Source organism: Crocosphaera chwakensis CCY0110 (genome assembly GCF_000169335.1).
In the GTDB taxonomy this organism is placed as follows: Bacteria; Cyanobacteriota; Cyanobacteriia; order Cyanobacteriales; family Microcystaceae; genus Crocosphaera; species Crocosphaera chwakensis.
On the sequence record NZ_AAXW01000005.1, the window covers coordinates 115,343 to 173,013 of the forward strand.

General features: G+C 37.5%; 52 protein-coding genes (1 of these 52 cut by a window edge). 22 read left to right on the top strand and 30 right to left on the bottom strand.

Annotation, left to right across the window (positions count from 1 at the left end):
- A protein-coding gene (locus CY0110_RS05015) for a WecB/TagA/CpsF family glycosyltransferase (protein ID WP_008274227.1) crosses the window boundary here: on the top strand, positions 1-632 show its 3' portion. It extends 97 nt beyond the left edge of the window; the window shows 632 of its 729 coding nt (coding positions 98-729); the start codon falls outside the window, past its left edge; its stop codon occupies positions 630-632.
- On the opposite strand, the gene CY0110_RS05020 is transcribed toward CY0110_RS05015, so the two are convergent.
- On the bottom strand, positions 629-1,477 hold the full coding sequence (locus CY0110_RS05020; RefSeq protein WP_008274228.1) for a DUF928 domain-containing protein: 849 nt from the start codon (positions 1,475-1,477) through the stop codon (positions 629-631). The two genes, CY0110_RS05015 and CY0110_RS05020, sit on opposite strands and share 4 nt — an antisense overlap.
- Before the next feature lie 273 nt (positions 1,478-1,750).
- Between CY0110_RS05020 and CY0110_RS05025 the strand changes: the two genes are divergently transcribed.
- Together CY0110_RS05025 and CY0110_RS27880 are read left to right on the top strand one after the other, a co-directional pair.
- On the top strand, positions 1,751-4,372 hold the full coding sequence (locus tag CY0110_RS05025) for an EAL domain-containing protein (RefSeq protein ID WP_008274229.1): 2,622 nt from the start codon (positions 1,751-1,753) through the stop codon (positions 4,370-4,372).
- Entirely contained in the window at positions 4,365-4,913 is a 549-nt protein-coding gene (locus CY0110_RS27880) for a pentapeptide repeat-containing protein (protein ID WP_008274230.1), read from the top strand. Before CY0110_RS05025 ends, CY0110_RS27880 begins: the two co-directional genes overlap by 8 nt.
- 111 nt (positions 4,914-5,024) lie before the next feature.
- Here the strand turns inward: CY0110_RS27880 and moeB are convergent, their stop codons facing one another.
- The 3 genes from moeB to CY0110_RS05045 all read right to left on the bottom strand — a co-directional run bounded on the left by moeB (position 5,025) and on the right by CY0110_RS05045 (position 8,146).
- The gene (gene moeB, locus CY0110_RS05035; protein WP_008274231.1) at positions 5,025-6,197 is read right to left on the bottom strand and encodes a molybdopterin-synthase adenylyltransferase MoeB; all 1,173 of its coding nucleotides are present in this window, start codon (positions 6,195-6,197) and stop codon (positions 5,025-5,027) included.
- Positions 6,198-6,462: 265 nt separating this feature from the next.
- On the bottom strand, positions 6,463-7,023 hold the full coding sequence (locus tag CY0110_RS05040; RefSeq protein WP_035798571.1) for a DUF2808 domain-containing protein: 561 nt from the start codon (positions 7,021-7,023) through the stop codon (positions 6,463-6,465).
- Positions 7,024-7,129: 106 nt separating this feature from the next.
- Positions 7,130-8,146: a cysteine hydrolase family protein gene (locus CY0110_RS05045; protein WP_008274233.1), complete on the bottom strand. Its 1,017-nt coding sequence runs from the start codon at positions 8,144-8,146 to the stop codon at positions 7,130-7,132.
- A gap of 117 nt (positions 8,147-8,263) precedes the next feature.
- On the opposite strand from CY0110_RS05045, the gene CY0110_RS05050 reads away from it, so the two are divergent.
- The gene (locus CY0110_RS05050) at positions 8,264-8,818 is read left to right on the top strand and encodes a Uma2 family endonuclease (RefSeq protein ID WP_008274234.1); all 555 of its coding nucleotides are present in this window, start codon (positions 8,264-8,266) and stop codon (positions 8,816-8,818) included.
- On the opposite strand, the gene CY0110_RS05055 is transcribed toward CY0110_RS05050, so the two are convergent.
- Positions 8,815-9,129: a DUF3593 domain-containing protein gene (locus CY0110_RS05055; RefSeq protein WP_008274235.1), complete on the bottom strand. Its 315-nt coding sequence runs from the start codon at positions 9,127-9,129 to the stop codon at positions 8,815-8,817. The genes CY0110_RS05050 and CY0110_RS05055 overlap by 4 nt on opposite strands.
- Positions 9,130-9,188: 59 nt before the next feature.
- Between CY0110_RS05055 and CY0110_RS29830 the strand changes: the two genes are divergently transcribed.
- On the top strand, positions 9,189-9,350 hold the full coding sequence (locus CY0110_RS29830) for a hypothetical protein (RefSeq protein WP_157464534.1): 162 nt from the start codon (positions 9,189-9,191) through the stop codon (positions 9,348-9,350).
- Positions 9,351-9,432: 82 nt separating this feature from the next.
- Positions 9,433-9,834 (top strand): fasciclin domain-containing protein, encoded by a 402-nt coding sequence (locus CY0110_RS05060; RefSeq protein ID WP_008274236.1) that lies wholly within the window; start codon positions 9,433-9,435, stop codon positions 9,832-9,834.
- Positions 9,835-9,848: 14 nt separating this feature from the next.
- Here CY0110_RS05060 and CY0110_RS05065 read toward each other — a convergent pair whose 3' ends face one another.
- From CY0110_RS05065 to CY0110_RS05085, 5 genes are all read right to left on the bottom strand, one after another.
- A complete protein-coding gene (locus tag CY0110_RS05065; protein WP_008274238.1) occupies positions 9,849-10,172 on the bottom strand; it encodes a Mo-dependent nitrogenase C-terminal domain-containing protein in 324 nt (107 codons plus the stop codon).
- Between the two features lie 386 nt (positions 10,173-10,558).
- Positions 10,559-11,449: a DMT family transporter gene (locus CY0110_RS05070; RefSeq protein WP_008274240.1), complete on the bottom strand. Its 891-nt coding sequence runs from the start codon at positions 11,447-11,449 to the stop codon at positions 10,559-10,561.
- Positions 11,450-11,467: 18 nt separating this feature from the next.
- Positions 11,468-12,550: a class I SAM-dependent methyltransferase gene (locus CY0110_RS05075; protein ID WP_008274241.1), complete on the bottom strand. Its 1,083-nt coding sequence runs from the start codon at positions 12,548-12,550 to the stop codon at positions 11,468-11,470.
- Positions 12,551-12,772: 222 nt separating this feature from the next.
- Complete coding sequence (locus CY0110_RS05080) at positions 12,773-13,774, bottom strand: radical SAM protein (RefSeq protein WP_008274242.1); 1,002 nt, start codon at positions 13,772-13,774, stop codon at positions 12,773-12,775.
- 173 nt (positions 13,775-13,947) lie between these two features.
- A complete protein-coding gene (locus tag CY0110_RS05085; protein ID WP_008274243.1) occupies positions 13,948-14,712 on the bottom strand; it encodes a hypothetical protein in 765 nt (254 codons plus the stop codon).
- A gap of 179 nt (positions 14,713-14,891) precedes the next feature.
- Between CY0110_RS05085 and CY0110_RS05090 the strand changes: the two genes are divergently transcribed.
- The 6 genes from CY0110_RS05090 to CY0110_RS05115 all read left to right on the top strand — a co-directional run bounded on the left by CY0110_RS05090 (position 14,892) and on the right by CY0110_RS05115 (position 23,678).
- Positions 14,892-16,355 carry a coproporphyrinogen-III oxidase family protein gene (locus tag CY0110_RS05090; RefSeq protein WP_008274244.1) on the top strand — a complete coding sequence of 488 codons (1,464 nt, stop codon included), beginning with the start codon at positions 14,892-14,894 and terminating at the stop codon, positions 16,353-16,355.
- A 199-nt stretch (positions 16,356-16,554) separates the two neighbouring features.
- Complete coding sequence (locus tag CY0110_RS05095) at positions 16,555-18,171, top strand: efflux RND transporter periplasmic adaptor subunit (RefSeq protein ID WP_071943767.1); 1,617 nt, start codon at positions 16,555-16,557, stop codon at positions 18,169-18,171.
- 177 nt (positions 18,172-18,348) lie between these two features.
- Positions 18,349-19,605, top strand: a complete 1,257-nt coding sequence (locus CY0110_RS05100) for an ABC transporter permease (protein WP_035798537.1) — start codon at positions 18,349-18,351, stop codon at positions 19,603-19,605.
- A gap of 3 nt (positions 19,606-19,608) precedes the next feature.
- Positions 19,609-20,268 carry an ABC transporter ATP-binding protein gene (locus tag CY0110_RS05105; RefSeq protein ID WP_008274248.1) on the top strand — a complete coding sequence of 220 codons (660 nt, stop codon included), beginning with the start codon at positions 19,609-19,611 and terminating at the stop codon, positions 20,266-20,268.
- Positions 20,269-20,373: 105 nt separating this feature from the next.
- Positions 20,374-23,283 carry a starch-binding protein gene (locus CY0110_RS05110; protein ID WP_008274249.1) on the top strand — a complete coding sequence of 970 codons (2,910 nt, stop codon included), beginning with the start codon at positions 20,374-20,376 and terminating at the stop codon, positions 23,281-23,283.
- A gap of 107 nt (positions 23,284-23,390) precedes the next feature.
- Positions 23,391-23,678 carry a DUF5132 domain-containing protein gene (locus tag CY0110_RS05115; protein ID WP_008274250.1) on the top strand — a complete coding sequence of 96 codons (288 nt, stop codon included), beginning with the start codon at positions 23,391-23,393 and terminating at the stop codon, positions 23,676-23,678.
- A 142-nt stretch (positions 23,679-23,820) separates the two neighbouring features.
- Here CY0110_RS05115 and CY0110_RS05120 read toward each other — a convergent pair whose 3' ends face one another.
- The 3 genes from CY0110_RS05120 to CY0110_RS05130 are packed head-to-tail and all read right to left on the bottom strand — an operon-like array spanning position 23,821 to position 26,877.
- Positions 23,821-24,087, bottom strand: a complete 267-nt coding sequence (locus CY0110_RS05120) for a hypothetical protein (RefSeq protein ID WP_008274251.1) — start codon at positions 24,085-24,087, stop codon at positions 23,821-23,823.
- 17 nt (positions 24,088-24,104) lie between these two features.
- Positions 24,105-26,264 (bottom strand): heavy metal translocating P-type ATPase, encoded by a 2,160-nt coding sequence (locus tag CY0110_RS05125; RefSeq protein ID WP_008274252.1) that lies wholly within the window; start codon positions 26,262-26,264, stop codon positions 24,105-24,107.
- Between the two features lie 34 nt (positions 26,265-26,298).
- On the bottom strand, positions 26,299-26,877 hold the full coding sequence (locus CY0110_RS05130; RefSeq protein WP_008274253.1) for an HMA2 domain-containing protein: 579 nt from the start codon (positions 26,875-26,877) through the stop codon (positions 26,299-26,301).
- A gap of 598 nt (positions 26,878-27,475) precedes the next feature.
- Here CY0110_RS05130 and CY0110_RS05135 point away from each other — a divergent pair.
- Together CY0110_RS05135 and CY0110_RS05140 are read left to right on the top strand one after the other, a co-directional pair.
- On the top strand, positions 27,476-27,976 hold the full coding sequence (locus CY0110_RS05135) for an alpha/beta hydrolase (RefSeq protein WP_008274254.1): 501 nt from the start codon (positions 27,476-27,478) through the stop codon (positions 27,974-27,976).
- An 11-nt stretch (positions 27,977-27,987) separates the two neighbouring features.
- Complete coding sequence (locus CY0110_RS05140; protein ID WP_008274255.1) at positions 27,988-29,445, top strand: carotenoid oxygenase family protein; 1,458 nt, start codon at positions 27,988-27,990, stop codon at positions 29,443-29,445.
- Positions 29,446-29,448: 3 nt separating this feature from the next.
- On the opposite strand, the gene CY0110_RS05145 is transcribed toward CY0110_RS05140, so the two are convergent.
- Together CY0110_RS05145 and CY0110_RS05150 are read right to left on the bottom strand one after the other, a co-directional pair.
- Complete coding sequence (locus CY0110_RS05145) at positions 29,449-30,423, bottom strand: adenylate/guanylate cyclase domain-containing protein (RefSeq protein WP_008274256.1); 975 nt, start codon at positions 30,421-30,423, stop codon at positions 29,449-29,451.
- A gap of 66 nt (positions 30,424-30,489) precedes the next feature.
- Positions 30,490-31,191 carry a DUF3120 domain-containing protein gene (locus tag CY0110_RS05150; RefSeq protein WP_408605571.1) on the bottom strand — a complete coding sequence of 234 codons (702 nt, stop codon included), beginning with the start codon at positions 31,189-31,191 and terminating at the stop codon, positions 30,490-30,492.
- Positions 31,192-31,495: 304 nt separating this feature from the next.
- On the opposite strand from CY0110_RS05150, the gene CY0110_RS05155 reads away from it, so the two are divergent.
- Positions 31,496-32,086 (top strand): Uma2 family endonuclease, encoded by a 591-nt coding sequence (locus tag CY0110_RS05155; RefSeq protein ID WP_008274258.1) that lies wholly within the window; start codon positions 31,496-31,498, stop codon positions 32,084-32,086.
- Between the two features lie 11 nt (positions 32,087-32,097).
- Here CY0110_RS05155 and CY0110_RS05160 read toward each other — a convergent pair whose 3' ends face one another.
- The 3 genes from CY0110_RS05160 to clpB form a co-directional block, all read right to left on the bottom strand.
- Positions 32,098-32,289, bottom strand: a complete 192-nt coding sequence (locus CY0110_RS05160; RefSeq protein ID WP_008274259.1) for a hypothetical protein — start codon at positions 32,287-32,289, stop codon at positions 32,098-32,100.
- 105 nt (positions 32,290-32,394) lie between these two features.
- Positions 32,395-33,423, bottom strand: coding sequence for a DUF559 domain-containing protein (locus CY0110_RS05165; RefSeq protein ID WP_008274260.1), 1,029 nt, complete (start codon positions 33,421-33,423; stop codon positions 32,395-32,397).
- A 75-nt stretch (positions 33,424-33,498) separates the two neighbouring features.
- Positions 33,499-36,117, bottom strand: coding sequence for an ATP-dependent chaperone ClpB (clpB, locus tag CY0110_RS05170; protein WP_008274261.1), 2,619 nt, complete (start codon positions 36,115-36,117; stop codon positions 33,499-33,501).
- A 393-nt stretch (positions 36,118-36,510) separates the two neighbouring features.
- On the opposite strand from clpB, the gene CY0110_RS05175 reads away from it, so the two are divergent.
- Positions 36,511-36,762, top strand: coding sequence for an RNA recognition motif domain-containing protein (locus CY0110_RS05175; protein ID WP_008274262.1), 252 nt, complete (start codon positions 36,511-36,513; stop codon positions 36,760-36,762).
- Between the two features lie 217 nt (positions 36,763-36,979).
- Here CY0110_RS05175 and CY0110_RS05180 read toward each other — a convergent pair whose 3' ends face one another.
- The 11 genes from CY0110_RS05180 to speA form a co-directional block, all read right to left on the bottom strand.
- On the bottom strand, positions 36,980-37,672 hold the full coding sequence (locus CY0110_RS05180; protein WP_008274263.1) for a DevA family ABC transporter ATP-binding protein: 693 nt from the start codon (positions 37,670-37,672) through the stop codon (positions 36,980-36,982).
- Between the two features lie 214 nt (positions 37,673-37,886).
- A complete protein-coding gene (devC, locus tag CY0110_RS05185) occupies positions 37,887-39,041 on the bottom strand; it encodes an ABC transporter permease DevC (protein ID WP_008274264.1) in 1,155 nt (384 codons plus the stop codon).
- A 179-nt stretch (positions 39,042-39,220) separates the two neighbouring features.
- Positions 39,221-41,815 (bottom strand): MFS transporter, encoded by a 2,595-nt coding sequence (locus CY0110_RS28375; protein WP_008274265.1) that lies wholly within the window; start codon positions 41,813-41,815, stop codon positions 39,221-39,223.
- Positions 41,816-41,826: 11 nt separating this feature from the next.
- The gene (locus tag CY0110_RS05195; protein ID WP_008274266.1) at positions 41,827-42,543 is read right to left on the bottom strand and encodes a TMEM175 family protein; all 717 of its coding nucleotides are present in this window, start codon (positions 42,541-42,543) and stop codon (positions 41,827-41,829) included.
- Positions 42,544-42,670: 127 nt separating this feature from the next.
- The gene (locus CY0110_RS27885; protein WP_008274267.1) at positions 42,671-43,321 is read right to left on the bottom strand and encodes an SET domain-containing protein; all 651 of its coding nucleotides are present in this window, start codon (positions 43,319-43,321) and stop codon (positions 42,671-42,673) included.
- A 105-nt stretch (positions 43,322-43,426) separates the two neighbouring features.
- Positions 43,427-44,545, bottom strand: coding sequence for a fatty acid desaturase family protein (locus tag CY0110_RS05205; protein ID WP_008274268.1), 1,119 nt, complete (start codon positions 44,543-44,545; stop codon positions 43,427-43,429).
- Between the two features lie 99 nt (positions 44,546-44,644).
- A complete protein-coding gene (locus tag CY0110_RS05210; protein WP_008274269.1) occupies positions 44,645-45,604 on the bottom strand; it encodes a fatty acid desaturase family protein in 960 nt (319 codons plus the stop codon).
- 117 nt (positions 45,605-45,721) lie between these two features.
- The gene (locus tag CY0110_RS05215; protein ID WP_008274270.1) at positions 45,722-47,254 is read right to left on the bottom strand and encodes an SDR family oxidoreductase; all 1,533 of its coding nucleotides are present in this window, start codon (positions 47,252-47,254) and stop codon (positions 45,722-45,724) included.
- A 30-nt stretch (positions 47,255-47,284) separates the two neighbouring features.
- A complete protein-coding gene (locus CY0110_RS05220; protein WP_008274271.1) occupies positions 47,285-49,354 on the bottom strand; it encodes an AMP-binding protein in 2,070 nt (689 codons plus the stop codon).
- Positions 49,355-49,406: 52 nt separating this feature from the next.
- Entirely contained in the window at positions 49,407-50,459 is a 1,053-nt protein-coding gene (locus tag CY0110_RS05225) for a 1,9-bis(guanidino)-5-aza-nonane synthase (RefSeq protein ID WP_008274272.1), read from the bottom strand.
- A gap of 224 nt (positions 50,460-50,683) precedes the next feature.
- A complete protein-coding gene (gene speA / locus CY0110_RS05230; protein WP_408605572.1) occupies positions 50,684-52,669 on the bottom strand; it encodes a biosynthetic arginine decarboxylase in 1,986 nt (661 codons plus the stop codon).
- Positions 52,670-52,962: 293 nt separating this feature from the next.
- Here speA and CY0110_RS05235 point away from each other — a divergent pair, with 293 nt between their 5' ends.
- Genes CY0110_RS05235 through CY0110_RS05245 form a run of 3 tightly spaced genes read left to right on the top strand, consistent with a single transcriptional unit; the run spans position 52,963 to position 55,158 of the window.
- Positions 52,963-53,193 carry a hypothetical protein gene (locus CY0110_RS05235; protein WP_008274275.1) on the top strand — a complete coding sequence of 77 codons (231 nt, stop codon included), beginning with the start codon at positions 52,963-52,965 and terminating at the stop codon, positions 53,191-53,193.
- A gap of 25 nt (positions 53,194-53,218) precedes the next feature.
- Positions 53,219-54,271: an agmatine deiminase family protein gene (locus tag CY0110_RS05240; protein ID WP_008274276.1), complete on the top strand. Its 1,053-nt coding sequence runs from the start codon at positions 53,219-53,221 to the stop codon at positions 54,269-54,271.
- Complete coding sequence (locus CY0110_RS05245) at positions 54,268-55,158, top strand: carbon-nitrogen hydrolase (protein WP_008274277.1); 891 nt, start codon at positions 54,268-54,270, stop codon at positions 55,156-55,158. The genes CY0110_RS05240 and CY0110_RS05245 overlap by 4 nt, the downstream gene beginning before the upstream one ends.
- Positions 55,159-55,425: 267 nt before the next feature.
- On the opposite strand, the gene CY0110_RS05250 is transcribed toward CY0110_RS05245, so the two are convergent.
- Positions 55,426-56,037 carry a DUF1997 domain-containing protein gene (locus CY0110_RS05250; protein WP_008274279.1) on the bottom strand — a complete coding sequence of 204 codons (612 nt, stop codon included), beginning with the start codon at positions 56,035-56,037 and terminating at the stop codon, positions 55,426-55,428.
- Between the two features lie 202 nt (positions 56,038-56,239).
- Here CY0110_RS05250 and apcB point away from each other — a divergent pair, with 202 nt between their 5' ends.
- From apcB to CY0110_RS05265, 3 genes are all read left to right on the top strand, one after another.
- The gene (apcB, locus tag CY0110_RS05255; RefSeq protein ID WP_008274280.1) at positions 56,240-56,749 is read left to right on the top strand and encodes an allophycocyanin subunit beta; all 510 of its coding nucleotides are present in this window, start codon (positions 56,240-56,242) and stop codon (positions 56,747-56,749) included.
- Positions 56,750-56,949: 200 nt separating this feature from the next.
- Entirely contained in the window at positions 56,950-57,243 is a 294-nt protein-coding gene (gene clpS / locus CY0110_RS05260; RefSeq protein ID WP_008274281.1) for an ATP-dependent Clp protease adapter ClpS, read from the top strand.
- Positions 57,244-57,246: 3 nt separating this feature from the next.
- Positions 57,247-57,537 carry a DUF2103 domain-containing protein gene (locus tag CY0110_RS05265; protein WP_008274282.1) on the top strand — a complete coding sequence of 97 codons (291 nt, stop codon included), beginning with the start codon at positions 57,247-57,249 and terminating at the stop codon, positions 57,535-57,537.
- Positions 57,538-57,671 lie beyond the last annotated feature (134 nt).

Consider the following 57,671-nt stretch of genomic DNA (forward strand, 5'->3'; position numbering starts at 1 on the left):
AAGGGGTTCATGTGGTGACCCTAAACGCAGAAATGGCTATGTTAGCTGAAAAAGATCCCTTAGTGGCTCAAATCATTAATGAAGCGGATTTAGTCATTCCCGATGGGGCAGGTGTGGTTATCTATTTGAAAATGAGAGGACAACAACAGCAACGTTGTCCAGGTATTGAATTAGCCCAGTCTTTGATTGAAGCGTTAGGAACCAATGGCAAAAGTAATGTGATTGGCTTTTATGGAGGGAAACCAGGGGTCACAGAAGCGGCCGCAACTCAATGGCGTGCTAAACTACCTGACGCTCAGATTATTACCGCTCATGGTTATTTGTCCCCAGAGGAACAGGAAACCTGGAAAGATAACATAAAAGCCCAACAACCTAGCTTAATTTTGGTGGGGTTAGGGGTTCCTCGTCAAGAAGTTTGGATTCGTGAAAATAGAAAATTATGTCCCCGAGCCATTTGGGTAGGGGTTGGGGGAAGTTTTGATATTTGGTCAGGAACAAAAAGTCGCGCCCCTGGGTGGTTACGGAATAATAATCTAGAATGGTTATATCGACTGTATCAAGAGCCTTGGCGTTGGCGACGAATGTTAGTGCTACCGCAATTTTTTGTCAAATCCCTTTTCTCTGCTCATTAACGGCTTAAGCTCAGCATTTCAGTCTCTAATAAGGGTTTTTGCCCAATGGTAGAATCTAATTCAACGGATTCGAGTAACTCTCCTAGTTTTTGAGCCAGTTGAGTATTTTGGGGCTGCGATCGCTTCATGTTAGCTAGGGTATCTAATCGTTCGTGCCACAAATCATAGGATTGATACAGTTTGAATCTATCTTCTAGAGATGCTGTTTCAATTTCTTCAGCAAGGTTAGATTCGAGGGTAACGGGTTGTAGTAATCCTTCGACCACTACATCATCAGCGCGATCGCCTTGATTGCAAATTACTGACAAATACCAATGATAGGTATTTTCACCATTAGGGGATGAGACACGAGGACCATTTGGCAATTTTAAGCTCATAATTCCTGCTTGTCCCTTCCCTGAAAATGTTTGTTTTTTTACTAATTCATCCTGAGGACCCCGTAGCACAAATTCGATTTCTGTGTTAGCTGTAATCGCAGGAACGGAAAAGTATAAGGTAGGGGAAGTGGATGTGGTTTTGCTTTGGAGATTTGCGGGGATCAAGGCCACCAGTTCTTGAGGATTGAAGTTACACTGATTCTGATCATTACGACTGGCTGCAGGTTTCCGTCTTCGGGGAGCTTGAGCTACCTCCTCATCTTCTGTATTTTGAGGGGTTTGGGGTCTACGACTGGCTCCACCTTTACGGCGATCGGGAACGCTATTGGCGATAGAGTCTTCTGATTGAGTCGTGTTATTAGCATCAGTTGTGGTTTGAGTAGACCCTATACTGGTAAATGACAGTACAATGACGGAGGCTAGGGTTGTTATCCCTGTGGTTGTTTTAACGGGTTTCTTGTCGAACATAATTTCAATGTCCTGGTCAATTCCTATAATTAATTAAAATTTCCTAAGTAATTGCAGTTTAAAATTTATGCTTTATGATTTAGATACAATAATTCACGTAATGGATCTCACTCTATCTTAGCCTCTGTTGTTGTTTCCTGTCTAGTTTTTCAACCTCATTGTGATTGTCATCACAATATTTTTTAGATTAATCTCATTAATTCTATTCAAATAAGAAAGTAAGACTAAGCCAAACTATCTTATCTTTTTGTTTACTCATTCATCGAAACTGTAGTGATCACTAAGTTACATCAAGTAATTCGTTCTTTTCTCGTTGATAAGAGTAACGAGAAAGCTTCTCAAGGAACTAAAAATATTTCTATTAACTCTAGTAAAAATTATCGAAGACAATTACGCAAAATTTGGATATTTACTCTCCCTTCTATTTTTCTATCGAGTATTTTAGCAACTGGGGTGATCATTGGTCTAAGACAAACTGGCTATTTACAATTTTTAGAATTAGTTGCTTATGATCAAATGCTGAGACTTAGATCTGTCAATACTTCTGATTCTCGTTTGTTAGTTGTTGAGGTAAATGAAGAAGACATTAAACAACAAAAACAATGGCCGTTATCTGACGAAGTGATAGCTAAAGCTTTAGATCAATTACAACGTTATGATCCTAAATTAATTGCTCTTGATATTTATCGTGATATTCCTCATCCCCCAGGAACTGAAAGTTTAAAAAAAGCTCTAGAAAAAGATAATATTGTTGTGGTTAAACAACTACCAATGGGTGATGAGCCTGGGGTGAATGCCCCGAAAAATATACCTAAAAATCGAGTCGGGTTTAGCGATTTACCCATCGATCTTGATAATGTGGTTCGTCGAAGTTTGCTGTATATTGAATCGCCTTCGGGAAAAATTAAAGAATATTCTTTCGCTTTACAAACTGTTTTAAATTATTTGAGGAATGAGGGAAATTCATCCTTTCAAGTTAGCCCCAATTTTTTACAAATTAATTCTCAAAAATTTCCTAGACTTCAATATAACGCTGGTGGATATGTGTTACCTGAATCAGAAGCATCAGGATGGCAAAATTTAATCAAATACCGTTCAAAAAAAATATCAGAAACCATCTCTTTAACTGACGTTTTACAAGGTGATTTGGAGCAAAAATTAATAGAGAATAAAATTGTTTTAATTGGGGTAACAGCCCACAGTGGAAAAGATACATTTCCCACGCCTTATAGCGCGAAAGAAACAGAAAATTTTGAAATGGCCGGGGTTGAAATTCATGGACAAATTATTAGTGAATTGTTAGGAACGATTTTAGAAGGAAAAAAAACTTTTTGGTTTTTGCCCGAAGGAGTAGAGTGGGTATGGATTGGGTTATGGTCTTTGTTAGGAGGAGTGGTAGTTTGGCGATCGCAGCGTCTTTGGATTTTAGGAGGGAATGTCATAATTGTTGTAGCAGTATTATGGGGACTCTGTTTCTTCTTATTTACCCAATCGGGTTGGGTTCCTTTTATTCCTCCCTTACTGGCTTTTTTACTCTCAGGAACCTCTGTTTTAGCTTATAAAACCGTTTATAAAACCTATCACGATCCCTTGACAGGACTAGCTAATCGAAGGTCTCTAGAACGCAAATTACAACAACTCAATTATAAAAGTATTAACCAACAACCAGAATTAGTGGCGGTTATATTTATTGATGTCGATCGCTTTAAAAGTATTAATGATGGTTTAGGCCATCAAGCAGGTGATTATTTATTAATCGCTATGTCTCAACTTCTGCAAGAACACCTTAATTCTTCGGAACCTTTGGGAAGAGTGGGAGGAGATGAATTTGCTATCTGGTTAAAACCGGTTAAAGATAAACAAGAAGTGGTTCGCTTTGCAAAAAAATTACAACAAGCATTAAGTCAACCCCTATTTTGGCAAGGACATGAAATTTATATTACCGTGACGGTAGGAATATCTTTTGAGGAAACAGGAGACAACTTTCACGGGCCAGAGTTACTTCGCTATGCTGATATTGCTATGCACAGGGCCAAGGAACTTAATTCGAGTCGTCCTCAAATCTTTGAACCGGGAATGGATACCCAAGCGATACAACGTTGGCATTTAGAAACAGATTTACGTTTGGGATTACAGCAAAAGGAGTTTCAATTATATTATCAACCGATCATTTCTTTAAAAACAGGTAGAATTGCCGGCTTTGAAGCCTTGGTTCGTTGGAATTCTAAAACCAGAGGATTTGTCTCTCCGGGAGCTTTTATTCCTGTGGCAGAAGAAACAGGCTTAATCGTTCGTCTAGGAGAATGGATATTAACCGAAGCTTGTCGTCAGATTCGAGAGTGGCATGAGCGGTTTCCTCGTAACCCTGCTTTAATCATGAGTGTTAATCTGTCCGGTCGTCAATTTTCTGAACCGAATCTGGTTAAACAAATAAAAACCATTCTAGATTCAGCAGGGATTGAAGGCGATCGCTTAAAATTAGAAATTACCGAAAGTATGATGATGAATAATGTAGAAGAAGCCATTACTCTTCTCAATGGTTTAAAAGAGTTAGGATTACGGTTAAGTATTGATGATTTTGGTACTGGCTATTCTTCTTTGAGTTATTTACATCGTTTTCCTGTAGATACCCTCAAAGTGGATAAATCTTTTGTGGAACGGATGGAAGACGTAAAAGATAGTGATAAATACATTTCAATTGTACAAACCATTATCTCTTTGGGTCACAATTTGAATTTAGATGTAATTGCTGAAGGGATTGAAACGGAAGGACAAATGAAGGTTTTAGAATTCCTTGACTGTGAATATGGACAGGGTTACTTATTTTCTCGTCCCCTTTCGAGTGAGAATGCAGAAGCGTTATTAGCTAAAGAAAATTATTTGAATTATGGCTGAGATTACGAAAGAAGAATTGTTGGCTCGATATGCTGCGGGTGAAAGGGATTTCAGTGGGTTAGATTTCAGTGGAATAATTTTCGGAAGATGTGTTTTGAATAGTTGCAATTTCCGAGGAGCTAATTTTAGTGGTGCTAACTTTTCCAATTGGACTCACATTATGTACTGCGATTTTCGGGATACTATTTTTAGAGGAGCTAATTTGAGCTATTGTTCTTTCAGTGGTTCTAATTTTAGTGGTGCTGATATGCGCGAAGTTGATTTCACTAATGGTGAAGGTATTGGTGTGATCTTTGAAAATACCAATCTCCGAGGAATCAAAGGAAGTTTTGTTACTGAAGGAACTTTGTATATTCGTAACTGTATTGGTGAAAAAGGGGAAATTATTAATCGATTTGGTAAATACATTGTTATAAAAGAATTAGAAAATAGGTATGTTGATGAGTGGAATGGAATTCCAATGGATCAGATTCGTCCAGTTGGATTGAACAACACTAAGCTGAGCAATGTTAATATCGATGACGATATTATTTCTTTCTAAATCAGCTAACATAGTAGAAGATAGAGATAAAGTGTCAAAAAAACTGATAACAAAAAACCCACTTCTAAAACAGTAGAAGCAGGTTAATCATGACGGGAACAAATCTAAGTTTTAGTATTGGGGAACATTTGGGTCAACCTCTTGACTCCAAGCGGTAATACCCCCTTTAACATTAGTTCCTTCTATTCCCGCGTCTTGCAGAATTTTTAACGCTTTGGCTGATCGCCCTCCCATTTTACAATGAGCAATAACACGGTGATCTTTGGCTAATTCTTTAACTTTCTCAACCCCTGAACCTTGTTCTATATCAGGTAAGGGAACCAAAACAGAACCAGGAATACGGGCAATTTCATATTCATTAACGTTACGGACATCAATTAATACAAACGCATCAGCCCCATGATCCATTAATTCTTTGAGATCGGTGACGCTAATTTCAGGAATGGCTGCTTTTTCTTCTGTTTCGGCTGCTTGAGCTTGGGGAATGCCACAAAACTGCTCATAATCAACCAATTGCTCAATAACAGGCCGTTCTGGGTTGGGTCGTAGCTTCAATTCGCGAAAGCTCATATCCCAGGCATTGTACAATAATAAACGGCCACTGAGGGTGTTTTTCGCCCCTAAAATGATTTTAATGGTTTCAGTCGCTTGAATGGTACCAATGATGCCAGGTAATACCCCTAAAACGCCTCCTTCTGCACAGGAGGGAACCATTCCGGGTGGGGGAGGTTCAGGATATAAATCACGGTAGTTAGGGCCCCCTTCATAGTTAAATACGGTTGCTTGGCCTTCAAAGCGGAAAATTGACCCATAAACGTTGGGTTTATTCAACAAGACGCAAGCATCATTCGTGAGGTAACGAGTGGGGAAGTTATCGGTTCCGTCTACGATCACGTCGTAAGGTTCCATGATCTTGAGAGCATTCTCAGAAGAAAGACGGGTTTCGTATAAATCTACCTGACAAGCAGGGTTTATCTCTAAGATGCGGTCTTTTGCGGATTGAATCTTAGGTTTACCTACCCAAGACGTGCCATGAATAATCTGACGTTGTAAGTTGGAACTGTCAACAATATCAAAATCAACAATGCCAATTCGTCCAATACCAGCAGCAGCAAGATAAAGTAAAAGGGGAGATCCTAAACCCCCAGTTCCGATACAGAGAACACTGGCAGATTTTAACCGTTTTTGACCGTCTAGCCCCACTTCTGGCAAGATAATGTGGCGAGAGTATCTTTCAATCTCTTCTTTATTGAGTTCTATTGCTTCTAAATTAGGGTTTAGCATAGGCGTTGTCATTAATTGACCTAATTAAACGCACGATTTTTTGAGGGGCGTGGATCATCATTTTAGCAGATTTCACTAAACGCTAACAAATTCGGTCTGTTCTATTAACACCTTAAGCCGAGGCATCAACTCTTCTTATAATTTTTCTATTGTTTTAAAAGAATAATTAACAATTGGTTCATTAGAGCGATCGCAGGGGATGATTCAAAAGAAACGGGGAATCGGGAACAGATTTTAATCATCAACCCCTAACCCCGAATTCATATTAAGTACGAGAAAAAGAGACGATCCAAGTTCCTACATAAACCCGTAAAGGAATTTGTCCTGAGGTTAAAACATCACCAATAAAATAATAAGTGCCAGAACTGGGGTTTTTGACGTTGGAAAAGACAATTTCTGCTGAATTCCCGGCTTCTAGGGGTTCTTCCAAATCGATTTCTACGACACGACTCTCTTTATCCCAGTAAACTTCTCTTAGGGGAAGAGATTCGCCGTCAACTCGTACTTCTACAGAGTTGGTGTTAAATTTACCATCAAATTCAGGATCTTTGAGGTAAGAGACAAAAAACTTACTGACTCCTTGGGTTAATTTCTTCTTGGAAATACGCAGTCTCATGCGTTCCCCCAAAAATTTGGGTCGTCCATTAAAATCTAGTTTATAGTCTAAGATGTCGCTACGTTCTTCAACACCACTAAAAATAACTAATCCTGAATTACCATTAGCAAGAGACAAAGTTTGCACACCAGCTAATAAGCATCCTGATAAAGCTAACGTCGCCATAAAGCGTTTAGATAGTCCTGTCGCTAAGCTTTTGAATTTATTCATAATTAACTCTGTTTTAGAATCACTCGTTTTTAAGATAGAGTAATCATAGTTCACTCCTGTTGTTTAGCATAACAAATGATTGCAGTTATCAGTGAACAGTTAACAGTTACCAGTTATCCATATCATCGGTGGAGTTAACTCGGTGCATTCCAGCCTCAGAAAAGCGTTGAAAGGCTGCGTCTGCTTTATCGGTAAAGTCAATAACATCAGGAACTACCACAGGGGAAGTACAATCTTCTAATAAATAAACTTTTTTAGCTAAGTTTGGGTCTTTTTGTTGAATTTCCGTGAGTAAATCTTCAACTGTCCAAGCTACACAATGACTTTTCGCTTGACCGGCAATAATAATCTTATCAAAAGACAGTATTTTGTTGAAAAATTTAGTATTTTTTTGCGCTATTTTTTCCCCTTGATGATCTTCTACCACTTCAGGACTAAAAACTGAATAATTCTCTGTTAAAGGATTACCCCCTTTTAACTCAAATTGAGTTTGACTATTGCGAACCATATTATGAAAAAATAAGGCTTCTTCGACAGCAGAAACTAACGCATGACCGATTCCTCCTAACATAGAATGATAAGGCCAAATAGTTAAAGGATATTTACTATCTTCTGTCACTTTTTTAACGTAATGTAGGGCATAGTTTTCTAATTTCTCAGCAGAAATGTTTAAAATATTAGCAATATTTTTGTTAACTTTCCATCGTCCTTGTTTCACTTCTTCGTAGGAAATCATCGTAATACCAGCTTCAGGATGATTCCCTTTTTCATCTACCCAAAAAATAGGGTGAAAAATTTGCATCGCTGTATGAGTATCCATTGTTGGTGCAATGGTAGTTATTTGTCCCAAATTTTTATAAATAAATTCACACAAACGAATGTTATCTTCTACTGCACCATTTCCTGATTCTCCTGCAACAAATAATTCAAAATCAGGTAAACAAAAAGTATTTTGTACATCAATTAATAGTAATACAATTTTAGTTTTATCTTCTGTTGATGATGCTATTTTATATTTTTCTTTCCATTCTCTAGCTTCCTTAGTCCTTTGTAGATAGGGAACTCGCCAAAACTCATTAACTTTTTTGGCTTCAAAAAAGGATGGAATGGGTAATTGATTCATAATTTCAAATATTTTATTAATCTCTAATAATTTTTATGGTAACAGATGGATAGAAAAGATAAAAATCAGATAAACTTGAATCAGTTACTTTTAAATAATTAATCATAATCTAGTCTCATGACAGGAATGACTTATAAATGGACAATTGAACACTATCATCGAGCGATCGCAGCAGGATGTTTTGAGGATCAAGGGGTAGAGTTATTAAAAGGAGAAATTATAGTCATGACACCCGAAAGAGAAAGTCATGATTACTATAATTCAGAATGTGCTGATTATTTAAAAGATTTACTGAAAAATCGTGCTAAAATTCGAGATGCTAAACCCATTACTTTACCTAATAATTCTGAAGCTTCTCCAGACATTGCTGTTGTTAAACCCTTGGGAAAAGAATATTTAAAACATCATCCCTATCCCGATAATATTTATTGGTTAATTGAGTTTTCTAAAGCAACGTTACGAAAAGATTTAACTGAGAAAAAAATGATTTATGCAGAAGCAGAAATTAAAGAATATTGGATACTTGATTTAAACAATAATCAATTAAAAATTTTTAAGAACTTAAAACAGGGAAATTATACAACAGAATTAACCTTAACGGAGGGTAATATTAGTCTTTTAGCTTTTCTGGATCAAGTTATTCCTGTACATAAAATTATTAGTATTAATTAATCACTCACGTCACTTTTTTCTTGTTTCTTTCGATATTCTACAATTCCTTGACGAAACCCTAAAGCAACTAAAATATTAGACAAAGTTAAAAAAGATTCTGCGCTACCGTGTAACCAATCAATATTAGCTAATGCTTCCCCATATTCCATTTTGGCATAAATTCCAGCAGGAATTGTTACTGCCACAAAAACTAACAAAACATAAAACCCAATTAACGCTAAACGGGGGGTTTCTTGGGAACGAGTGAGAAACCATAAAAATCCTAAATAGGGAAATAAAGAAATAGCAAAAAGATTATCTTTAGAAAACATCTAAAAGGTAACAATAGAGAACAATTTTTAGTTTATCATATTTCCATTATATTTAACTGTTGATCCAGCTTTTTATCGCTGCGATCGCAAATGCACCAACAGGGTTATCTAATGATTTTTCTAATGCAGCGAGTCCCCCTTCTTTTGCAGCAGTAATGAGTTTATATTTTAAGGTAGGATTATTCTCTTATATGCTTTCTGGTTTCCATTCTCTTAACTAAAATATTGCACCTGGTTATATTTTTTATTTTACCATTGTAGTTTATAATCAATTAAAACAATCGTAAAAGTAATCTTAAAAATATGCCTGATATTGTTGACATTGCTGTAAATACAGAAGGATTTGAAACCTTAGTCACTGCAGTAAAAACAGCTAACTTAGTCGATGCTTTAAAAGGAGAAGGTCCTTTTACCGTTTTTGCACCCAATGATGCTGCATTTTCTAAACTTCCCCCAGGAACGATTCAAACCTTAGTTCAAAATGTCCCTCAACTAGCACGTATTTTAACTTATCATGTGGTTCCAGGTAAACTAATGAAAGCAGATTTAGCTAAAGTTAATTCTGTTATTTCTCTAGAAGGTTCTCCCATTTCCATTGATTGTTCGGATGGTTTTGAAGTTAAAAATGCCACCGTACTTGCTGCTGATATTGAAGCAGATAATGGAGTAATTCATGTCATTGATAATGTTATTTTAATGGGATAATTTGCCTAACATAACTAACAATAACAACGAACATCTTGACCACATTCATCCGCTAAATAACATAACGCACGGAATCTTAAAGCTACAACCTCTTCATAGAAGGGGTTGAGTTTGCATAATGGGGGAATATGAGCAATTTTCCGACCAAAGAGATAAATATCCTGTTCAAAAGGACATTGTACTGGAATCAGACGACACAAGAAATGTGCAGTAGACTCATTTTTTATTTCTACATTATCCAGATATTGACGGAGTGGTTGTAAGTAATCTTTAGCTTTACTTTGGTTAAACCCAATTTTAGCGGTATTGACTTCTTGATTATTTGGAAAACAGACCATAATGACCTCTTGATTAATTTCTATACTCCTAGTTTAACGATAAGTTTTACAGATAACAAGTGTTTTTATATATAACTTTTTTTTATAAATGATAAGCTCAACTTACCTGAGCAGAGGATTTTTTAGGAACAGACAAGAATGACAGCACTTTGCGACTTAATGGGTAAAGCTTTTATCCCGCTACACGAAAGGCAAAAGTAAGTGGGGACTAGATTTCGCAACTTGGGGATGTCCTAACTATAATGCGTAGTGCTATATTTTGAATAATTTTTTGCGTTGACTTTCTCGCTCTAATTGACGAAATTAGCGATCGCACTATCAATTTTGATAAGATATTATTTAGACAACTATAATTTAGGTCATAAGAAAAATATAATAATCCGTCTTCAAGCCACTATGTTTACTTTGATTAAAAGAATAATTCCCACCATAGTTAAAATTGTACCTATCACTGCTTTAAGCGTAATCTTTTCATGAAGAAAAATAGCAGCTAGAAGTAAGACAAAGATGGGATCAGTAGTATTTAGAGTATTGGCAATAGAAACATCCACGTATTTGATCGATACCAAAGATAACCAAAATCCTCCAAAGGTAATGAAACCAACAGACAGCAATAAATGACCCACTAACTTAACATCCCGCAATGGAACCATCCAACCTCCTAACTGCTGGGTTGTTATCCCTAAAAAGAAGATTCCCAGAGTGCCAGATACCATACGAATGAAAGTAGCTTGAATAGCAGAAATTGACGCTAATGCTTCTTTTGCAATAATAATTGACACTGACATACACAAAACGGATAGTAATCCCAAAATAATCCCCCTTAAACTTGATCTTTGTTGTTCTTCAGTCAATTTAGCTTGCAGAACAACTGCAATACCAGAGATTACAAAAATAATGCCTATCCAAGTGGTGAGATTATGCCTTTCTCCCAAAAAAATTACCGCCAAAAGGATAGTGAAAACTTCTCCGAGAGTTGACAATACCACTAAAGCGTGAGCTCCTAAATCTTGCAAAGCAGCAAAAAAAAAGGTATCACCCACAGAAATTCCTAACAAACCGCTCAAAATCAGCAACAATAATGACTGTCGTTCAACCTCCTCATATGGAGTCAAAACGAAAATGACTGCTAGAAGAATTGCGCTGAGAGTACCTTTAGCTAAGGTTAATCCCAGAGGGGAAATTTGTTCCCCTAAACGTTTGAACAAAATTGCTCCAATGGCCCAAGAAGCTGCTGAACCGAGAGCAGCAGCAATTCCAATTACCTTAAAATCCATGCCTTTTTTCCCTGGGATTTATCCTAATTGAAAAACTAAAATATATCGTTGGGGAATGAAAGCATATTGATCGATCAAACGAAAACCATAATATTTAAGTTGACTAATAATCAACTCTTTGGCAATGTAAGGCCCGTGATACGGAAGAGTTTGATCTTCGACAATACCATTATCAACAATAATCAATCTACCGTCTTTTTTGAGGGCTTGTTTCATACTTTCAACAAAACGATCTTTTACCGGTTCAAGAGACGTTGAGTAAATAATATGGTACAGAGAACACATATAAATCAAATCCATTTCCTCAGGTGGAAGCTTGGCATTATCTGTAGTATTGTTGACCAACTCGATATTATTTACCCCATATTTTTCGCTAACCCCCTTGATATAATTGAGATGATTTTCCACTGTATCTACAGCAAAAACCTTTCCTTTCGGACCTACTAATTTAGAGAATTTAAAACTGTAGTATCCAGGACCACTACCAATGTCAGCAATAGTATCCCCCGGTTCGATTTTTAAAGAGTCTAACATCTTGCTCGTTTTTTCCCATTCTTCTCTTCTAGGGTTATTGAAAAGGATGAAATCTTCTAAAAATCTCTCTCGCTCAATGGCTGCTTTTGATCCTTCATCTTCTAACTCACCCACTCCATATTTCCGTTTGAGATATTCTTTGAGACTGGCAAAATTGTCTTCAGCAAAAAAATTAAAGAATTCTGCAACTAACGGCTCTTCTAAAAACGCTTCTTGCTGTTGAGGAGATGCTAGTAGATATTCTCCGAACCACTGTATTGCAGTATATTCTCCCCCGAAATTTTCGTTAGGGATAATTTTCTCATAGGTTAAAACTGCTTCTTTAGCAGACTCTAAATTGTTGTTTTCGAGAGCATCAAGCATCAATTTAGCAGCTGCGATTCCTGCTGCTGTTTTATCAAAAGAATCGATACTACCTAAGTGAACCAAAGACACCCTAGAGGTAACTTTGATCCAATCTTCTTCTGGAGCTTGTGGCTCTTCACGTCCACTAGCTTTCCTAGTAAAAAGCAATAGTAAAGGAGTTAATAGAAATAAGGCCACTCTTCGACTCAATCGAGATGTCATTTTTGTTGAGATTGTGTTCATTCTTGCTAACTCAATCGTTTTATTTTCTTTCTAGAGGAAACAGATGAAAATGTGGAGACTCAAAATTATTGCTTTTTGCAAAAAATTGGTTAGGGGAACAATCTGAAACTGTTAAAGACGATTAATACTGGCTGGATGGTTTTCAAAGCATTATATCTATAGTTGCAGAACAACTTATTTTCCCAGATAAGCTTAAGGAACTTATGATAAAACTTTGAGCCGTAATCCTGCTCGTTCGATAGTGTTTAGAGCATGGTCTAAACTGACAATAAAACGTTTTTTAGAATAGATAGAATACTTTTCACGATATTCTGGAGGTGTAAAGTTGATAGTCATCACATTGGCTCCCGCATTTAAACCCATCAGTTGACCGTCTGGCTGAATTTTCTCTAGGGCGCTGACTGTAGGAATAAGGGGTGTTTTCAAGGCAATGCGATAAATGGCCATCGTGTTCAAAGTGTAATCCAAATTTCCGCAACCAATATTTTCTAATGGTGTATCTTGGTTAGGAATAAAAGGGGAACTACTGACAAAATTGGGTTGAATTTCTAGGGCGAGACGAATATCCTCAACTAAGTGGTCTAGAGTTTGTCCCCGTAAACCAACAATATTACCCGTACCTACTTCAAATCCAGCTTCTTGTAGCCAACGCAGACACTGTAATCTTCTCTCAAGGGGAGTGTGGATGATGTCTCGGTGCAGTTCAGGATTAGAAACTTCAAACTTGAGAATATAAGAATCAGCCCCTAGTTGAGCAAATCTTTGGTAAACGTTTTGAGGTCTTTCTCCCATGCACAAAAGAACTGGAAAATTATAGCGACGCTTAATTTCAGGGATTACCTCTTCTACAACAGAATCACTTTGAGGATCTTGGCCTGCTTGTAAGAAGAGAATGGATATATCCATTTGGGCAATTTGATCAGCAATCTCAAGAATTTCTTCTGCAGCCATTCTATATCGATTGAGCTTCGGATTAGCTGCACGCATCGCACAGTAATCACAGTTTTTCTGACAGTAGTTAGAAATTTCGATGACTCCTCGCAGTAGGACTTCATCGACACCTGCTTGCTGACGGACTTCCCTTGCTTGACGGAATAAATCTTGTTGTAATTCTCCTTGTGCTTGAATTAGTTCTTTTAATTCCGATTTACTAAGGTTGGGAATATCTAGGGGTTTTTGAATGGGTACTTGTATCATGGTCATTTTTTTTTATTGGTTTAACTACATTATCGTCTTAGTTGACTTGACTAATTATGTTTTAATATTATATTAATAATTTTTAAAATTGTCTCTAAAGTTCCAAAAAATAGGGGTGACTAAATCACCCCTTTAACTGTTGAGAAAACAGTTAACTTAGATTTTTTTTGACAATTAATTTAGAAGTTACACTGAGCATCAGCAATTTCAAAGCTTTCTCCTTCAAGTTTTTCTAAGGTTGCTTGCTGTTCATTGGTGAGAATTGTTTGGCTTTGTTGTTGATAGGTTTTTAAAATAGGCTCAATGGAGTTACGGTTTGTGTTGACAGGGTGGCAAACTTCCTCATCTCGAATTTGCGAAGATGCTGTATTGGTGTCAGGAGGCGTAAAATAACGACCAATATTCTTTTGTGTTTCTTGTTGTAAATCTTGCAGGTTTTCTTGCTGTTCAGGGGTCAACTGGATGGGACTGGACAAGGTTGAACTTGTAAAATCTTGCTTAATCGAAACCAAATTTTCTGGGGGAGATTCAGGAGTCCAACCATTAACTTGTAAGAGAATTTCTCGAAAACGCTCCAATTGCTTAGGTTGTAAGATAGTGGCTATCTGTTGTTTAGTTTGCTCTATTTGTCTTTTGATGTCTTCTTGTGAATTTCTTCCTCTACGAAACTCAGATAGTTGTTGTTGAACTTGAGTCCTGACTCTCTCGATCTTTTGGATTTGATCCTTAGTCAACTTTAATTCTTGCTGAACCTCCTTATTTTGTAATAATTGAAGCGGATCAGAGGCAGGACGCATAGCACCAGGGAGGTCTCTCATAATCTGAGGGCCAGGAAAGTTGGGTTGTTGAGGATTCTGAGACAAACTTGGTAACCCCCACAGGCTAATTAATACAGAAGCTAAACTAAGTTTAAGAATCTTAATTGAATTACTGAGGTGACTCATCGGTAGTTTTCCTCATGGTTTAATTTAGGATAGACTGAAGAAGTTCAGCCTATTTTCAATATACTATGATTGCTGATGCAATTCTGTACATTTGTTTAAATTAAATAAAATTACATAAATCTTACATAAATGTTGCCATACAATATAATTGATTAAATTTAGTAAGGAATATTTATGAAATGCAAACCTTTATCCCGAATTTAACCAACAAACAATCCCTAGATAGAAAAACCTTAATTGAAAAATCCCGTCAAAGGGTTCAAGACTTGTACCGTCTTCAAGAAGCAGGACTGATCTGCAAGAGTGGGGACTTCTTTCCTTCAGTTCACTATCCCCCGATCACCATGTATCATCCCATCACGGAAGAGCAACTTTTTGCGGATTACACCACTCCGACTGATGGATTATTAGATATCTATGTCCATATCCCTTTTTGTGAGAAAAAATGCGTTTTCTGCCACTATCCCGTGAAATTAGGCGAACAATCTTCAGAAAAAGACCGTTATCTGGATGCTTTAGAAAAAGAAATGGATCTCTATCTCAGACGACTGGGATTAGAGCAAATTAAAGCGCGCTCAATTCTTGTCGGGGGAGGAACACCAACTTTTCTCACCTTAGATCAGTTACGTCGGTTTTTAGACTCTTTTGTTACCAGGGTTGATGTATCGACTTGCACCCAATTTAATTATGATGTTGATCCCGTGACCTTAATTGGACCAGAGGGAGAAGAGCGGTTGCGTATCATGCGTGATTACGGTGTTGATCGTTTAACTATCGGTATTCAATCCCTGAACGCTGATATTCTTAAGATGATGAACCGTCATCACGGCGTAGAAGAAGCCCTTCTCTCCATCGAGAACGCCAAGAAATTTGGCTATCAAGTAGATATCGAATTCATTTTTGGCTATCCAGGAGAGACCTTAGATAACTGGATTGATGTTGTAGAGCAAGCGGTTTCCTTAGGGGTCGAAGAAATCCAACTTTATCGACTCAAAGTCGAAGCTTATGGAGACTATCAAGCCAAAATCAAAGCTGTTAAAGAAAGAGGATTACAAGCTTTCCCCAGTGTTGAAGAAAGCATCATGATGAAACAAATCGCCATCGATATCCTCAACGCTAATGGTTACCATGAAAACCTCAGACGGGTGTACACCAAGGAACGGAAATACTATTCCCACTATGCGGATAACCAGTGTTGCGGATTATTAGATCAGGTTGGTTTCGGTTTAACCGCCTTTAGTAGCCTTAGAGATAGATTTGTCCTCAATACTCAATCCTTTGAAGACTATTATCAGAAAATTAGCGAAGGAAAACTTCCCTTAAATCGTGGTATAGTCCGAAGTCATGAAGAACAGATGCGCTGGGCGATTATTTTGCCCCTGAAAAATCGCTGTGTTTGGAAAAAATACTATAGCGAAGTAACAGGAGGCGTTTCCCTTGATGAAGTATTCCGTCCCAAAATTGAAGCCCTCAAGTCTTTCGGATTATTGGTTGAAGATGATGAAAAAATTGAATTGACTAAACTCGGTGCTTTCTTTGCCGACGAAGTAGCTCAGCAATTCCATAATCCTGATTGTATTCCTTATGCTCGCGATGCTTACGAAGAAGGCCCGTTGTATCCATACAACAACTGTCAGCCTTAGTCTATTGAATCAAGTTGAAATCCTAATCGCCTCATTTTCCTTATTGATCATGGGTTTAAGACCTATAATCATCCATTCCTCGACCCCTGTGAAGCTTAAAAATTAGCCGATCTAAGCAAATATCAAGTAATTTGTTACTCTGTTGTTCCCTTACCCTTTGTTTGTTAATTAGCTATCGAATTTTAGTCGATAATTTCCGATGAGTTCTCATTCTCCTAACTCAATGCAATACAAGAATCTGCCTAACTCAGAAGATTCTGAATATAGCTCTAGCAAAGATCAGAAAAAGGGCATAAAATCTTTGATAACAAAGCTGATTATCTTGTTGCTGATAATAGGTAGCCTCTATCTTATCTATCGTCAGTTCGCGAGTTCGCGTATTAACCAAAATCAGCGACCCCTACCAGTACGGGCAGAACGAACTAATCTGAAAGTGAGTGTGTCTGCTAATGGCACAGTAGAACCGAAAAAGTTAGTTAATGTTAGTCCTAAAAATGCAGGGATTCTCAGAGAATTATTTATTGAAGAGGGTGATTATGTCAAAAAAGGACAACTAATCGCCAAGATGGATGATTCTAATTTATTGGGACAATTGATTGAATCAGAAGGTAAACTAGCAGAAGCGCAAGCAAATTTGAGAAAGTTAATCAATGGTAATCGTTCTCAAGAAATTGCCCAAGCAGAAGCAAAATTAGAACAATTAGAAGCAAATCTCAAGAAGCTAATCACAGGGAATCGTTCTCAGGAAATTGCTCAAGCACAAGCAAGACTAATTAATGCTCAAGCAACCTTTGAACAAGCAGAAGATGAATTTAAACGTGATGAGATTCTTTTTAAGGAAGGGGCGATTTCTCAACTCACCTTAAATGAACAACGTGCCATCCGCGATAGTGCTAAAGCAGAGGTAACCGAGGCCGAAGAGGAGTTATCGTTAATGAACGAAGGAACCAGACAAGAAGACATAGAGGAAGCTCGTGCCGAGGTTAAAGCACAAACAGAAGCCTTATCCCTATTAGAAGAAGGAACTAGAGAAGAAGAAATTGCTCAAGCCCGTGCCGAGGTTCAATCAACAAAAGGATCACTACAAACCATTAAGACTGAGATTGAAGACACGATGATTCGGGCCCCTTTTAATGGCATCATCTCAAGTAAATATGCCGATCCTGGGGCATTTGTAACACCCATGACCTCAGGAAGTGCCGTTTCTTCAGCTACCTCAACCTCAATTTTATCCCTAGCATCTGAAAATGAAATTTTGACCAATGTATCAGAAAATAATATTGCTAAAATCAAGGTAGGGCAAGCCGTTGGAATCGAAGCAGATGCTTTTCCTGGGATTATTTTTGAGGGAAAAGTCTCACAGATTGCTCCCCAAGCAACCGTACAACAAAATGTCACCAGTTTTGAGGTAAAAGTTGACCTAAGTCAAGAAGCTCAGCAACAGTTGCGTTCAGGAATGAACGTCTCTGTCGAATTTTATATAGACGAATTAAACAATGTTTTAACGGTTCCAACCATTGCAGTGACACGCAAAGATAATACCACTGGGGTTTTTATTGTCGGACTCGATCACGCACCTGAATTTCTTCCTATCGTTATCGGCGCGAGTTCTGATAGTTTGACTGAAGTTAAAAGTGGACTCGATGGCAGCGAACACATTCTAACAGAAGCCCCTCCATCTGATGCACCACCTAAAGCTGGTTTTTCTCTGAGAGACTTATTTAGAGGCGGTTCTAATCAGGGTCCTCCGGGGGGTGGTCCTCCTGGGGGCGGTCCTCCTGGTAGTGGTCCCCCTGGTGGTGGTCCTCCTCAATAAAAAATTGATCGACTTTTTAGCAAGATTATGATCGCCAATAAACAATCCTCTTCCTTCCCGTAAGGTAACAGTAATGCTGTCAGCCAAAAACATAAGCTATGCTGACATCTTGTACCAGTACAAGAAAACTTAACAATCAAAATTTAGCTAGTTTTATCGAAGGTGCAAAATATCAGTATGAATAACTATCATCCTCATCCAGTTCCTATTCCTGAGATTTTGTCCATGGCCATTACGGCTTTATTAAGCAACAAACTACGGACTTTATTAACAATGTTAGGGGTAATTATCGGTATTGCTTCTGTCATTGCCATTACCTCCGTAGGACAGGGCGTTCAAAAAGCCACAGAACAAGAAATTCAGTCTTTAGGAACAAATGTTTTACAAATCTTTCCAGGACAAGCGCGAACTGGAGGAATCAGTCAAGGTCTAGGATCAACAAGTACCTTAATCAAAGAGGATGCTCAAGTTATTCAAAAGCAAGTTTCATCTGCTCAAGTCGTTTCGGCCTATTTACAACGTCCAGGACAAATTGTTTATCAACAAGATAATCATGGGACTAATATTGTGGGCATCGATTCTAATTACTTAGAAGCGAGAAACACCAAACTCACTCGTGGACGTTTTTTTACTCAGGAAGAATTAGATAGTGCAACCCCTGTAACTATTCTAGGGAATACAGTTTTAAATGAACTATTTGGGGAAGATAGCCAACCCTTAGGGCAAAAAATTCGCATTGAAGGTAATATTTATGAAATCATTGGCGTATTTGAGAAAAAAGGCTCTGAAGGCTCCATCGACCGAGACGATCAGGTTTTTATTCCTTTGAGTAATATGTCCTCTCGCATCTTCGGAAATAACTCTCTGAGTGGCACCGCAGTTAATGGGATTTATGTCAAAGTTAGGGATGAAAAGCGAATGGAGGAAGCAGAATTTCAAATAACTAATCTTTTAAGATCACGACATAATCTTTCTGCTTCTCAAGATGATGATTTTAGTATTCGTAATCAAACCGATGTAGTTAATACGTTTACGAGTATTGTAGGACTCCTCACTGTGATGGTAGCTGCGATCGCTGGAATTTCTTTAGTGGTTGGAGGAATTGGTATTGCTAATATCATGTTAGTTTCAGTTGTAGAAAGAACAAGAGAAATTGGTATCAGAAAAGCAGTCGGAGCGACTAATTCAGCTATATTACAGCAGTTTTTAGCTGAATCAGTCTTGATTTCTCAAACAGGAGGAATCATTGGCATGGTCACCGGAATTATCATTGCTTTGGCTGCAGCAAATATTTTTGAGTTCCCCTTTATTGTTTCCTTTGCTTCGGTTATTGGTAGTGTTGGACTCTCTTTGATTGTTGGTTTATTGGCAGGTGTGATCCCCGCCCGTAATGCTGCTAAATTAGAGCCGATTAATGCTTTAAGACGTGAATAATCGATGATTTTTTTACAGAGAATTACTAAAATTTATCGTTTAGGTCAAGTTAATGTACCCGTACTAAAGGGAATCGACTTACAAATCGAACAGGGGGAATATATTGCCATCATGGGGGCATCAGGTTCAGGAAAATCAACCCTCATGAATATAATGGGTTGTCTTGACCGCGCCACTAGCGGACAATATTATTTTGATGGAACAAACTTAACCTCTTTAAGCAATGATGCTTTAGCCTATATTCGTAACCAGCGTATTGGTTTCGTTTTTCAACAGTTTAACCTTTTACCTCGTTGTACTGCTTTAGAAAATGTCATGCTTCCTATGATTTACGCTAACATACCTAAATCAAAACGTCGTCGAAGGGCAACAGAAGTTCTTTCCCTCGTTGGTTTAGGGGATTATTTATTTAACCGTCCTAATCAACTGTCAGGGGGACAACAACAGAGAGTTGCGATCGCCCGCGCTTTGGTGAATCGACCTAGTATCGTCCTCGCCGATGAACCCACTGGAGCATTAGATACAGAAACGTCTCAAGATTTAATGAATTTACTGACGGAGCTAAATCAACAAGGTATGACAATTGTCATTGTTACTCATGACTCAGATATTGCTTCACAAACCCAACGAGTCATAAGATTTAAAGATGGCATGATTCAATAGACTTGTTGCAACAATTTTCAGTCTTCTTAAAAGATTGTAAGAGTGCTAAAAAGTAGAACTGTAGCATGATAGGTTGAGCTTACAAGCATAAGGGAAACCTAAACAATGGCTGATCTCCTCATCTACTTTAAGCGTCCTTCTTCATGGGAACCAAGCATTAATCTTTATTATTGGGATACCAGTCCCTCTTCTAACTCGGTATCTTGGCCAGGAGTTTCTATGACAGCAGATGGCGATGACTGGTATAGCTATCGCCTTTCAGGAGTAGATAAGGCCAGTTTAATCTTTAATGATGGTCAAGGAAAACAAACTAGAGACTTGCAACGAGAGGGAAACGGTTGGTATTTCAACAATCAATGGTATGGTCGTAACCCTGAAACCGCTATAACTCCCCTTGTGGTTCATTTCAAAAGACCTACTTCCTGGCAAAAGACCATTTATATTTACTATTGGAATACCAGTCCCTCTTCTAACTCAGTATCGTGGCCAGGGGTTTCCATGACAGCAGATGGAAATGACTGGTACAGCTATCGTTTCTCAGAAGTAGATACGGCTAATATTATCTTTAACGATGGGACTTGGAGACAAACCGATAACCTAAGTAGGAATAGAGAAGGGTGGTTTTTTAAGGATAACTGGTACGACCAAAACCCCCAACGGCCTGCTATTCCCGTTATTACCGCTATGCCAAAAGGGGCAATCTATCAAGAGTCACAGCGTGTTACCCTTTCTAGTAACAATGAAGACGATGCTATCTACTATACAACCGATGGCACAGCACCCAGTGTTCAATCTAACCTCTATCAGCAACCCATTCTGATAGAAACTAGCACGACTTTGCGTTGTATTGGACGTAACGCATTAGGAGAAATGGGAGCTATTTTTGAATTTATTTATACTATTGATCCTAACGCAGACTTCAGAAAACCTACCATTACAGCGAGTCAAAACTCTGGGAACTATCAAGAAGCGATCACTCCTCGTTTTACTATTACCGATCCCCGTGAAACCCCGATTATCGCTTACTATACCAACGATGGCACAGCACCCACAACCAACAGTAATATTTATGTTCAAGGAAAGGCTATCAATGGCTTAACGGGGCCAAAAATACGCTTAGATAAGACGACTAATGTAAGATTTTTGATCATCGATGGTGCAGGGAATGAAACCTATGCAGACTTCTACTACAATGTGGGAGATAAGGTAGAAGAGGGAGACTTTCGAGCAGAAACCATCTATTTTCTCATTACCACTCGATTTTATGATGGTGATCCCAGTAATAACTTTTTCTGTCGCGATCGCATTAAGTTTAACGCAGCAGGGGAAGCAGAAGATCCTCACTGGAGAGGGGACTTTAAAGGGTTAATTCAAAAATTAGACTATATCAAAGACTTAGGGTTTACCGCTATTTGGATCACCCCTCCTATCGAAAATAGAAGCGGTTTAGACTATCATGGCTATCACGGTTATGACTGGACAAAGATCGATCCCCGTTTAGAGTCTCCTGACGCAACCTATCAAGATTTAATCAACGAAGCACACGCTAGAGGCATAAAAATCATACAAGATGTGGTGGTTAACCATTCCTGTCAATACGGTATCAGGGGGAAAGTTTGGATCGATCATCTCCCGATTAAATATTTTGTCCCCCAAGGATCACAACAAGGACAAGTTAATTATGGACCCTATCAAGGCAACTTAGGCAACTATAAAAACGAGTTTAGAGAAGATAATGATAACCCGGTGGCCCCTGACTGGTTTAAAGAAAGACAAACCTCTGATCCCGAAGGAGTCGTCCCTTTAGTCGATCCATTAACAGGGGAAACCGTTCCCAAAGAAGGCTATAACCCCAACCGCTTTTTTGGTATTGATGCCAATAATCTCGATCCTGAATGGTATCATCAAGACGGGTTTATGGCTGGAGGAGACTGGGAAAATGTTTCGATCCAAACCAAACATTTAGCCGGAGATACCATCGACTTAGCTACGAGACGAGACAATGTTAAAGACTACCTCATCAATGCCATTTGTCGCTATTTAGATATGGGAGTGGACGCGCTACGCATCGATACGGTTAAGCACGTTGAACGCAATAATTTACTCGAATATATCAATGCTTGGAAAACCCATAAACCGGGTTTATTCGTTTTTGGGGAAAACCTGGTTAAAGGGACTGGATGGGGTGATTTATTTGGAGATGATAATGCACCCTCTTTTTTACGACCTTGGTGGTACACTCGTTTAGGAGACGATCCCAAAGATCCCAAATCTGGGGGTGACTCTGGTTTCTCGGTGTTAGATTTTTCTTTGTTTTCTACCTTTCGGGATAACGTCAGTCGGGGGAGTTTTAGTGGTATTGGGGCTATTTTAGCTAATGATTGGGTTTATGGGGATGCAACCACTTTAGTCACCTTCCTACAAAATCATGATGTGGGGCCTGATAATGATTTTCGCTTTCGCTTCCAAGGCAATACAGAATGGGCTGCTGCTGCTTATAATTTATTGTGGACGATTAGAGGTATTCCTTGCCTCTATTTTGGGGAAGAAATCGAATTTATGAAAGGAAAACCCCAGGATATTATCGGCAATGATGATACATTAGATGAAACGGGAAGGGCTTATTATGGTCCCCATCTTGAAGAAGATACCATCCAAACCACCCAAAGTCATCCTCTCTATCAACATATTAAACGCTTAAACCTCATTCGTCGTCGTATTCCTGCTTTACAAAAAGGGGCCATGAGTCAGGTGAATGAGTGGGGAAGTGGCATCAGTTTCATCAGAGAAGATCAACCAAGTAATAGTTATGTTGCCGTTGGTTTAACCATTGGTAGCGAACAACAAATTACCCTTAATAATGTGAAAAATGGGTCTTATGCTGACGCAGTAACCGACAATAAGATCGATGTAAATAATAATACCCTTTCTTTTCTGGTTAAGGCCAATTCAGCCGGTATTTATGTGTTAAATGGAGAGGGAAAAATCGGAGAAAATGGGTCTTATTTAACCTGAGTTCGTTTTTCTTGATAGTGGTATAATACAAGTGATGGAGGGCTTAGAGAATCCAACCCAGTCCTAAGTGTTTCGCCAGTTGCTAATTAATTGATGAGGAAAAGAAAATGTTAGAAACCCTAAAAAAAGTCTATCGTGATAATCCTAATCGAACCATAGCCATTGGACTGGGAGCTTTAGTTGTTACTCCTGTGGTTCTCCCTTTACTCAAACCTGCAGCCAAAGCTACCGTTAAAACTGGTGTTATTCTCTACGAAAAGACTAAAGGAACCTTCGCAGAAGCAGGGGAATTAATGGCTGATCTCGTGGCAGAAGCCAAAGCAGAAGTGATCGCAGAACAAGCTGAAAAAGCTTCTCTTCTAGCTTCTACTTCTGAAGGCCATAACGAAACCTGAATAAAATGAGTTATAGTGCTACGCACAAGGCAAGAGGCAAGAGGCAAAAGTAAGTTAATATCTTACCCTTTATGCGTAGTGCTATAGAAGTTAGAAATTCAATTTATAAACAGAGGCCAGCGGCCTCTGTTCAATTATGCTTCTATTGCTTAGTTGAAGAATTAGAAAAAGTTTTGAGAGGCTTTTTAGAGGTAGTTTCTAACTTTTGAGGGGAAAGGGATAATCCTGTTTTAATAATGGACTTGAGAACCGGCCGTCCAAATTTAACGGCCGCAGGCAGGGCAATGGTTCCGACTAAAATGGCACCTAACCCTAACACCCCAGAAGAATCACCTTTTTGATGATGATCTTCGATAATTTCTTTAACATGAAAGGTTAAGACGGATTTATCCCAGTGTATCGGTGACATGATGTCGATCTCCTATGTTAGTTGCTTTCAAGTTTATGTTGAACCAAGGGACGTAAACTATTTAAGCCAGCCACGATCGCAGTTCCATTATGAACCAGGGTGGCTAACAATGGGTTAAGGCCAACCGTTGTGGCTAACCCCAAGGCAGCTACATTCGGGGCTACAACCATTAAAGTATTTTGAGTAATTAATTGCTTGGTTTGTTGGGCAATGGAAATGGCCTCTAATAAGTCTTTTAAGTCGTTATTCATCAACACCACATCTGCAGTTTCCCTGGCAATATCGGAACCGTTTTCAAAGGAAATGGAGACATCTGCGTAAGCTAAGGCCACAGAATCGTTAAGTCCATCTCCCACAAAAGCGACGGTTTTACCACCATGATGCAATTTTCGGACAATTTTCGCCTTATCTTCAGGAAATGCTTCGGCATGGACTTGAGAAGGGGGGATATTTAACTGTTTGGCTACCTCTGTCGCCCGTTTTTGGGTGTCTCCCGTCAGTAGATGCACTTCCATTCCGTAGTCTCGTTGTAAGGCATGGATCAATTTTGCACTTTGGGGACGCAGGGGATCACTATAATAAATAATGCCCTGAAACACACCATCACAGGCTACATACACAGGGGATAACCCTGCCGTTTCTTGTTGCTTAACGATTTCAATAACTGTTACTCCTTTACTACTTAATAACGTCTCACTCCCCACTAAAACCGTTTGTCCGTCGATTGTTGCTACCATTCCTAAGCCTACCTCATAGTCCCAAGATTGACGGGGTAAGATGTCTATATTCCTCTTGTTAGCATAATGGGCGATGGCTTCGGCGACGGGGTGAGTAATGCGTTGTTCGGCAGATGCAGCCAGTTGCAGGACTTTTTCTGGACCTAACCCTTGGGCAACGGTTTTTATGTGGACAACTTCAATGTTTCCTTGGGTTAAGGTTCCTGTTTTATCGAAGACAATAGTATCAATTTCTGATAATAGTTCTAGTGTGCGACCACTTCGGACTAAAATGCCATGACGAGTGGTATGATTTAAAGCGCCTAAAAAGGCAGTAGGCATGGAAACTCGAATACCGGTAACAAAATCTAAAGTAAGAATAGAAGCCACTCGACTGGGATCTCTGGTTACTGTTAAAATAATGGCTGATAATAATAATGAAGGCATAATTAAGTGTTCAGCTAAGTTGGCTGCATAGTTTGCCATTCGGGTGTCATGAACGGGAGCTTTTTCTAATAATTTAAAGCTGGCTGCAGCACGGGTATTATGTCCAATTTTTTCTGATTTAATGCGTATTTCTCCCGATCTCACTAAGGTTGAAGCATAAACATAAGTATTTTCTTCGGCTATAAGAGGCATTGATTCACCAGTTAATTGTTGTTGATCAATGGTGGCATTTCCTTTAACCACAATGCCATCGACGGGTATTTTTTCCCCTGGATAGACAATGACAATTTCTTCTAGTTCTACTTTATGACTTTCAACAGAAATAATGCTTTCGTTTCTTTCTACCCAAGCAAAGTTGCCGATTGTATCTAATAAATTGCTAGTTTTTACTTCAGTAGAGCGAGCAGTTTTTTCTCTAATAATATCTCCCAGTTCATGAAGGGTGATTACTAAAGAAGGAGTCACTATTTTACCTTGTAAACCACTAAAAACTAAAGCTAAGGTATCGATACAATCAATATTAAGTTTGTGTTGATTAATGATACTATCATAAGCCCTTTGTACCACAGGAAAAGCAGCCCGAAGTAACATTAAAATAGCTATCAATCTTAAACCAGGTAGTTTTATCTTTAGGGAAGTTAAGGAGAAAAGTGTCGCTAAACCTGGATAGGTTAAGCTTGACCATTCCTCTAGCTTTTTACTGTTATTATTATCTTCTTTTTGGTAAAAACTCTTGGCAGTTTCTGCGTGGTTAATACTCAAGAGAATCTGATGATTAATATTGAAGTTTTTATTTTTTTTATAATGAATAATAACAGAAGCTGACCAACAATTTAAACGGACTTTTGTGATTCCCTCTACTGTGATCAAATGTTCCTTAAGAAGCATAGCAAAGGATTGATCGTAACTGATACGATGCACGCGAATCCTTACCCTTCCAGGAACTTGATGAATTATCAAAGGTAGAAATTCGATTTTATTTCTCAACCTCGTATTTCCGAGGGATTTACTCATTATCATTTTATTCTTTTAATGATTGATAATCATTCTAAATCATGCTGGTACCAGTTTCAGTTTGTTTAGCTTGATTCAAAATACTAAGTAATCGTAAACCAAGCTCCATATCAGATACACCTTGACCATCATAATTGATGATAACCGATGCAGCAGAACGATTTACACGAACTTTAATAACAGAATCATCGTCATTTAATAATTGTTGGAGTCGTCTGGCAAAGTCTGCATCTTCTCCAAGTTGAGGAACTTTAATACGAATTCTTCCAGGAACAGAATGAACGATTTGATATTCACTTTCAGATTCATCAGTTGAGTTCATTCTACCGTTTGTTACTTCGGTTCTTTGTGTTGTTAAGTTTTGACTTTTAATAGTCGTAAAAACGTGTCGACATAAACTTGCAACCGCTAAATTTACCAGTAACGCATTAGCTCCACGGAGTTGAAATCGACTGGTAACAAAGACACCAATCAGAACAGGAACAATCATCTCAATTTCGTTATGTTGTCTTAAATAATTAAGTAATTGTTCCTCGGTTGCTCCAATTTGTTCACCGATGGTTTGATTATGGTCTTGTTCGTTAGTTACTGCACCTAAAGCATTATCTATCATGAGCGTTTCTCCTATCAATTCACTGAATCATAACCGTTATTAGTTGAGATAATCTAATCTTTGCTCTATCCTTATTCTTAAAGCAATAAACAATAGGGCTTTCTACTCTAATGATAAAGGATTATTTAACCCACTTTATTCCTTATGCTTGCTCTTCACTGATATCACTCCTGAAAAAGTCTTGATTTTACTGGTTTTCACTTCTCTACTGATCATAAACAGTTGAGAAAATCTTGTCTTTACTCCTTGCTATTAACTGAGAAGTTAATAAAAATTCTTCTCAATAGTATTTTACAACGACTGTTAAGAATCGAGAAGAGATGAAGCCTATTCTTTACCATCTCTTAACTTTATGTTGATACTACACCACTGTTAAGCTCATAATCTGAGTATTATCAACGTGAAATCAGTATAAATTCTAGTTTTATCCATACCCCACCCCCTACATCCTATTTTCTTTCATATTAGTTTCCATAAGTTATTCAAGCAATTATTTCTTAAAATTTTGTTAGTAAATATGGGTCAACTCTGAAAGCTGCATTAGAGTGAACAGAACTAAGAAGAATTCGGTAAAAAATCGTTACTTTTTATACCAAAAATGAAGCGTTTAACTCATATTTGCTTAGGGATTTCTTTATTTTTAATTCCCTTAATTCCACGATCCGTTTTAAGTGCAGAAACTCTCTATTTTATTTATGGACCGTTAAAATTACCTTTATCGGTTGATTCTCTAGAAATTTATGCAGAGGAAGGCAGAATTACCAAAGAATTTGCTTTTTTTGCCAGTCAGTTTGACGAACAAAGCTTATTAGAATTACGAGAGACTTTACAAAAACGCCATACAATAGACGGGGTAAGATTTTCTCGGTTATTACGAACTCCATTGATGGAAGACTTATTAAAAAGTATGGGAGAAATCTTTAGTACCCATCCCCAGTCTAATGGGTTTTATGCCATTCGTGGGGCTTTAATTTCAGCAGCGATTCATCAAGAAGAAGAAGGATGGACTGCTATTGATATTATGCGACATTTTCCCACGGAAGGCATTTCAATTGATACCAAACTTGCCACAACAATGTTAAAAGATAGTAATTTTTAAAAGCATTTATTATGAAAAGAAGACAATTTTTAATTCAATCTTCCCTCGCAGCCATGACTGCGATCGCTTATCATCAATTACCCAGTCAATCTAGTCCTATTTATAAACAACACACATCCTATAAAAGTTGGAAAAGTGATCATATTTTTTTGCGAGGAATCAATGCACCTGTCTTTGAAGAAGTTGATATTAAAAATTTAAAAGTATCGGGTGATATTCCCAAGGAATTAAAGGGAATGTATGTCAGAAATGGTCCGAACCCTATGTTTAAACCAGAATCCTATAGTTATCCTATTGAGGGAGATGGGATGTTACACGGGATTTATTTTAATAACGGAGAAGTTAGTTATAAAAATCGTTGGATTCAAACTCGTGGACTCACTTATGAAATGTTTGAAGGAAAACAATTAAACGAATTAAAGTTTAAAAATTATGCTAATACTAATATTATTGCTCACGGAGATAAGCTATTAGCCTTGTATGAAACTGGTTTACCTTATGAAGTTAATAAAGATTTAGAAACCATAGGAGAATGGGATTTTAATCATCAATTAGAACAAGCCATGACGGCACATCCTAAAATCGATCCTCATACGGGAGAGTTGCATTTTTATCGGTATTCTTTCTTCAATACCCCTTATTTACATTATTATGTTGCCGATAGTAATAATAAGATTGTTCGAGAAATGCCTATTGAGATTCCTCAACCAACGATGATTCATGATATGGCAATGACTGAAAATTACGTCATCTTTTTTAACTGTCCTTTAGTGTTTAATATGACAGAGGCAAAAAACAATAATATTCCTTTTGTTTGGCAAGAAGAAGAAGGGAGTACCATTATTTTAGTAGATCGCCATAATATTGATAAACAACCTATTTATTTAAAAACCGAGGCTTTTTGGACTTGGCATTTTATGAATAGTTTTGAAACGGATCATCAATTATTGATAGATTTTGTAGCTTACCCTAAAATACAATCAGAAAATGACTGGGAAACCATGTTAACTCATAAGTCTAATTTACGACGAGTAACCATTGATTTAGAGACACATAACATGGACTTTCAAGATTTAGATGATCGTTTTGTAGAATTACCTATTATTAATCAAAATTATGCAGCAAGAGCATATCAATTTGGGTATGCTTCCTACTACGATACAAAATTGTCGTCTCAGAAAAAAATTCCCAATCTATCGCCATCTTTAGTTCAGTATGATGTCGTTAATCAAAGCCATAAAGTCCATCATTATAAACCTGGATGTTATGGCGGTGAAGCTGCGTTTATTCCCAGTTCTCATGGTCAATCTGAATTAGATGGCTATGTGGTTACTTTCGTCTATAATGAGAATACGAATACCAGTGATTTTGTGATCATTGATCCGAAAAACTTTGAAGCTGAGCCCATCGCAACCATTCATTTACCGGTTCGTGTTCCTGGTGGTTTTCATGGTAATTGGATCGCATGATAATTATTCGTTATTAATTAATAGCTTCTCTAACCCTTGAAACGTTATGCCATAGGTAACAGTGGGTTGTTCATAACCCTTAAGATTAACAGTGTACTGAGAAAATAACGTATCAATGTCTTTCAACTCTACTGAATAGAGATAGGTTTCTTCTCCAATGGCAACATCTAACCCTAACTCCTTCGTCGCTGACTCTAAGCGAAAGGCTGCATTAACCGTGTCTCCAATAGCAGTATAATCAGGATGGTCTCCACTGCCTGTGTTACCAACCATTGAATAACCAGTATTAATACCAGCACCAATCTTTAATTCAAAGGGAACCGGATATTCTTGACTTAGCTGTTTAGTCATTTGATTAAGATCACGAACCGCTTGAAATATTTTCATCACATCAGCTTTGGTGACTTCATTTTCTCCATGAAACCAAATGGCCATCACCGCATCACCAATATATTTGTCTACCCAACTCCCTGCGTTACGAATGATTTCCCCTGCTTGGCGAAACCAGTTACCAATTAAAGAAGATAGTATTTCTTCGTCTAATTGTCGTGTTAAGGCCGTAAAGTTCCTCATATCCACAACTATCACAGAGGTCAAGCGACGTTCATGCAAAACCATCGTATCGTGGTCAGCAAACTCTGGAGGCGTGATATCATTATGGTGACGGGTAGGCCCGTAAAAACCCACATCAGTCTTGCCAAAAGTCACTTTATCTCCACTTTTCAGGGTAACAGGAATACTCACGCGACGCTCATTAACAAAGGTTCCGTTACGACTCCCTAGATCAATTAATAAAAACTCTCCTGTTTCAGTGGATTGCAAAATAGCGTGATTACGAGAAATACAATGATCTCCGATGGCAAAATCGTTGTCTATTCCTCGTCCAATCGTCCAATAACTCTTGCCCACTAAAGGAAAGTGGCGTTTACCTTTAGCAGTATCTAGCAACAGATGGGGAGTCTTGGCGAGATTATCCACAGATGTTTGACAGGGTGGCAATACGAGAACAATTAATAAGGACAAAGCCTATTACATTGTACCGAGTTACGCAAAAGAAGCAGCAACCCAAAATAAACTATCTACTAAGATTGTACTTAATACTGCACCCGCTAAAGCCCACCAATGGTGATCTGATTTTTGCATTGCCCATAAACCTATTCCTAAGAGTCCATTGGCCAAGACTATAGCCCAACTGGTTCCCCAAGGGGTTTGCACTTGTTCTAAGGCAGATTGGAAAATTGGGGTAGCTAAGCTAGGATCAACTTGCATCAGTTGTCGCCAATGGGGAATCAGTCCCGTAACATAAAAATACGCATCGGTAATAGCTGTCCCTAACAGTGAACCCACATAAAAGAAATTACCCACTTGTCCCCATCTTCGCCAAAGACACCACAAAGCAACGGGAACACCGATAGATTCAACAGGAAGATGGATTAGGGGTTCCCAACGAAACCAACCCCAATAGATTGCACCAGCTAACCAACTCCAACTAAACCCAAATAATAAATCTCCCCATAAATGAGTTTTAGGTTGCTTCATAAGGTAAAACGCTAACCATAACCATCCCCCTGTCATTATCACGCTAATTTCAGGGCAGAAACGCACCAGGGGGGCTTCTATAAACACGGGAACAGACACCAAAAAGCCCGCGGCCAAGAATGTCAGCCAATTTTTGACCATTGGGCGACTGAAAAACGGTTGACCCGCAGATGAGTGATCTGAAGGTGTTAAAGAATGAGTGGTCACGGTGGATGGGGTAAAAATCAACGTTTGTTAACCTTTATATATATTATGAGTTTTTCTTTACTTTACTTAACTTATCGTAAAACTTCTTCTTAGGGTATATCCCCTAGGGGGGCATACGATTTTATAGTAACGAAATTCTCTAGATCCGTCAATGCGTAGGGGTTGAACCGTGTTATGACTCTATTACAGTGTCATACCCTTAGCACACCGTTAAGCTCTGACAAAAATTTATAAGGTTAGAATATTATTAAGTTTCGGAGCATACTTATTTTAAATACAAAAATTATGAAATAAAAATAATAATATGACCACACAATTAAATTTAGAAACTAACTCGACAGGTGAACAAATTATTGTTTTTCCAGGGTGCTATAATTGGCAACAATTTAAAACAATACAATCTATTATTAATGAACAATCAACAGCGAAAATAAGTTATTTAGATGGACAAATTGACCTGATGACAACAGGAGAAGAATATGAAAGAATTAAAACCATCCTAGGATTTTTAATTGAACTCTATTTATGTGAAAAAGATATTGACTATCTTCCTGTCGGGAGTGCAACTCGTGAAGCAGAAATAAAAGGAGCATCTTTTCAACCTCATGAATCTTATTATCTTGATAAGACAAGAGAAAATCCTGATTTAGCGATAGAAGTTATATTTACCAGTGGAGGAATTAATAAGTTAGAAAAATATAAACGCTTTGAGGTTACTGAAGTTTGGTTTTGGCAAAATAATCAGTTATCAATTTACTATTTACATCATGGAGAATATGAGCAGGTTAATAATAGTGTTTTATTACCTGAATTAGATATTGATTTATTGATAAAATGTGTTAATTTACCTTCTAGACCACAAGCTAAAAAGATGTTTATGGAAGGGATAGAATAATTTTAAACTATTTAAGATGAAACTAACTTTCTGATTAATTCTACATCCAATTGTAATAAACTAGCTGTTTTTTCAATAGTAAACCCTTGTTTAATTAAAGTAGGAACTAACTCTAATTTTGCCTCAAGTTTACCTTCCATTTTACCTTCATCATGGGCTTCTTGATAAAAGCGTGTTTGTTTTAAATCATTTAATCCTAACATTTCGTCGATTTCCTCCCGACTTTTTTCTAGGTATAATTCAATCTAATAAAGATTTCTAAGTTAGAAACTTGTTGATACAAGCATTAATATAGATTTTTATATAATTTAAAAGTCAAGGTTTAATTCATAAAAATCAAGCATTTTTTGAAAAAAATCTAAAATTATATTTTCATAATTGTTTTGCATTATTTCATAGCCTCCAAATCGATAAACTTCATAGCCTAGGAATTTTAATCGTCTATCTTCCATTATCATTTCTGAGTAACGCTTAGTATCTGCTAACCCTTTATCATCTGAATAATGCTGTTTACCATCAATTTCAATAACAATTCTTTTTGATTTTGGCAATAATAACAAAAAATCCATACGCTGTCTTTTCAGTCTTTGTTTTTTATTCATTCGTTTTAACTCTTTGATAGTATAAGGATCATAATGTAAATAGACTTGTGGTAACAAGGCTGGAGAATTGTTACCTAAACGAGTACATACTTTAGTGTAATATGTATCAAATAATCTTATCTCAGCTTCATTATCTTTAAATGATTCTTTAAGCCTTTTGTAAAGGTGATCTCCCGCTTCTGAATTTGACCAACTGATAATCTTTTGATCTTTTTTCCACCATTCAATTAATTCTATCCATAAAAGTCCATGAGAATGAATAGGTTGATCATATACCAAACAGTATTCTTGATTTTTGATCATCTCAATATCATTATTAAGGGAGTCTGAAAAAATAATTTCTGGTTTTAAATAATTAGAAGCAAAAATAATATTTTTAACATCTGTGTGACTACTTTTATTAGTTAAATATATTGTATATCCATTACTATCAACTTCTAATCCGCATTTATTACATAAAGCACGTAAATAATCTTTTGTTTCATTAGATACATTATAACTGCTAGTTCTTAAAACATATTCTATAACTTTCAAAAATTTTTCAATATCGTCTTGTTTATTCCAATCAATTTTATTGTAATAACCGTCTACTTGATCTCGACGAGTGATACATTGAGGGTCTAATTTTTTAAATCCAGCCTCAGTAAACCATTCATCGATTTGCTTAATATAATAAAATACACAAAATTCTCTAAATTCAATTTTGAAATTTTCCAAATAAGGATTAAAATTCATCAGTTTTCTAATTCATAAAATGACTCAGCATGATCAATATTATATAAAAAAGGTGGGCATTACCCACCCTACAAGTTATACAGTTAACATCTCAGAAGGTAACCTTTTAAAGGTTAACCTTTCATCTTCAACATCGGCAAAGATAGTGTCTCCTGCTTTAAATTCTCCCCTTAAAATTGACTTAGCAATGGGAGTTTCTAAGTACCGTTGAACCGCCCGTTTTAAAGGTCTGGCACCATAGACAGGATCATAACCGATATCGGCAACAAAATCTAAGGCAACATCAGCTAATTTGAGAGACATTTTTTGGTCTTCTAAACGATTTCTGAGGAGTTGAATTTGTAGCTTAACAATTTCTCGAAGTTGTTCTTTCTGTAAGCTATGGAAGATGATAATTTCGTCAATACGATTGAGAAATTCAGGGCGGAAATTATTACGCATTGCGTCCATAACACGGGAACGCATTTCATCATAACGAGTATCGTCTCCAGCCACATCTAAAATGTATTGAGAACCGATATTACTGGTCATAATAATGATAGTATTTTTGAAATCTACTACCCGACCTTGAGAGTCTGTTAAGCGTCCATCATCGAGAATTTGTAACATGATGTTGAAGACATCACCGTGGGCTTTTTCTATTTCGTCAAAGAGAATTACTGAGTAGGGACGACGGCGAATGGCTTCGGTTAGTTGTCCTCCTTCGTCATAGCCTACATACCCTGGAGGCGCACCAATTAAACGAGATACGCTATGCTTCTCCATATACTCAGACATATCGATACGAACGATGGCTTCTTCAGTATCAAAAAGATTCTTCGCTAAGGCTTTGGCTAATTCAGTTTTACCTACGCCAGTGGGACCAAGAAAAATGAAACTAGCAGTGGGACGATTCGGATCAGCAAGTCCAGCACGAGAACGCTGTATAGCTTCTGAAACAGCAGTTACTGCCTCTTCTTGTCCGATAACTCGCTCGTGTAATTCGTCCTCTAATTGTAATAGCTTTTCTTTCTCAGATTCCACTAATTTACTGATGGGAATACCTGTCCATTTAGAGATAATCTCAGCAATATCTGATTCTACAACTTCCTCCCGTAATAAAGTTTTACCTGTGGTTTGTCGCTCTTCAATTTTGCTTTCTAAATCCTTAACTTGTCGCTGTAAATCTGTTAGTTTTCCATAGCGTAATTCGGCAGCTTTATTGAGGTCATAATCTCGTTCAGCTTGTTGAATTTCTAAGTTAACTTGATCAATTGTTTCTTTGAGTTCACGAATCTGATCAATGACTTCTTTTTCTGCTTGCCATTGGGCATTAAGTTGGGATTGTTCTTCTTTGAGATCAGCTAATTCTTTTTCTAGTTTTTCTAGACGTTCACGAGAAACTTCATCTTCTTCTTTTTGTAAAGATAAACGTTCCATTTCTAACTGAAGAATCTTACGATCAACTTCGTCTAATTCTTCGGGTTTAGAAGTGATTTCCATCTTTAATTTAGCTGCTGATTCATCTACTAAATCAATCGCCTTATCTGGTAAAAAGCGATCGCTAATATAACGGTTAGATAACATAGCTGCTGCTACTAAGGCCGTATCAGCAATTTTGACCCCGTGATGAACTTCATAACGCTCTTTAAGTCCCCGTAAAATGGAAATCGTATCGACTACATTGGGTTCATTAACTAATACCTCTTGAAACCGTCTTTCTAAGGCTGCATCTTTCTCAATATACTTACGATATTCATCAAGGGTTGTTGCCCCAATACAGCGCAATTCTCCCCTTGCTAACATAGGTTTTAAAAGGTTTCCTGCATCCATCGCTCCTTGAGTTGCACCGGCGCCAACAACGGTGTGAATTTCATCAATAAAGAGGATAATATTGCCTTGAGAATCAGTTACTTCTTTGAGAACAGCTTTTAGTCTTTCTTCAAATTCTCCTCGATATTTTGCCCCGGCAATTAATGATCCCATATCCAAAGCAATTAACTTTCTATCTCGCAAAGATTCAGGGACATCTCTGTTAATAATTCGTTGGGCTAACCCTTCTACAATTGCGGTTTTCCCTACCCCAGGTTCCCCAATTAAAACAGGATTATTTTTGGTTCTACGGGATAAAATTTGGATAGTACGACGAATTTCATCATCCCTACCAATAACAGGATCAAGTTTACCTTCTCTAGCTAATTGAGTTAAATCCCGTCCATACTTTTCCAATGATTCATATTTATTTTCTGGATTTTGATCGGTCACTTTTTGATTCCCTCTTACTTGTTTAATAATCTCTTTTAAGTTATTTTCACTTAGACCAAATTCCTTGAACAAGTTTTTACCAAAACGATCATCTTTACTGTAGGCTAAGAGTAAATGTTCAATCGAAATATAGTCATCTTCAAATTCTTTGCGAAACTTTTCACTTCTGTCAAGCAAACTATCTAAACTACGACCTAAATAAACTGATTCTCCAGGGTTAGATACCTTTGGTTGACGACGGATAAATTCTTCAGTTCGATCTCGTAATTTGGGAACACTAATGTTAGCTTTATTAAAAATACTGGTTGCTAGTCCCTCTTGTTCAGTCAGAGACTTCATTAAATGTTCACTTTCAATTTGTTGTTGACTATTTTGTTTAGCAATATCGGGGGTTCGCACGATTGCTTCCCAGGCTTTTTCTGTAAATTGATTAGGATTAGTAGGTTGCATTGTTAGAATTATCTATAATTAATTACACTGTTATTGTAATCTGGCTTACCCTATTAATAACGGCGGTTTACCCTACTTTTCTCGGTTGGGTTTACATCAATTATCACTAAATAATTCACGATTCAAGGATTCTTTATCTCCACTTATTGGTTATAAATTTGCAGTTAATATTCTATTTTGTTGTTCTCATGATTCCTGACTCCTTGGTTGATTAAAATGTCAATTAATTTGCAAAATTTGACAAAATGTAACAAGATTATGTTATAATAATATGTGAGCATTATACATTGAGAGAAAAATAACTTAGTTAGAATTAACCGTTTTATTGTTCAGTATCGGTAATATTTTCTCCGAAGATCACGCTCGAAACGTCGAAATCAAGATAAATAGTTCATGTCAATTTATGTCGGAAACCTCCCTTATGAGGTAACAGAAGCAGACCTAAACTTTGTTTTTTCGGATTATGGTTCAGTTAAGAGAGTCCATGTCCCAACAGATAGAGATACGGGTCGTCCTAGAGGATTTGCCTTTGTAGAATTAGAAACGAAAGCAAACGAATTTAATGCCATTGAGACCCTGAATGGGGCTGAATGGATGGGGCGTACCATGAAGGTAGATGAAGCCCGTGAGAGGAAACGAAATTAAACCTTATTTTAACCCCCTTTTCTTATAAAAAGGGGGTTTTAAAATTTCTCCAAAATTTTAGTCATGCTTTCTTTCCTTCGCTATCTAATACTTCTAAAAACTCTTGTTTAGGATCAAAAATCTGTCCACATTTACCAATTTCTATTAAGCGATCGCTGTACTATTGAACTACATAGTATAGTTTACTCAAACTCACTTCAGACAAGCTTCAGAGAGATTATATTACGACCTCAGCTACTAATGACCCATCATTGAGTTCGATAATGCGGTCTGCCATATCTAAAATTCGATTATCATGGGTAACGATCAAAATGGTACAGCCCTGTTTTTTAGCTAATTTTTGCATTAATTCCACCACATCATGACCTGATTTACTATCAAGAGAAGCAGTGGGTTCATCTGCAAAAACGATTTTAGGATGATTAACTAAAGCGCGGGCGATCGCTACTCTTTGTTTTTGTCCCCCCGATAAATTTTGGGGGTAATAATTAACCCGAGAACCTAAGCCTACAACTTCTAATATTTCCAGAGATTTTTGTTTCATTGTTTGAGGAGAATATCCTTGATGTAATTCAAGAGACATCTGAACATTTTCCCAAGCGGTTAAACATTCTAAAAGATTATGGGCTTGGAAAATATAACCAATATTACGGCGAATTTTCACAAAACTTTGTTTTTTTGCCCCTACTAATTCTTGTCCTAACACTTTAAGACTACCCATTTGAGGAACCCGTAAGCCACCCATTAAAGTCAATAAAGTGGTTTTTCCTGAGCCAGAAGGCCCTTTAAGAATGACCACTTCTCCTTTGGTTAAAGTTAAATTAATATCAAAGAGAATTTGTTTTCTAAGTTCTCCTTTGCCAAAATAATGATTGAGTTGTTTAATTTCAATAATTGGTTCATGATTCATAACTTAATCCCTGAGAGAGTTTTTTATATATGAGAGAAATTATTAGTTTAATTTAAGTTATTTTAAGCAATTAAGATATTATATTGAATCTAATATATCAAAATAACTGTATTTTAGGTTTCTTTTTTTTTACCTTTTGTATTGTGGCTTTCCTGTAGTAGTATCACTCAAATTATTAACTAACATCTTTCCTCCTGCCTCACCTGAAGGACTGTTAAAAAATATCAGCCGGATCAGCAGAATTTAATTTGCGCATAGCAATAGAACCAGCAACAAAGCACATAATAATTGCTAAAATAAGGACAAAAATAGCAACATCCACTGTCATCATTACAGGTAATTGTGTCTCGGATTCAAGATAAATGTACATTAAAATAGAAAGAAGTAATCCGGGAATATACCCTAAAAAAGCTAAAATAATTGACTCTTCAAGAACAATTTTTAATAAGTAAGTATGTTTATATCCCATTGCTTTAAGAGTAGCGTATTCAGATAAATGATTATAGACATCAGTATAGATAATTTGATAAACAATAACTGCACCAACAATAAATCCCATAAACGCACCCAATCCAAAAATAAAGCCAATGGCAACACTATTTTCCCAATAATTTTTTTCGAGAGCAGCAAACTCGTCTACTGTCATAACTTTGACATCATTAGGTAAAGCTTTTGATAACTCTTTAATTACCTTTTGTGGCTCAAATCCTGATTTAAGAGTAATTAACCCTAAATCAATTTGAGACTGTTGGGACTGTTTAAAAATATGTAAAAAAGTCGTATCGCTAGTAATGGCATGACCATCCGCAGAAAAAGACGTTCCCATACTAAATAAACCAGCCACTTGAATACGAGTGCCATTCACTTCAGTTTCCACGAATTGATTGTTTTGAAACGTTTCTGCAATGGGGCCAAACTCTGGCCGAGATAATTGGTCAAAAATAACGCGGTCGGGTTTTTTCAGTGCCTCTAAGTTTTCATTCACCCCAGGAAATTGAAAAGCTGGTCGAGAGGGATCAAATCCTAACATTAAAATGGAGCGAGTCCGACGGGTTTGAGGATTTTTCCAATTACCCAAACGGGAATATAAAAAATTAACCAACTCTACCCCTTCAACCCTTTGCGCTTGATATAAACGAATACGAGGGAAACTCCGCAGGGAAAATAAGACTTCAGATTGAGGATTGAGTAAAACTAAATCTGCTTTAAGATTACGATGGGGAGCCGTCGCACTGTCATAAAGGGCATTCATAAAGCCTAGTTGCATAAAAATAAGAATAACCGCAAAAGCGATACCTGCGATCGCAACTAAAAGACGACTTCTTTCTTTAACCAGAATGAGCCAAGCTAAGGGAATTTGTAGAATCATATTTAACCTCAGTTCGGTTTAAGGAGTGTAGGAGTTTGGGAGTTCAGGAGTTTGTTTAGGGGTTAGGGGGATAAAATAGCAATATAGATAAGAAAAGTTTGTTTTTTAAGACTTTAAATAATCTCCCCTACCCCCTGTTCCCTTCGCTCCCATGCAGACCAAACAAGTAAGTTTTCGATCTACTTAGATTTGGTATCAATGGCAACCTCAACTTGTAAATTGGTTAACTGAGCAACTTGTTGACTGGATTGGGGATCAAGACGAATTTTTACCTCAATCACCTTGCGATCGACATCGGAACTTGGCTCATTACTAAAAATATCTTGCTGCTTTACTTGTAAACCAATATGACTCACGGTTCCCTGTAATGTCTTATCAAACGCTGGACTGGTAATCGTTGCTTTTTGGTCCAGACGAATGTGACCAATATCGGTTTTATAAATTTCAGCAATCACCTCCATTTGGTCTGTTTTGCCAATGTCAGCAATTCCTTGACTGGTAACTGCTTCTCCGGCTCTGGTATGGAGTTCTAAAACACTACCTTTGAGGGGGGAGCGTACATAAGACAATTGTAGGTTGGCCTCCGCTTGTTGAACCGCCGTAATCGCTTTATCAAGCTCTGCTTGAGCAACTTCTACATCCACTGGCCGAACTTCAGCAATCTCTTCTAAGGTGGCTTGAGCTTCGATAATTTGGGATTGAAGGGTTCGTTGCGATCGCGTTAAACCAGCTTGTGCTTCTCGAATATCCGACGACAGAGTCGTGACAATGCGAGTTAAGTCCGCTTGCGCTTCATCTAGCTCTTCTCGAAACGTGGTTGCTTGTAGACATTTGCTGTCATATTCAGAGGCGGATACCACCCCTTCTCGATAGAGTTGGTCATACCGTTTACACTCGGTTTGAGCATTGTTGAACTCAGCTTGCAGACGTTCGATGGTTTCTTGTTGAGTGGTCTTTTGTCCTTGTAACTGAGCTTGTAAACTGGCAATTTTAGCCTCTTGTATCACCAGTTGACCCTCTAGTTCGGCTTGGAAGCGGTTAACGGTTCCTGACTGCGCTTTAATGGCACCGCTTTTAGCACCGGCTTTGACTTGCTCAAGACGGGCCTGAGCCACTTTGACCTCTTGTTTTGCCTGTTTCAAGGTGGCTAACTGGCGATCGTAGCTGTCAAGAATGGCGATGATTTGACCCTTATCAACCGATTCACCTTCTTCGACTAACATTTCTTTAATCCTTGCTCCCTCATCAGGAATGGAAGCGGATAAACGAGTTACTTTGCCTTGGGGAACAATCCGTCCGATAGAAGTTACCGTTGTGGTTGCAGAATTAGGCTCTACCGTTGTGGTTGCGTTACTGTCTGAAGTTGACTCACGAGAAGATAAGCGATAAAAAGTTGATAGGCCAAAGATTCCAGTTGCGCCGGCTGCGGCCACCAATAAACTGATGAGCCACCAAGGATTAGGTTTGAGAGCTTTGAGGTTAATCCTTTTTTTGTCCATAGTTTTTCTTAAAAAATAGACCCTTATCACCTTTAAACGTCTTCTACCCTTACGATAGAAAAGAATTAAAGGGTTTTGTGCTGAGGGAGTGAGAACAAATGAGGAAGTTATTGCCGTTAGAAACATAATCACCCCGGCTCCCAGATATAAACCAGTTAGACTAATTTCTAGTAACGCTCCGGTAATGGCTTGGGAAAAGGGGTCAAGGGAGGCGGCCGCAAACATGACTAAACTCATGACCCGTCCCTCCATCTGAGATGCGGTGTTTTCTTGAATCCAAGTAATCCCCAGAACAGTTACTAACCCACAACCAATCCCCATTAGAGCGATGACTCCCCAAGTCATCCACACATTGTGGGTACATCCGAGAACGATTAATCCCGCTCCTAAGCCGTAACAGAGAATAGTTAGAGCCATTTTTGGGCTTTTAATTCTCCCCAGTTGACTGGCTAATACAGCACCTAATAAGGAACCAATTCCATAGGCTGATTGTAAATAACCGAAAGTGGTGGCATTCCCTTCAAACCTAGCATTGACTAAGGCTGCCACCCCCACGACCAAAGGTCCCAACATGGCAAAATTAATCATGGCCAGAAGGAACAAACTAATCCGGATAGCTGGCTGTTTCCAAGCGTAGGCTAAACCGATGACAATTTCATCTTTTAGGGTTTGGGTTTTGGGTTGCTTTCGTAATAGCTGTGGAAGGGTGCCAATTTGCAACAGACACATACTCCCTAAGACAAAGGTTAAGGTGTTGATGGCAAAGGCTAATTGAAGACCTAATGCACCGATAATTAGTCCCACACTGGCGGGGACAATCACATCGGATAACTGTTCACTGCCTTGTATCCAAGCGTTAGCTTCATTTAACTGGGATTTTTTAATAAGTTTGGGTAACAAGGCCAAAACTGCTGGATATAGGATCGCTTCAGATAATCCAAAGAGAATGGCACTAATAATTAAATATTTGAGATCAACGGTGTTGAAGATCAATAATACCGTAACTAAACCCGTTAAAAAGGTGTTAATTACGGCTGCAATAGAGGCAATATGGTTAGCAGGAAAGCGATCGCTAATAGCACCCCCAACCAACATTAAGAGTCCTCTGGGAACGGCGGCCGCAATTAATACAGCACCCACCGCTAACCCTGAACCGGTTTTCTGAAGCACTAACCAGGTTAAAGCAATAAACCAAAATTCAGCAGCAGCAAAAATTAGGGTTTGTCCTAACCATAACCAGCGAAAGTGAGATAAACGTAAAGGAGATTGGAGCATGATTTTTTTGATTAAGATTTACCAAATATTCGCTCATTCCAAAGATAAGGAATGGGTAATAAAAACCAGACATATTCCCACCAAGATTGATTGATAATAGCCACTAGAATAGTTAATAAGGAAAAAACGGGTTCAATGGCAATTTTCCATCGAGTAGCGATAATTGTTTTTTTGTCTAAATCATAGGCAACTAACTTGTTTTTATAGGTTGCATAAGTCCAGTTTAAACAGGAGAGAAATCCAATCAAAGCAGTATTGATACTAAAACATATTTTGACCATAGCACTCTCAGGAAAATAAACCACTAAGGTATCAGCATAGGGAATGAGAAACATCATCATTAAATAGAGAAGATAAAGGGAACTATGAATGGTATCGGTTCTTTGATAATGTTTGAATTGATTAATGTTATCTAGCCAATAAAATCCCACAATTATAAAGGCTAAACCATAGCTAATAAGGGGTTTGATTTGTGTTAGCAAAAATTGGATGGCTTCTGAATTTGTCGGATGATCAAATTTCGCAGGAAAATCCACTGCAAAAAAACATTGAGCCATTGCTAAAGCAAAAATAATATCAGCGATTCTTCCTAAACGAATAATAGAACCATGATAACTAGCATTTTTGTACTTAGGATGATTTTTCTCTGAATCAATTAGCTTGTCATTGTTTTTTAGATTAATTAATTGATGTTCTAGATTATTGTTAATTGGCTTAATTGAAGACATGATATTTTGAGGATCAAAAAACTATAAAATCTATAATATTTTAAAGAATTAATGATGGTAATAATAAGGATTGTGTTTCTACTTGTTTTTGTAAATATAAAAAAATAAACAAGAAGATTAATTGCTTTTAAGACAAAAATCTACTCCACTTCCGAGAAAAATTATTACGTCTTTTTTTAAGAAAATCTGACATTGATTTAGAACAATCATGATAATTTTCTAAAACTTTTATTAATTCATATTTATCTTTAGTATCCATAAAATCTAATAAAGGTTGCCGAACCTTCATGGCTAAACTCAAAGCATCATTTAAAGAAGAAATAAATAAAGGTAAATAGTCCTCAACATTAGGAATATTTAAACCCTTTCGACAGTGGGGACTATCGCAATGACAAAAGCTCATTTCTCCTTGTTGATAAATATCTAAATAAGCTTGTAAAAGAGCATAATCTGTAGTTATTTGCTCGTTTTTAGCAATTTCTTTTATACTCACAGAAAATAAATAAGGAGTTAACAAAATATTAGAATCACAGCTATGGTTAATATATTTGCTATTGTCCCAAGATAAAACCCCTTGACCTTCTCTATCGATGTAACTAAAAGATTCAATAACTTCCCTAAATTGTTCATTAAGACGTGCATACGTTTTTGGCAATATTTTGATGTCAAGTGGATCAGAAAAAACCACAATTGTCCCTTTTGGTATAGGTTCAGTAGCGAAGATACCATAACCAATTGTTGAATTAATATAGCGAAGTTCATGGGAAGGATGTAGCATAATTTTTTAGATTCACTAATGAGTAAAGCGATTGTTCAGAAACTTCTAAAATTAGGTTGACCTTGTTTAAAAAAGTGTTCAATCTAAACAAATTAAGTAAAAATTTTAAGGTTGCTTACCAAGACGACGTAGCCATAGATAATGTGATAAGACACCATGCCAAAATGATGGATTAACTTGGTATTTTATACCGAATTCCTCACAGGTTTTCTTAACAATTGGTGACATGGCAGCATAATTAACATGACAAATAGTTGGGAACAGATGATGTTCAATATGATAATTAAGCCCTCCACAAAACCAATTTAAAAAAGGATTAAAAGAACAATTCACAGTGCTTTCTACCTTATGAACTGCCCACTCTTTTTCTATTATTCCAGTTGTTTGTGAAGGGATTAAAAAGGCTGCTTTTTCAACTTCATGACCGAGTAAAAAAACAAAATTCATTACTAATCCCATCGTGAATACCGTCATTACATAGCAGAATAAAACATTCCAAAACGGATGAAATTGTAAAGGAATAGCAAAAGCAAGGGTTAGGAATAGCACTTTTCCTAAAACAAAAATAACTAATTCTACTCCTTTGGGTCTAGGATAATCAAGATGGTCTAACTTCCTATCAAAAAAATTATTAAAGTCACGAAGTAATGACCATTCAATTGTATAAAGACCATATAAAAACCAAAGGTAATAATGTTGCCAACGATGATAAGGATGCCATTGTTGAAAGGGGGTTTTTCGAGCGAAAATACCAAATTCAAAGTCTTGGTCATACCCTGTTATATTGATATAGTTGTGATGAAGGACATTATGGCCTATTTTCCAGTAATAGGAACTAAAACCAATTAAGTCTAAAGACATTCCCATTAACTTATTTATCCAAGGAATATTAGAACAAGCATTGTGAGAACCATCATGTTGAAGATTAAACCCAATACCATCCATAATTAATCCAAGAACAATGGATAAAGCTAAAGCTTGCCACCATGTTTGGGCAAAAAATACTAAAAGAATATAGGTTGTGATTAAACTAAAAAGTAGAATAATCACCTTAAAATAAAACTGAGGACAATCTCGCTTTTGTCGTTTAGCGGTTTTAAAAAATTCATCAATTCGTCTATTTAGAGTTGGCAAAAATTCACTTTTTTGAGCAAACTTTAGCTTTTTTATCGATTCAAGCGTTAAAGAGGAAGAAACCGTTTGTGCTACTGTTGGTATCATCATTAAAATTCCTTTTTTTCTTAGAAAATATTAATTAGGAATTGGCAAATATAACTAAGTTCTAGACTACTAACTACCAATTCTTACAACAATACTTAGTGATTAATTAGTTAAAGGTAGATATCCGGCACGAAGTTCATCTAATTTATTAAATCGTTCAGTTACTTGATTCTCTGAATTATCTCTTTTAAATTGTTGATAGGTTTCCAAAACATTATTAGATATATCTAATAAGATATTAGGGTAGGTTACAGATAAAGCCTTATGAGCTTCTGGTAACTTATACCAAGGAATTGTAGGACAAATATGATGAACATAATGATACCCTCCATTGTGAAATAACAAATTAAAGAAAGGATCGATATTGGATCGTGTTCCTGATAGAGTATTAAAATGTTCTTCGACTTCACTAAACAGTGAGTAACCTGAATAACACCAGAATAAAGGAATAAACCAATAAAGAACTAACAGATGAAAATATCCAGAAAAATAAAAGAGGGGAATCACAATCAACCAAAATAAAACCATTTGAATGGTACTGATTAACAATTTTTTATCATTTTTGAGTTTTAGAGGATTAAAATTATATAGAATTTCAACACAAAAATAAATAGCTGAGAGTCCCAATAACGGTTGAATCACTAGAATAAAAAATAAACTTTTTTGGGGTTTATTTAATCCTAAAAAATTATAATTTTCAGGAATATAATCTTTTTCGCCCCACAAATCTTTGTGATGATCAAAATGATGCTCTTTATAGGAATAAATTGTTCTCAAAAAGGGATAAGCATAAAGAAACTGTAGTTTTTCATGCCATGATTTGTTAGAAAATAAGTTAAGATGAATGGCTTCATGAACTAATGATTCTCCAAGGGCTAATTGAAATGCTGCAATTAACCAAATAGAAATAAAATAAACAAAGATATTATCTGCCCAAATACTAAAAGCTATAATTAATAACATTGCTATCCAATCTCTAGCAATGGCTAAGATTCCTTTGAGATTGTTGCGTTCAACAAAATCAATAGGTTTGACTTGTGATTTTGATTTAGTTCTTGACATAATTTTATTTCCTGAAAATGTTTTATTTTGATGTTTAAGGAATCTAAGCTTAAATAAGCTCTTCAAACCTAACTCGCTAAAGTAAAAACCTTAACGAGTTTAGGCTTAATTCAACCTTTAATCATTGAGAACAAAATCTACATAAGCATGGGTAAACTGCTTTTCACAGGGAGGACACCAATGAATATCCTCTTTCACCATATCCGTATCGATCTGCCGAAACATGGTATTAAGTTGTTGATCCAGTTGAGAAGAAACAACAGATTTTAAGAGCTTAATACTGTTATCATCAGTGTGTCGTACATACTCTGCATACTTATCCACAAAGGTATTTAAAGGAACCTTCTCGATCCTTTTATTGCTCTGTTTGAAGTAATTAACAATATCAGACCAATCCAAAGGACAAGGGTTATAAAAGGTATAACAACTTTTTAGCTCACTCATGGGCAATAATGAGGTTTTAATAATTGCTTTTGCCCCATATTCAACTGGCATTAGATCGAAATTGGCATCTAGATCAGGAACACAGCCAATTTCAGGAATTGCCATTAAGAAATTCTCAAAGGCATCTGCTTCAATAAAAAAGTCGTCTTCTACTTTGTCGTAAGCTTTTGCTACTAACTGTAATAGTTTCTTAAAAGAAACATTGGGATCAAGATCCACATCAGAAATACCCAAAGTATAGAGATAACCTAAACGAAAACTACTCCAAGGTAATCCTTTTTCTGCTATACGCAAGATAATTTGTTCTGTGACATACTTGGTTTGAGCATATCCATTAACTAAACCAATAATGGTTGGAGGATCGCTACACTGTTCTAGTAAGGACACTGCACAACTGGAAACATGATAGAAGGGTTTGATTTTTCCTTCTAACGCAAAGTCTGCCACTTCAACAGTTCCTACCACATTGGTTTTCTTGATGATGTTGTAGGGTAAATAGAAGTTATCTACCGCAGCCACATGATAGACACTATCAATGGTCTTGGCATACTCCTGATAAACCTCATCGGTCAATCCTAACCGCTTTTTGGACATATCCCCGATGACGATCTGCACTCGATCTTCCCACCCTTGAGGAAGATGAGCATTATATTTTCTTTCTGTTTTGCGTATCCTTTCTAAACCGGCTGCTTCATCGGCCGCGCGAACTAAACAGAAAATTTTGAGATCCGTATTTTCCAAAAGTTCTTTGAGAAAGAAGGTTCCCACAAACCCCGACGCACCAGTTAATAAGGTGGTATGAGTAAGCTCGGTTTGATAACCTTCATCCCGTTGAGGGCGATCGCGCAATAAATAGTCCAACGCTTCTTGAATTTCAGTCTCAAGAGAATAATGACTGGTTTCAATCCCTAAATTGCCGTCATTAGAGATGGATTTAACAATATCATCGATCATCCCTTTGAAAGTATTGGCTTGGAAAAACGCTTCTGTGGGAATTTTACAATTTAAGCGAGCTTCTAACGCACTATGAATCTCAATAATCTTTAAAGAGTCAATACCATAGAAAAAGATGGATTTCTCAATATCAAAATCAATCATGGAAACGTCATATTTATCCCGTAACATCTGCATGATATAGGTAAAAATCTTCAGATGTACTGGTCCCATTGCAGTGATTTGGTCAAATGTCTTTTCAATATTCAACATAGTAATCTTTCCTTGTACGTAATCAATCAATTAATGAGAATTATTCGACATGGCACCAACAATCTCGTTGAGCATCCCTTTAACATTTTTGTTTTCGCAAAAGACTTCAATGGGAAGACTGCATTCCAGTTTTCGTTGCAGTTGGCGATGAATTTCCGTCAATTTGACAGAATCGATTCCATAAACCAGTAAGGGTTTTTCGAGGTCAAACTCTACCATTTTTACCTCATAGTCTTTAGTAAACATTTGCATGAGATTGGTAAAAACTTGTAGATGGGTAAACCCCATAGACATGATCTCGTCAAAGGTTTTTTCCAGATGTTGTGTATGGATCGCTTCTTGGGATTCCTGGGTGCCATCAGATTGAGTCCATCTCCCTAAAACATCGAGACTCTCTTGCAAAAACATCTGTTTACATTGTTGTCTTTGCAACTTCCCACTGGAGGTTTTGGGAATGCGTCCAATTCTTAAAAAAACCAATTGGGTTACCGACAATTCAAACTCTTCTCCAATCTTGGAACTAATGGCCTCGACCATTTCTTCCAAATAACCGGACTGTCCCATCTTAGTCATTCCTGCTTTGTTCAACTCTGCAACAATGACTAACTCTTCTGCTGTTTTTCCTGGAACACTAAAAGCGATAACACAACCGGAACGAATATCTTTATGAGCTTGTCCAACGCAGATTTCAATATCTTGGGGATAATAGTTCACCCCATTGACAATAATCAGGTCTTTGAGTCGTCCAGTGATATAGAGTTCCCCATCTTCATCCATAAACCCCAAATCTCCTGTCCGTAGATACAAGCGATCGCCTTTTTGAGAAACTAGGGTTTTAGCGGTGGCTTCTGGATTTTGATAATAACCGGCCATGATGTTTGGCCCAGTGACCCATACCTCTCCAACGTGATAACGAGGGACTTCACAGTTACGTTGGGGATCAATGATAAAGAGTTGTTCCCCTAGTTTGCCATGACCACAACCTACCAATCTTTTTTTGTGAGTATCATTGTTGGTTTCAACAGCAATATTGTCCTTACCCAAGATGTCTAAATCGATTTCGAGATAGACTGGTTCTTGTTCTAAGGTTCCTGAAGAGATAAACACTGTCCCCTCCGCCATTCCATAAGCGGGTAGAAACATTTGGGGTTTAAATCCATTTTCAGCAAATTTCTCGCTAAAATCCAAGAGGGTTTGGGCATTAATGGGTTCGGCTGCATTAATGGCCATGCGTAAGCAAGAAAGATCGAGATTTTTTTGCTCTTCTGGCCGAATCTTATCCACACATAATTGATAGGCAAAGTTCGGTGCGCCTGTATATTGTCCACCGTAGTTAGTGATGGCCCGTAACCACTCAAGGGGTCGAGAAACAAAGGTGGTAGGGGCTAAAATGACACAGTGACTACCCCCATAAAAACTGTGCAGTAAATGGGCTACTAATCCAAGATCATGATAATGGGGAAGCCAACTGACAAAGGTAGATTCAGGGGTTGCACTGGTAACAGATAAAGCCATTTCCAGATTACTCAGACAGTTACTATGACTAATCATCACCCCTTTGGGTAAGGAAGTTGAACCCGACGTAAACTGTAAGAAAGCTAAGGTTGAACCATCGAGATCAGGAAGTTCAGGGGTGGCCAACGGGGATAAGTTAAACAGGCGATCGGTGACAATATAGGGGAGTTCTTCGGGCCAGTTCTCTTCCTTGCTCAAAATCTGATCATAAGTCTCTTTTTGAGCTTCAGGAACTAAAATGGCTGCTGCATCAATGGAGTGAACAAGACTGGCAATCTTTTGATTAGACCGATTTCGTTTCGGTGCATGGATAGGTGCAGGAATAACTCCAGCATACAGACAACCAAAAAAGGCGATGATAAAGTCGATGCCAGGAGGATACAATAAAATAACATTACGAGATTGTAGTCCAGACCCTAATAGGGTTTGGGCTATTTTTTTGGCTTGAGAGTGTAGCTCTCCGTAGGTGATGTGACTTTCTTCAACACCATTGTTATCGAGCATGGTGTAGGCTTTATGTTCAGGTTGAATCTGAGACCAATGGGTTAAAACTTGTCCCAAGGTCTTAAAAGTTTGAACGGTCATAGTGGTAAAAACTCCTTCGGGTTTCTTGTTATCAACCTCGGTATCGTGGAATTTATTCTGAGATGGCGAGGGACTTGTTAGTTAAAGATTGATGAAATAAATTGGCTAAATGTCTTGGTGAACGGGAACGCCAGTTTTGCTGTTCATAGGCATAACCCGCAACCAGGGGAAAGGCTAAGGTAGCTTCAGAAAACACCATTTGTTCCCTGTTTTTGTCAACTTTGCCCCAGGAATGAGCTTCTTTTAGAGTGGAACCGGATAAGCCTCCATCCCGTTCGTCCGCTACTGTAATTTGAACGGTGTATTTGTGCATACTGGTGTCAAAACCCAGTAATTCAGCAGCTACTACTGTGTCTTGAGCAAAGTTTTTGGGAACCCCACCCCCAATCATGAGTAAACCAGTAGCAGCAGATGACAGCTTGCATTGAGTCAATTCTTTGAAGTCTCTGACCGAATCAATGGTTAAATGGGATTCAGGAGAATTCCATTGATGATACACTAAACCGAATCCGGCTGAACAGTCACTAAAAGCAGGAACAAAAATGGGAACTTGATGGCGGTAAGCACTTAAAACCACAGATTGTTCCGTTTTACCATGAACCTCAAGATAGGCTCCCATCTCTTCAATAAATTCCCGTGAAGAATAGGGACGTTTCTCTAAAGAATCAGCTAATTTAGCAAGGGTCATATCACAAACCCGTAACTGATCTTCATCGATATAAGTATCATAAATACGATCAATTCTTAACTGTCGTAAAATTTCATCATCCGCAAAGGGATCACCCACATAATGATGAAATCCTAATGCTTCAAAGAAGTCTTGATCAACAATATTCGCACCGGTAGACACAATGGCATCTACCATGTTGTGATTAATCAAATCACACACCACTCCTTTGAGTCCGGCACTAAATAAAGATCCGGCTAAACAAAGGATAATGGCACAGTCAGGATCACTGATCATTTGATCGTAAATGTTTGCTGCTCGTCCTAAGTTTCGAGCTTGAAAGGCGGTTTGACTGAAGGCATTCACTAAGTTAGCAATGTTTAAAGATTTAATATCGATTTGCTGAACCTGGTCTTGAAGAAAATCTTGTCGATTCATAATTTTAGTTCTGGTAAATTAATAACAATTGATGAAAAACGATGAATTCTAATGGAGTAAAACAAAATTTCCCCCCTTTTTTCCCACCCTCCACCCCTCCACAATTAGAATCTGTTGATAACAAAATGAACATTTCTGTCCAAAATTATTTAGGATAATAACCCTTACCAAGCCCTCCCACTTTTGTTGCTTTTTCTCTCTTGCCTATTACCTATCCTCAGTATTTATCGTAAATAAGTATAGTTACATAATGCCTCTTCATAATGTTTGAGAAACAGCCAAGATTCTTTAAGGGTTAATCGCTTTTCTTTGAGAGCTTTTTCTGTTTTTTGGCGCATGGTTTCTACCATATCTTGACTATCGTATTGAACATATTTCAACACTTCAGCCATAGAATTTCCCCTAACCACGTGTTCAATGTGATATCCCTCCGAATCTAAACGAACATGAACCGCATTGGTATCTCCAAAAAGATTATGTAAACTACCCATAATCTCTTGATAAGCTCCACTTAAAAAGATCCCTAAATAATAAGGTTGTCCCTCATAAAATTGATGTAATTCTAAATGGGGTTTAACCTCTTGTGACCCAATGAATTTGGCAATTTGTCCATCACTATCACAGGTTAAATCTGCTAAAATTCCTAGTTCAGTGGGCTTTTCATTCAAGCGATGAATGGGCATAACAGGGAATAACTGTTCAATCGCCCAACTATCAGGAAGAGACTGAAATACGGAGAAATTACAGTAATAAGTAGAGAACAACAGTTCATTAAGGGTTTCTAAACCATCAAATCCTGTATTAGTATGGTTAACAATGCCCTGAATTCGTTGACAACACTGCCAAAATAAACTCTCAACCTTTGCCCGATCTTTCAAGTTGAGATAACCAAAGGAAAATAAGCTTTCTCCTTCTTTTTTCAGTTGTAAAATATCATGATAAGATTCTTGACAATTGGCGGAGTTAATTGCATCGTAGATGTTAGCCATTTCTTGGACTAAACTATGACACTTATCTTTCTCAATATCAATGGGAAAGGTAGGAATTTTATCTACCCCCAGTACATTGGTTAATAACACCGATTGATGGGAGGCGATCGCTCGACCACTTTCACTAATGATGATCGGAACTTTTAGCTTTTGGGTCTCACAAGCGATTTTAATCGCAGCCACCACATCATTAGCATAATTTTGCATACTATAGTTTTTAGAAGCGGGAAAATGACTATGGGACCCGTCATAATCGATCCCCAACCCTCCACCCACATCAAAATATTTCATACTAGCCCCTAATTGAGACAAATTAACGTAAATTTGACTGGCTTCTGTTAAGGCTTCTTTGATGGTTGCAATGGAGGAAATTTGCGATCCAATATGAAAATGAAGTAACTGAAGACTCTCTAGCATCTCAGCAGCTTTGAGTTGTTCAATGGCTTCCATGATCTCCGAAATGGTTAACCCAAATTTGGCTTTATCTCCGGCTGAGTTGCCCCATCGACTATCTCCTTTACTACTTAATTTGGCACGAATCCCTAAAACGGGTCGAATACCTTGGGTTTTGGCCGTATCAATGGCCAGTTTGATTTCACTTAATTGTTCTACAACCACAATGGTTTGATACCCTAAGCGACGGGCTAACAAGGCTGTTTCTATATACTTTTGATCTTTATAGCCATTACAAATTAACAGGGCGTTTGACTCTTTTAATTGGGCTAAAGCAATCAATAATTCCGGTTTTGAGCCGACTTCTAGTCCGTATTTATGATTGTTTCCACAGTTAACAATGGCTTGGACAATGTGACGTTGCTGATTAACTTTAATGGGGAATACGCCTTGATAAGACCCTTCATAGTTATATCGGGTAATGGCATGGGCAAAACAAGAATTGAGTTCTTCTATGCGATCCTCGATAATATCAGGAAAGTGAATGAGTAAGGGTAAATTTAAGCTTCTTTCTTCTAGGGCTTTCACTAATTTGAAAAGGTCTAAGGAGCGACCTCTGTTTCCTTTCGGAGCAACGGTTATATGCCCCAAGTTGTTAATACTAAAATAGGGAATACCCCAGCGATTAATCCCATATAACTCTTCGCTATCTTGAATAGACCATTGACTTTGAGCAGAAGATTTTTCAAGTTTTTTAATAGGATCTAAATTAATGATCTTTTGGACAAGCGGTTTCTCTAAGACATTTAAGTTCTGAGAGGGAGAAATTTCCTTCATAGTATACTTTTTTACCTTTATAAAGATTTATCCATATATTTTTAATCTTGTTAAAAATATATAACATCAACTATTTTTCTAGTCAACCCTAGTTAACCAAAATTTAAACCACAAGAAATTCTAAATTAATCAAAGCTTAATAAGTTAAGAATTAATTATCTAAAATTAAGAAATTTTAATCAAAACTTATTCTAATTTAATCCATATATATTGTAATATTTTTGCTATTATAGTAATTTTTTTAAAATTCGTGAAACGACTAAAAACAGCCGAGGTTTTTCTTAATGGTGAATAAAAAAACAATAAATAGCCTAAATTATTCCGAAAATCAGACTATAGTTGATCAAAGCTCTAAAATTGATAATATTCCTGAATCGGTTCAAAATAAAGACATTAATCTCACTATTTGTCAAAATAAGAGTGAAAATGTTCACCTAAGTAAATTAGCAACTATCAATTTCAAATTAGCGATGACAGAATGTTTTATCCTTCTACAAAAAGTTGCCAAAAAATAGATAATACAACGGTTAAACTAATAAAATGTACACACTTCCCGCAGAATGGTATCAACAAGACGCTGTACTTTTAGCTTGGCCTCATGAAAAGACAGAATGGGGTTCTATCTTAGATACAATCGAACCAGTCTATCTTAATCTTTGTCAAGCAATTACCCAACGAGAAAAACTCGTTTTAATCGTACGAGATTACGACTTAAAATCTAAAGTTATAGATCAATTTATTGCCCATAATATAGATATTAGACAAATTCAATTTGTCATCGCTGTCAATAACGACATTTGGATTCGAGATTATGGGCCGATTACCCTCATAAATGATAAAGATGAATTAAAAATTCTTAATTTTGCCTTTAATGGTTGGGGACAAAAATATGAGGACATAGGATATCAAAGTGTTCTTGATAATCACATTAATGATCAGATTCTTGCTCAATGTGCTAATAAAGCAATCCCAACCGAATCCCCCTTTTTTGTCCTAGAAGGGGGAGCGATCGAATCCGACGGCAATAGAACCCTTTTAACCACAAAAAGTTGTCTGCTGAATCCGAATCGAAACCCCCAATTAACTCAAACACAAATTGAGGCATTTCTGAGGGATATATTAGGGGTCAAGACCATTTTTTGGCTGAAACATGGACATTTACAAGGAGATGATACCGATAGCCACATCGATACCTTAGTTCGATTTGCGCCTAATCAGACCCTTGTCTATGTGAGTTGCGACGATCGCAGCGATACTCACTATGACGATCTTAAGTGTTTAGAAACTGAATTAAAAGCCTTGAGAACCCCTGATGGGAACGCTTATCATTTAATTCCCCTTCCCTGGCCCCAACCTAAATATAATGAGGACGGAGATAGATTACCTGCTAGTTATGCCAATTATCTCATCATTAACGGTGCAGTGTTGGTTCCTACTTATCGAGATCAAAAGGATAACCAAGCTCTAAAACAAGTTCAAACAGCCTATCCTCGCCACAAAGTCATAGGAATCGACTGTTTACCCCTAATCCGCGAATTTGGTTCACTCCATTGTATGACCATGCAACTTCCCAAAGGATTTCTCAAATCATGAATCAATCATTAACTGTCGCTTTAGTCCAACAAAGTAACTCCATCCATGTAGAACATAACCTACAAAAAAGCATCGAGGGTATTCAAGAAGCGGTTAGCAAAGGGGCCCAATTAGTGGTTTTACAAGAACTTCATAGAAGTTTGTACTTTTGCCAAACCGAAGAGGTTTCTCTATTTGATTTAGCGGAAACCATCCCTGGCCCTTCTACAGAAAGCTTTGGACAACTGGCCCAAGAATTGGGGGTGGTTATCGTTCTTTCGTTATTTGAAAAACGAGCAACAGGAATCTATCACAATACGGCCGTTGTCCTAGATAAGGATGGAAGCATAGCGGGAAAATACCGAAAAATGCACATTCCTGATGATCCAGGATTTTACGAAAAGTTCTATTTTACTCCAGGAGATTTAGGGTTTGAACCCATTGACACTTCCCTGGGACGGTTAGGAATCTTGATTTGTTGGGATCAATGGTTCCCCGAAGCAGCTAGATTAATGGCTCTCAAAGGGGCCCAAATGCTAATTTATCCTACAGCTATTGGTTGGAGTGATCAAGACACCCCTGAAGAACAACAAAGACAAACAGATGCGTGGATGATGGTTCAACGGTCTCATGCAGTGTGCAATGGACTGCCTGTTATTAGTTGTAATCGTGTGGGACATGAAGTTGATCCCAGTGGTCATACAAAAGGAATTGCCTTCTGGGGTCATTCGTTTATTGCTGGTCCTCAAGGAGAAATTTTAGCCTGTGGAAGTAAAGATCAAGAGGAAGTATTGACCATTACACTTGATTTACAGGGTTCTGAAGATGTCCGTCGTATATGGCCATATTTTCGGGACAGACGTATTGAGCATTACCAAGATTTGCTTAAAATCTATCAAGATCAATAGCCAGACTAAGGCATTATTCAACCGAGGGTAACAGTTTTGCCAAATATCAAATTACTCGCATTTGCTAATATGATTGACGAAAAGCTTTTAGCGATCGCTCTTCGCTTCAAAATCCCTTTATTTTGGGTGCGAGAGGTTTGTTTAACGAGCTTGATTTTCAACTCTTTCAGTTAATACTAATGCTCTAACAATCAAGAGACGACTTGGTTGAATTTATGGTCAAAGCGTTACCCAAAAAACCCTATTTTTGAACAACGCCTTGTTGTCTTATAATTCAGGACAAGGTTCACCAAAACGACTAACCTCTTCGGTTTTAAGAGATTCAGATTGAGCATCAACCCAATGGTGATAATCTTGCGATAATTGATTAAGAAGACGGTTTTTAATGCGACTGAGAACCCCTCTTAACAGACCATTACCCGTCATTTTTAATAAGGAGTCAGGGGTTAATCTCAATGCAGGGGGTAGATCAACTTCAACCGTTAAATTCGCTTGTCCTTCTAGATAAGTTTTTCCCTCCTTTTCTTGAGGAGAAAGTTTCCCTTTAAGGGTTAAAGAAAAGCGATCATTAATATAATCAATTCCCCGAATCTCACAATCTTGGGATCTTAAAAAAACCGTTCCTTTACTATTAGACCAAACTCCCAAAATAACCGTCGGTTGAAAATGATACATCTCCATAAAATTCAAAGGACGCATCTTAAGACGAAACTCATTATCCGATAACTGTTCCATTAACTTAGGATCGGCGATCGCCTTTACTAATCGTTGCGGTTGTCTAAGATAATGATGGATCGGAATAGGAGTCCGTTTAACCGGTAAACAGAGGGATTCGGACGCTTTAAACTGAATCGGGTGCGAAAACTTTTGATTAGACATTGAAGATGTTATGAGTTCTATCGTAGTGTGATAAGAAATACACTACAGGAAAATCGGTAAAATCTATAATTTTGATTAAGAACCTATTCTAACACCCCTAGACTTAAGGGATCTAGGGGTTTATGATGAGATAAATTCCTTCTCATTGGAAAAAGCCGGCTTCTTGGTAAGCCATAAAAATTGTTGTTGGGAGAAAACTTTAATGCGAGATGCCGTTACCACGTTAATTAAAAACTATGATCTAACCGGCCGTTATCTAGATCGCGATGCCATGGCCAGTCTCAAATCTTATTTTGAGTCAGGAAGCGATCGCATCAGTGTGGCTGCCTTAATTAACGCTAATTCCCCTGCGATCGTTAAAGAAGCAGGGCTTCAACTATTTGAAGAAGTCCCAGAACTAATTCGTCCAGGGGGCAACGCTTACACCACCCGTCGTTATTCGGCTTGTTTACGGGACATGGATTATTATCTGCGTTATGCCAGTTATGCTTTAGTCGCAGGAGATCCCGATGTTCTCGATGAACGGGTTTTACAGGGGTTACGGGAAACCTATAACTCGTTAGGGGTTCCCATTGCCCCCACTGTTAGAGGTATTCAAATAATGAAAGAAAAGATCAAAGCTATGGCCGCTGATGCAGGGGTTCAAGACACTTCTTTTGTGGATCAACCCTTTGATCACATGAGTCGTGAGTTTAGTGAAATCTCTGTTTAATGAATTTTTTGAATCATTAAAGCGATCGCTTTTTCAAAGAGGCGATTGCTTTTTTATAAAATACTAACTCCAAAGCCACATAAGTAGGCTTTTGTACCAAAAATTGTTAAAATATTACAAAGTCTGTAACAATCAGACTCTCAGAACTTTTCTATTGACTAAGATCCATGAGTAAGAGACTATCCATCGGCATTCAAGGGATGGCCACTTCAACGTCAACTGCGCCTAAAGGATCAACAGTTATTGATCGCAAGCCTTACCCTAACTATAAGGTAATTGTTCTCAATGACGACTTTAACACCTTTAATCATGTGGCTAATTGTTTAATGAAGTACATTCCTGGGATGAGTAGTGATCGCGCTTGGGAACTCACTGAACAAGTTCATTTTGAAGGGTTAGCCATTGTCTGGACTGGTCCCCAAGAACAAGCAGAATTGTATCATCAACAACTACGTCGTGAAGGGTTGACCATGGCCCCACTGGAGGAAGCATAAATTATGACCCAAGGGGACAAAGGTAGGCTAGTCTGGAATCATTCGACTCATCTTGATGGGTTAATTCCTATTTTAGAAAAGTTGATCAACTATACAGGGATTAATACTATTACTCCTGGGGTTATTAGTCGCGCGAAAGGCCATTGTCCCCATTTAAAACTACGGGTTTCTGTTCCCATTCGGGGAGGTTATAAAGCGATCGCCCGACAAGGAAAAACAGTACAAGAAGTCTTTATTGTAACCGATTTAAGTCAACAAGAATTAGAATCGGCTATTCAACAAGTATTAAGTTAAATTATTTTTAGGAACGCTGACATCTTGCACACCTTACCAATAAACTTAATAACCCTAAAGAATGCAATTAATTTTTAATAAGTTAGCATCAAAATACAACCCTGTTTCCTGGTTCCTGTTCTTTGTTCCCTTTT

Bases quoted from the DNA above. Each gene is read 5' to 3' on its own strand.
- CY0110_RS05250 (WP_008274279.1), bottom strand. From the start codon at position 56,037: ATGTCTAATCAAAAGTTTTCGCACCCGATTCAGTTTAAAGCGTCCGAA.
- CY0110_RS05050 (WP_008274234.1), top strand. From the start codon at position 8,264: ATGACAGGAATGACTTATAAATGGACAATTGAACACTATCATCGAGCG.
- CY0110_RS27885 (WP_008274267.1), bottom strand. From the start codon at position 43,321: ATGCTACATCCTTCCCATGAACTTCGCTATATTAATTCAACAATTGGT.
- CY0110_RS05220 (WP_008274271.1), bottom strand. From the start codon at position 49,354: ATGACCGTTCAAACTTTTAAGACCTTGGGACAAGTTTTAACCCATTGG.
- CY0110_RS05130 (WP_008274253.1), bottom strand. From the start codon at position 26,877: ATGATAGATAATGCTTTAGGTGCAGTAACTAACGAACAAGACCATAAT.
- CY0110_RS05090 (WP_008274244.1), top strand. From the start codon at position 14,892: ATGCAAACCTTTATCCCGAATTTAACCAACAAACAATCCCTAGATAGA.
- CY0110_RS05160 (WP_008274259.1), bottom strand. From the start codon at position 32,289: ATGTTAGGATTAAATGATTTAAAACAAACACGCTTTTATCAAGAAGCC.
- CY0110_RS05135 (WP_008274254.1), top strand. From the start codon at position 27,476: ATGAAGCGTTTAACTCATATTTGCTTAGGGATTTCTTTATTTTTAATT.
- CY0110_RS05065 (WP_008274238.1), bottom strand. From the start codon at position 10,172: ATGGTCTGTTTTCCAAATAATCAAGAAGTCAATACCGCTAAAATTGGG.
- CY0110_RS05110 (WP_008274249.1), top strand. From the start codon at position 20,374: ATGGCTGATCTCCTCATCTACTTTAAGCGTCCTTCTTCATGGGAACCA.
- CY0110_RS05080 (WP_008274242.1), bottom strand. From the start codon at position 13,774: ATGACCATGATACAAGTACCCATTCAAAAACCCCTAGATATTCCCAAC.
- CY0110_RS05195 (WP_008274266.1), bottom strand. From the start codon at position 42,543: ATGTCTTCAATTAAGCCAATTAACAATAATCTAGAACATCAATTAATT.
- CY0110_RS05040 (WP_035798571.1), bottom strand. From the start codon at position 7,023: ATGAATAAATTCAAAAGCTTAGCGACAGGACTATCTAAACGCTTTATG.
- moeB (WP_008274231.1), bottom strand. From the start codon at position 6,197: ATGCTAAACCCTAATTTAGAAGCAATAGAACTCAATAAAGAAGAGATT.
- clpB (WP_008274261.1), bottom strand. From the start codon at position 36,117: ATGCAACCTACTAATCCTAATCAATTTACAGAAAAAGCCTGGGAAGCA.
- CY0110_RS05105 (WP_008274248.1), top strand. From the start codon at position 19,609: ATGATTTTTTTACAGAGAATTACTAAAATTTATCGTTTAGGTCAAGTT.
- CY0110_RS05055 (WP_008274235.1), bottom strand. From the start codon at position 9,129: ATGTTTTCTAAAGATAATCTTTTTGCTATTTCTTTATTTCCCTATTTA.
- CY0110_RS05155 (WP_008274258.1), top strand. From the start codon at position 31,496: ATGACCACACAATTAAATTTAGAAACTAACTCGACAGGTGAACAAATT.
- CY0110_RS05120 (WP_008274251.1), bottom strand. From the start codon at position 24,087: ATGTCACCGATACACTGGGATAAATCCGTCTTAACCTTTCATGTTAAA.
- CY0110_RS05125 (WP_008274252.1), bottom strand. From the start codon at position 26,264: ATGAGTAAATCCCTCGGAAATACGAGGTTGAGAAATAAAATCGAATTT.
- CY0110_RS05020 (WP_008274228.1), bottom strand. From the start codon at position 1,477: ATGTTCGACAAGAAACCCGTTAAAACAACCACAGGGATAACAACCCTA.
- CY0110_RS05245 (WP_008274277.1), top strand. From the start codon at position 54,268: ATGAATCAATCATTAACTGTCGCTTTAGTCCAACAAAGTAACTCCATC.
- CY0110_RS05085 (WP_008274243.1), bottom strand. From the start codon at position 14,712: ATGAGTCACCTCAGTAATTCAATTAAGATTCTTAAACTTAGTTTAGCT.
- CY0110_RS05045 (WP_008274233.1), bottom strand. From the start codon at position 8,146: ATGAATCAATTACCCATTCCATCCTTTTTTGAAGCCAAAAAAGTTAAT.
- CY0110_RS05210 (WP_008274269.1), bottom strand. From the start codon at position 45,604: ATGTCAAGAACTAAATCAAAATCACAAGTCAAACCTATTGATTTTGTT.
- CY0110_RS05215 (WP_008274270.1), bottom strand. From the start codon at position 47,254: ATGTTGAATATTGAAAAGACATTTGACCAAATCACTGCAATGGGACCA.
- CY0110_RS05165 (WP_008274260.1), bottom strand. From the start codon at position 33,423: ATGAATTTTAATCCTTATTTGGAAAATTTCAAAATTGAATTTAGAGAA.
- CY0110_RS05175 (WP_008274262.1), top strand. From the start codon at position 36,511: ATGTCAATTTATGTCGGAAACCTCCCTTATGAGGTAACAGAAGCAGAC.
- CY0110_RS05205 (WP_008274268.1), bottom strand. From the start codon at position 44,545: ATGATGATACCAACAGTAGCACAAACGGTTTCTTCCTCTTTAACGCTT.
- CY0110_RS28375 (WP_008274265.1), bottom strand. From the start codon at position 41,815: ATGCTCCAATCTCCTTTACGTTTATCTCACTTTCGCTGGTTATGGTTA.
- CY0110_RS27880 (WP_008274230.1), top strand. From the start codon at position 4,365: ATGGCTGAGATTACGAAAGAAGAATTGTTGGCTCGATATGCTGCGGGT.
- CY0110_RS05235 (WP_008274275.1), top strand. From the start codon at position 52,963: ATGGTGAATAAAAAAACAATAAATAGCCTAAATTATTCCGAAAATCAG.
- clpS (WP_008274281.1), top strand. From the start codon at position 56,950: ATGGCCACTTCAACGTCAACTGCGCCTAAAGGATCAACAGTTATTGAT.
- CY0110_RS05225 (WP_008274272.1), bottom strand. From the start codon at position 50,459: ATGAATCGACAAGATTTTCTTCAAGACCAGGTTCAGCAAATCGATATT.
- CY0110_RS05180 (WP_008274263.1), bottom strand. From the start codon at position 37,672: ATGAATCATGAACCAATTATTGAAATTAAACAACTCAATCATTATTTT.
- devC (WP_008274264.1), bottom strand. From the start codon at position 39,041: ATGATTCTACAAATTCCCTTAGCTTGGCTCATTCTGGTTAAAGAAAGA.
- CY0110_RS05240 (WP_008274276.1), top strand. From the start codon at position 53,219: ATGTACACACTTCCCGCAGAATGGTATCAACAAGACGCTGTACTTTTA.
- CY0110_RS05100 (WP_035798537.1), top strand. From the start codon at position 18,349: ATGAATAACTATCATCCTCATCCAGTTCCTATTCCTGAGATTTTGTCC.
- CY0110_RS05115 (WP_008274250.1), top strand. From the start codon at position 23,391: ATGTTAGAAACCCTAAAAAAAGTCTATCGTGATAATCCTAATCGAACC.
- apcB (WP_008274280.1), top strand. From the start codon at position 56,240: ATGCGAGATGCCGTTACCACGTTAATTAAAAACTATGATCTAACCGGC.
- CY0110_RS05095 (WP_071943767.1), top strand. From the start codon at position 16,555: ATGAGTTCTCATTCTCCTAACTCAATGCAATACAAGAATCTGCCTAAC.
- CY0110_RS05265 (WP_008274282.1), top strand. From the start codon at position 57,247: ATGACCCAAGGGGACAAAGGTAGGCTAGTCTGGAATCATTCGACTCAT.
- CY0110_RS05140 (WP_008274255.1), top strand. From the start codon at position 27,988: ATGAAAAGAAGACAATTTTTAATTCAATCTTCCCTCGCAGCCATGACT.
- CY0110_RS05075 (WP_008274241.1), bottom strand. From the start codon at position 12,550: ATGACATCTCGATTGAGTCGAAGAGTGGCCTTATTTCTATTAACTCCT.
- CY0110_RS05060 (WP_008274236.1), top strand. From the start codon at position 9,433: ATGCCTGATATTGTTGACATTGCTGTAAATACAGAAGGATTTGAAACC.
- CY0110_RS05070 (WP_008274240.1), bottom strand. From the start codon at position 11,449: ATGGATTTTAAGGTAATTGGAATTGCTGCTGCTCTCGGTTCAGCAGCT.